The sequence below is a fragment of the Rhodococcus sp. 06-462-5 genome (assembly GCF_002258315.1).
GTDB lineage: Bacteria > Actinomycetota > Actinomycetes > Mycobacteriales > Mycobacteriaceae > Rhodococcoides.
This window is the reverse complement of sequence record NZ_NOYD01000013.1, coordinates 343,921-401,591: the sequence shown is the minus strand read 5'-3', so window position 1 is coordinate 401,591 and position 57,671 is coordinate 343,921. Positions and strand designations below refer to the sequence as shown.

At 65.6% G+C, this 57,671-nt stretch carries 49 protein-coding genes and 1 pseudogene (2 of these 50 only partly in view); 30 read left to right on the top strand and 20 right to left on the bottom strand.

The genetic code is table 11. The features are described 5' to 3' along the window. Positions 1-638, top strand: the end of a protein-coding gene (gene clpX, locus CH251_RS09210; protein ID WP_032394600.1) for an ATP-dependent Clp protease ATP-binding subunit ClpX. 643 nt of this gene lie to the left of the window's left edge; 638 of the gene's 1,281 nt are visible here — the last part of the coding sequence; its start codon lies beyond the left edge, outside the window; its stop codon occupies positions 636-638. A 79-nt stretch (positions 639-717) separates the two neighbouring features. Here clpX and CH251_RS09205 read toward each other — a convergent pair whose 3' ends face one another. From CH251_RS09205 to CH251_RS09195, 3 genes are all read right to left on the bottom strand, one after another. Further along, complete coding sequence (locus CH251_RS09205) at positions 718-1,530, bottom strand: N-acyl homoserine lactonase family protein (protein ID WP_256978920.1); 813 nt, start codon at positions 1,528-1,530, stop codon at positions 718-720. Positions 1,531-1,538: 8 nt separating this feature from the next. Then, entirely contained in the window at positions 1,539-2,897 is a 1,359-nt protein-coding gene (locus tag CH251_RS09200) for an MFS transporter (protein WP_094612834.1), read from the bottom strand. A 178-nt stretch (positions 2,898-3,075) separates the two neighbouring features. Beyond that, complete coding sequence (locus CH251_RS09195; protein WP_094612833.1) at positions 3,076-3,753, bottom strand: TetR/AcrR family transcriptional regulator; 678 nt, start codon at positions 3,751-3,753, stop codon at positions 3,076-3,078. A gap of 110 nt (positions 3,754-3,863) precedes the next feature. Here CH251_RS09195 and CH251_RS09190 point away from each other — a divergent pair, with 110 nt between their 5' ends. Continuing rightward, positions 3,864-4,751, top strand: a complete 888-nt coding sequence (locus tag CH251_RS09190; RefSeq protein WP_094612832.1) for a shikimate dehydrogenase — start codon at positions 3,864-3,866, stop codon at positions 4,749-4,751. Beyond that, positions 4,748-6,637, top strand: coding sequence for a sugar phosphate isomerase/epimerase and 4-hydroxyphenylpyruvate domain-containing protein (locus CH251_RS09185; protein WP_094612831.1), 1,890 nt, complete (start codon positions 4,748-4,750; stop codon positions 6,635-6,637). Before CH251_RS09190 ends, CH251_RS09185 begins: the two co-directional genes overlap by 4 nt. A gap of 7 nt (positions 6,638-6,644) precedes the next feature. On the opposite strand, the gene CH251_RS09180 is transcribed toward CH251_RS09185, so the two are convergent. The 6 genes from CH251_RS09180 to pcaH are packed head-to-tail and all read right to left on the bottom strand — an operon-like array spanning position 6,645 to position 12,565. Next, a complete protein-coding gene (locus tag CH251_RS09180) occupies positions 6,645-7,856 on the bottom strand; it encodes an acetyl-CoA C-acetyltransferase (RefSeq protein WP_094612830.1) in 1,212 nt (403 codons plus the stop codon). Then, positions 7,849-8,670, bottom strand: a complete 822-nt coding sequence (locus CH251_RS09175) for an IclR family transcriptional regulator (protein WP_094612829.1) — start codon at positions 8,668-8,670, stop codon at positions 7,849-7,851. The genes CH251_RS09180 and CH251_RS09175 overlap by 8 nt, the downstream gene beginning before the upstream one ends. After that, positions 8,667-9,848 carry a 3-oxoadipate enol-lactonase gene (gene pcaD / locus CH251_RS09170; RefSeq protein ID WP_094612828.1) on the bottom strand — a complete coding sequence of 394 codons (1,182 nt, stop codon included), beginning with the start codon at positions 9,846-9,848 and terminating at the stop codon, positions 8,667-8,669. Before pcaD ends, CH251_RS09175 begins: the two co-directional genes overlap by 4 nt. After that, the gene (pcaB, locus tag CH251_RS09165; RefSeq protein WP_094612962.1) at positions 9,845-11,194 is read right to left on the bottom strand and encodes a 3-carboxy-cis,cis-muconate cycloisomerase; all 1,350 of its coding nucleotides are present in this window, start codon (positions 11,192-11,194) and stop codon (positions 9,845-9,847) included. The genes pcaD and pcaB overlap by 4 nt, the downstream gene beginning before the upstream one ends. A gap of 23 nt (positions 11,195-11,217) precedes the next feature. Next, a complete protein-coding gene (gene pcaG, locus CH251_RS09160) occupies positions 11,218-11,856 on the bottom strand; it encodes a protocatechuate 3,4-dioxygenase subunit alpha (protein WP_094612827.1) in 639 nt (212 codons plus the stop codon). Continuing rightward, complete coding sequence (gene pcaH, locus CH251_RS09155) at positions 11,849-12,565, bottom strand: protocatechuate 3,4-dioxygenase subunit beta (RefSeq protein ID WP_094612826.1); 717 nt, start codon at positions 12,563-12,565, stop codon at positions 11,849-11,851. Before pcaH ends, pcaG begins: the two co-directional genes overlap by 8 nt. A 108-nt stretch (positions 12,566-12,673) precedes the next feature. Between pcaH and CH251_RS09150 the strand changes: the two genes are divergently transcribed. Next, positions 12,674-13,423, top strand: a complete 750-nt coding sequence (locus CH251_RS09150) for a CoA transferase subunit A (RefSeq protein WP_179273725.1) — start codon at positions 12,674-12,676, stop codon at positions 13,421-13,423. Continuing rightward, a complete protein-coding gene (locus CH251_RS09145) occupies positions 13,420-14,067 on the top strand; it encodes a CoA transferase subunit B (protein ID WP_094612825.1) in 648 nt (215 codons plus the stop codon). Before CH251_RS09150 ends, CH251_RS09145 begins: the two co-directional genes overlap by 4 nt. Here the strand turns inward: CH251_RS09145 and fdhD are convergent. Together fdhD and malQ are read right to left on the bottom strand one after the other, a co-directional pair. Further along, positions 14,044-14,889 carry a formate dehydrogenase accessory sulfurtransferase FdhD gene (fdhD, locus tag CH251_RS09140; protein ID WP_094612824.1) on the bottom strand — a complete coding sequence of 282 codons (846 nt, stop codon included), beginning with the start codon at positions 14,887-14,889 and terminating at the stop codon, positions 14,044-14,046. The genes CH251_RS09145 and fdhD overlap by 24 nt on opposite strands. Before the next feature lie 34 nt (positions 14,890-14,923). Beyond that, on the bottom strand, positions 14,924-17,095 hold the full coding sequence (gene malQ / locus CH251_RS09135) for a 4-alpha-glucanotransferase (protein ID WP_094612823.1): 2,172 nt from the start codon (positions 17,093-17,095) through the stop codon (positions 14,924-14,926). A gap of 84 nt (positions 17,096-17,179) precedes the next feature. Here malQ and CH251_RS09130 point away from each other — a divergent pair, with 84 nt between their 5' ends. The 13 genes from CH251_RS09130 (at position 17,180) to proB (ending at position 34,186) form a co-directional block, all read left to right on the top strand. After that, the gene (locus tag CH251_RS09130) at positions 17,180-18,259 is read left to right on the top strand and encodes an FUSC family protein (protein WP_094612822.1); all 1,080 of its coding nucleotides are present in this window, start codon (positions 17,180-17,182) and stop codon (positions 18,257-18,259) included. Between the two features lie 101 nt (positions 18,260-18,360). Next, complete coding sequence (locus CH251_RS09125) at positions 18,361-18,792, top strand: anti-sigma factor (protein WP_094612821.1); 432 nt, start codon at positions 18,361-18,363, stop codon at positions 18,790-18,792. Beyond that, positions 18,792-19,577, top strand: a complete 786-nt coding sequence (locus tag CH251_RS09120; protein WP_037193137.1) for a SigB/SigF/SigG family RNA polymerase sigma factor — start codon at positions 18,792-18,794, stop codon at positions 19,575-19,577. The genes CH251_RS09125 and CH251_RS09120 overlap by 1 nt, the downstream gene beginning before the upstream one ends. A 37-nt stretch (positions 19,578-19,614) precedes the next feature. Further along, entirely contained in the window at positions 19,615-21,606 is a 1,992-nt protein-coding gene (locus CH251_RS09115; RefSeq protein WP_094612820.1) for an alpha/beta fold hydrolase, read from the top strand. A 9-nt stretch (positions 21,607-21,615) separates the two neighbouring features. Then, positions 21,616-24,291 carry a valine--tRNA ligase gene (locus tag CH251_RS09110; protein WP_094612819.1) on the top strand — a complete coding sequence of 892 codons (2,676 nt, stop codon included), beginning with the start codon at positions 21,616-21,618 and terminating at the stop codon, positions 24,289-24,291. Continuing rightward, a complete protein-coding gene (locus tag CH251_RS09105; protein WP_094612818.1) occupies positions 24,292-25,722 on the top strand; it encodes a folylpolyglutamate synthase/dihydrofolate synthase family protein in 1,431 nt (476 codons plus the stop codon). After that, positions 25,719-26,108 carry a DUF4233 domain-containing protein gene (locus CH251_RS09100; protein ID WP_094612817.1) on the top strand — a complete coding sequence of 130 codons (390 nt, stop codon included), beginning with the start codon at positions 25,719-25,721 and terminating at the stop codon, positions 26,106-26,108. The genes CH251_RS09105 and CH251_RS09100 overlap by 4 nt, the downstream gene beginning before the upstream one ends. Positions 26,109-26,178: 70 nt before the next feature. Further along, the gene (ndk, locus tag CH251_RS09095) at positions 26,179-26,592 is read left to right on the top strand and encodes a nucleoside-diphosphate kinase (protein WP_032394582.1); all 414 of its coding nucleotides are present in this window, start codon (positions 26,179-26,181) and stop codon (positions 26,590-26,592) included. A 502-nt stretch (positions 26,593-27,094) separates the two neighbouring features. Continuing rightward, the gene (locus CH251_RS09090) at positions 27,095-30,547 is read left to right on the top strand and encodes a translation initiation factor IF-2 N-terminal domain-containing protein (RefSeq protein WP_094612960.1); all 3,453 of its coding nucleotides are present in this window, start codon (positions 27,095-27,097) and stop codon (positions 30,545-30,547) included. A 235-nt stretch (positions 30,548-30,782) separates the two neighbouring features. Continuing rightward, entirely contained in the window at positions 30,783-31,094 is a 312-nt protein-coding gene (gene rplU, locus CH251_RS09085) for a 50S ribosomal protein L21 (protein WP_032394581.1), read from the top strand. Between the two features lie 59 nt (positions 31,095-31,153). Next, positions 31,154-31,417 carry a 50S ribosomal protein L27 gene (gene rpmA, locus CH251_RS09080; RefSeq protein WP_032379202.1) on the top strand — a complete coding sequence of 88 codons (264 nt, stop codon included), beginning with the start codon at positions 31,154-31,156 and terminating at the stop codon, positions 31,415-31,417. A 175-nt stretch (positions 31,418-31,592) separates the two neighbouring features. Further along, positions 31,593-33,044, top strand: a complete 1,452-nt coding sequence (obgE, locus tag CH251_RS09075; RefSeq protein WP_037193128.1) for a GTPase ObgE — start codon at positions 31,593-31,595, stop codon at positions 33,042-33,044. 2 nt (positions 33,045-33,046) lie between these two features. After that, the gene (gene proB / locus CH251_RS09070; protein ID WP_179273724.1) at positions 33,047-34,186 is read left to right on the top strand and encodes a glutamate 5-kinase; all 1,140 of its coding nucleotides are present in this window, start codon (positions 33,047-33,049) and stop codon (positions 34,184-34,186) included. Here proB and CH251_RS09065 read toward each other — a convergent pair. The 5 genes and pseudogenes from CH251_RS09065 to CH251_RS09050 form a co-directional block, all read right to left on the bottom strand. Then, positions 34,159-35,025: a Sir2 family NAD-dependent protein deacetylase gene (locus CH251_RS09065; RefSeq protein ID WP_373454929.1), complete on the bottom strand. Its 867-nt coding sequence runs from the start codon at positions 35,023-35,025 to the stop codon at positions 34,159-34,161. The two genes, proB and CH251_RS09065, sit on opposite strands and share 28 nt — an antisense overlap. A 103-nt stretch (positions 35,026-35,128) precedes the next feature. After that, the gene (locus CH251_RS09060) at positions 35,129-35,527 is read right to left on the bottom strand and encodes an ectoine synthase (RefSeq protein ID WP_094612816.1); all 399 of its coding nucleotides are present in this window, start codon (positions 35,525-35,527) and stop codon (positions 35,129-35,131) included. Positions 35,528-35,568: 41 nt separating this feature from the next. Then, entirely contained in the window at positions 35,569-36,846 is a 1,278-nt protein-coding gene (gene ectB / locus CH251_RS09055; protein WP_256978936.1) for a diaminobutyrate--2-oxoglutarate transaminase, read from the bottom strand. Between the two features lie 48 nt (positions 36,847-36,894). After that, a pseudogene (gene ectA, locus CH251_RS27830) lies at positions 36,895-37,395 on the bottom strand (diaminobutyrate acetyltransferase); the annotation flags it as partial. A 176-nt stretch (positions 37,396-37,571) separates the two neighbouring features. Further along, positions 37,572-39,689 (bottom strand): ATP-dependent DNA helicase RecQ, encoded by a 2,118-nt coding sequence (locus CH251_RS09050; protein WP_094612815.1) that lies wholly within the window; start codon positions 39,687-39,689, stop codon positions 37,572-37,574. A gap of 107 nt (positions 39,690-39,796) precedes the next feature. On the opposite strand from CH251_RS09050, the gene crcB (CH251_RS09045) reads away from it, so the two are divergent. Then, positions 39,797-40,216: a fluoride efflux transporter CrcB gene (gene crcB / locus CH251_RS09045; RefSeq protein ID WP_094612956.1), complete on the top strand. Its 420-nt coding sequence runs from the start codon at positions 39,797-39,799 to the stop codon at positions 40,214-40,216. Continuing rightward, positions 40,213-40,584, top strand: a complete 372-nt coding sequence (gene crcB / locus CH251_RS09040; protein ID WP_094612814.1) for a fluoride efflux transporter CrcB — start codon at positions 40,213-40,215, stop codon at positions 40,582-40,584. Before crcB (CH251_RS09045) ends, crcB (CH251_RS09040) begins: the two co-directional genes overlap by 4 nt. A gap of 37 nt (positions 40,585-40,621) precedes the next feature. Here the strand turns inward: crcB (CH251_RS09040) and CH251_RS09035 are convergent, their stop codons facing one another. The 3 genes from CH251_RS09035 to CH251_RS09025 are packed head-to-tail and all read right to left on the bottom strand — an operon-like array spanning position 40,622 to position 42,363. Then, positions 40,622-41,026, bottom strand: coding sequence for a VOC family protein (locus CH251_RS09035; protein ID WP_094612813.1), 405 nt, complete (start codon positions 41,024-41,026; stop codon positions 40,622-40,624). A gap of 9 nt (positions 41,027-41,035) precedes the next feature. After that, positions 41,036-41,494 carry a helix-turn-helix transcriptional regulator gene (locus CH251_RS09030; protein WP_094612812.1) on the bottom strand — a complete coding sequence of 153 codons (459 nt, stop codon included), beginning with the start codon at positions 41,492-41,494 and terminating at the stop codon, positions 41,036-41,038. Beyond that, on the bottom strand, positions 41,491-42,363 hold the full coding sequence (locus CH251_RS09025) for a ribokinase (RefSeq protein WP_256978919.1): 873 nt from the start codon (positions 42,361-42,363) through the stop codon (positions 41,491-41,493). The genes CH251_RS09030 and CH251_RS09025 overlap by 4 nt, the downstream gene beginning before the upstream one ends. A 94-nt stretch (positions 42,364-42,457) precedes the next feature. Between CH251_RS09025 and CH251_RS09020 the strand changes: the two genes are divergently transcribed. From CH251_RS09020 to CH251_RS08980, 9 genes are all read left to right on the top strand, one after another. Next, the gene (locus CH251_RS09020; RefSeq protein WP_094612810.1) at positions 42,458-43,723 is read left to right on the top strand and encodes an aspartate aminotransferase family protein; all 1,266 of its coding nucleotides are present in this window, start codon (positions 42,458-42,460) and stop codon (positions 43,721-43,723) included. Next, entirely contained in the window at positions 43,720-46,632 is a 2,913-nt protein-coding gene (locus tag CH251_RS09015; protein WP_094612809.1) for an FAD-binding and (Fe-S)-binding domain-containing protein, read from the top strand. The genes CH251_RS09020 and CH251_RS09015 overlap by 4 nt, the downstream gene beginning before the upstream one ends. Then, positions 46,629-48,101 carry an NAD-dependent succinate-semialdehyde dehydrogenase gene (locus CH251_RS09010; RefSeq protein ID WP_094612808.1) on the top strand — a complete coding sequence of 491 codons (1,473 nt, stop codon included), beginning with the start codon at positions 46,629-46,631 and terminating at the stop codon, positions 48,099-48,101. Before CH251_RS09015 ends, CH251_RS09010 begins: the two co-directional genes overlap by 4 nt. A 15-nt stretch (positions 48,102-48,116) precedes the next feature. Next, positions 48,117-48,830, top strand: coding sequence for a GntR family transcriptional regulator (locus tag CH251_RS09005; protein WP_256978918.1), 714 nt, complete (start codon positions 48,117-48,119; stop codon positions 48,828-48,830). Between the two features lie 223 nt (positions 48,831-49,053). After that, a complete protein-coding gene (locus tag CH251_RS09000; RefSeq protein ID WP_179273740.1) occupies positions 49,054-50,232 on the top strand; it encodes a Xaa-Pro peptidase family protein in 1,179 nt (392 codons plus the stop codon). Positions 50,233-50,234: 2 nt separating this feature from the next. Then, positions 50,235-51,494, top strand: a complete 1,260-nt coding sequence (locus tag CH251_RS08995; RefSeq protein WP_094612807.1) for a PLP-dependent aminotransferase family protein — start codon at positions 50,235-50,237, stop codon at positions 51,492-51,494. Then, positions 51,491-52,687, top strand: coding sequence for a M20 family metallopeptidase (locus CH251_RS08990; RefSeq protein WP_094612806.1), 1,197 nt, complete (start codon positions 51,491-51,493; stop codon positions 52,685-52,687). Before CH251_RS08995 ends, CH251_RS08990 begins: the two co-directional genes overlap by 4 nt. 114 nt (positions 52,688-52,801) lie before the next feature. Then, positions 52,802-54,229 carry an MFS transporter gene (locus CH251_RS08985; RefSeq protein ID WP_256978917.1) on the top strand — a complete coding sequence of 476 codons (1,428 nt, stop codon included), beginning with the start codon at positions 52,802-52,804 and terminating at the stop codon, positions 54,227-54,229. A gap of 2 nt (positions 54,230-54,231) precedes the next feature. After that, positions 54,232-55,188, top strand: a complete 957-nt coding sequence (locus tag CH251_RS08980; RefSeq protein WP_094612805.1) for a D-2-hydroxyacid dehydrogenase — start codon at positions 54,232-54,234, stop codon at positions 55,186-55,188. A 4-nt stretch (positions 55,189-55,192) separates the two neighbouring features. Here the strand turns inward: CH251_RS08980 and CH251_RS08975 are convergent, their stop codons facing one another. Further along, positions 55,193-56,311, bottom strand: a complete 1,119-nt coding sequence (locus CH251_RS08975) for an NADH:flavin oxidoreductase/NADH oxidase (RefSeq protein ID WP_179273723.1) — start codon at positions 56,309-56,311, stop codon at positions 55,193-55,195. 113 nt (positions 56,312-56,424) lie between these two features. Here CH251_RS08975 and CH251_RS08970 point away from each other — a divergent pair, with 113 nt between their 5' ends. Next, a protein-coding gene (locus CH251_RS08970) for a glutamate-5-semialdehyde dehydrogenase (protein ID WP_094612804.1) crosses the window boundary here: on the top strand, positions 56,425-57,671 show its 5' portion. Its footprint extends 31 nt past the window's final position; the window shows 1,247 of its 1,278 coding nt (coding positions 1-1,247); its start codon is at positions 56,425-56,427; its stop codon lies beyond the right edge, outside the window.

Here is a 57,671-nt window from a genome sequence, read left to right as displayed (position 1 = left end):
AGATTCTGGAAGGAACTCAGGCCAGCGTGCCGCCGCAGGGTGGTCGCAAGCATCCGCATCAGGAGTTCATCCAGATCGACACCACGAACGTGCTCTTCATCGTTGCCGGTGCATTCGCCGGACTCGAGAAGATCGTCTCCGATCGGGTCGGCAAGCGCGGGCTCGGATTCGGGGCCGAGGTTCGCTCCAAGGCCGAGATCGACACGCAGGATCACTTCGCCGAGGTGATGCCGGAGGATCTGATCAAGTTCGGTCTGATTCCCGAGTTCATCGGTCGACTGCCGATGATCGCGTCGGTGACGAACCTGGACAAGGAATCGCTCGTGACGATTTTGTCCGAGCCGAAGAACGCGCTGGTCAAGCAGTACCGCCGGTTGTTCGACATGGACGGCGTCGAGCTCGAGTTCACCACCGAGGCCCTCGAAGCAATCGCCGACCAGGCCATTCTCCGTGGAACCGGTGCTCGTGGACTGCGCGCCATCATGGAGGAAGTTCTGCTTCCGGTGATGTACGACATCCCGAGCCGCGACGACGTGGAGAAGGTCGTCGTGACTGCCGAGACCGTCAACGACAACGTGCTGCCGACCATCGTGCCGCGCAAGCCCGAGCGTCCGGAGCGCCGCGACAAGTCCGCCTGACACGCGCCGGCCGAGCTGCTGAACAACGACGAATCCCCGACCTCATCGCGAGGTCGGGGATTCGTCGTTCGCGCTGTGTTCAGCCGATGATCACGGCGTGCGCGCCGGGGACGTCGGTCACGGCGGGGAATCGGAGCCGAACCAGGGGGTCGTGGCCGGGTACGACGGTGCCGGTGCCGGCGGCGAGCTCTCGGATGCGGTCGAAGGCCCCGTACATGTCCGGCAACGCGTGCAGGATCGCGAACGGGCTGTCGTCCTCGAAGTTCTCGTAGAAATGACTGGCGTCGGAGGCCAACACCACGGGGCCGCGTTCGGTGTTCGCTCTGACCACCTGCATGCCTGCGGTGTGTCCGCCGACGGCGTGCACGGACAGCCCCGGGAACAGCTCGTGATCGCCGTCGACGAGGTCGAGTCGATCCCCGCGATCGGCGGTTTCGATGTGTTCGGTGTCGGCTCGCGAGTGCAACCATTGTTCTCGGGTGATGCGGGCGGCCCACGGTCCGGTCCAGTACTCGAGTTCTGTGCGCTGCACCACGTATCGCGCGATCGGGAGCTCCGCGACGACCCCGGTGTGGTCGTAGTGCAGGTGGGTCAGGATGCAGGTGTCGATGTCGTCCGGTGTGAGGCCGAGTTCGCCGAGCAGGTCGATGGGTGACCCGTGATAGTCGAGCCCGTCGATAGATTCTGCTGTGGCAGCGGAAATTCCGGCGTCGATCAGCACCGTGCGGGTTTTCGAGAGGGCGAGCCACACGTAGTAGGCCACCGTCTGGCTTTCGGTACTGCGTTCGTCGCGCTGATGAAAGAGTTTGCTGCGCAATGCCGTTCGACTGGCATACTGCAGGGCGAGCACCGTCCAGGTGCCCGCCGCTGCAGGTCGAAGTGCGTCGATCACGATCTCGGTCAGACCGACGCGACGCGCGCGCTGTCGGTGGTTCGGGTCGGAACGCCGAGCTCGTCGGTGGGGGTACGGAAGGTCTCCTTCGAGGTCGCGACTATCACGACGTTGATGGTGCAGAAGACCGCGGTGACGATCGCGACGGGTAGCCATGCACCGATCTCGGCTCCGGCGATCGCGCCTGCGATGGTCGGCGCGAACCCTGCGATGGCGAAGCCGATCTGGGTTCCCAGTGCGGTTCCGGTCAGACGGACCCGGGCCGGGAACATCTCACCGTAGAACGAGGGCCAGACGCCGCCGGTGGCGCTGTGCACGAAACCGAACATCACGATGCCGAAGACGAAGATGAGAACGTAGTTGCCGCTCGAGATGGACCACAGGTAGCCGAACATCAGGATCGCGCAGCCGATGGAGCCGAAGAGGAACACCGGCTTGCGGCCGATGCGATCCGACAGTGCACCGAAGAAGGGCAGTGCGAACAGTGCGACGACGTTGGCGAGAACGCCGACCCACAGCATGGGGGTGCGTTCGAGGCCGACGGTGTTCACGGCGTAGGACAGCGCGTAGACGGTGAAGATGGTGCTGACGGAGGCGATGACTGCGGCCAACATGACGCGGACCACGGCCGACCGATGCTCGCTGAGCAGTTCTGCCACCGGCAGGCGCTGTGGCTCGGTCGAGGCCTTCTCTTCCTCGAAGACCGGGGTCTCGTCGAGCGAACGGCGGATGACGAAGGCGGCGACGACGACAAAAGCGCTGAGGAAGAACGGGATTCGCCAGCCCCAGCTGAGCAGTGCCTCCTCGGGGAGCATGGCGACGGGCAGGAACACGGCGGTGGCGAGAATCTGTCCGCCCTGAGTGCCGCTGAGGGTGAAGCTGGTGAAGAACGCGCGCCTGTTGTCCGGGGCGTGTTCGAGCGTCATCGAGTTCGCTCCGGCCTGCTCACCGCCGGCGGAGAATCCCTGGCACAGCCGAAGCAGCACCAGGATGATCGGAGCGGCGATGCCGATGGATTCGTACGACGGCAGGACGCCGACGCCCAGGGTGGCGATTCCCATCAGCAGGACGGTGGCGACCATGACCTTCTTGCGTCCGTACCGATCACCGATGTGGCCGAGGACCAGTGCGCCGAGCGGCCGTGCGAGGTAGCCGACGCCGAAGGTGGCCAGGGCCAGCAGGGTGCCGGTCGCCGGGTTGGAGCCCGGGAAGAACACGCGGCCGAAGACGAGCGCGGCGGCGGTGCCGTAGATGAAGAAGTCGTAGTACTCGAGGGCGCTTCCGACCCATGCGGCGGTCGCCGCTTTGCGCGGGTTCGCCCCGGGGCGAAGCGGCGTCGGGTGGGTGCCGGGGGTGTGCGAATCCATCGTTCTCGTGTCTCTCTTCGTGAGGCGGGGGAGCGTAGGCGCTGGTCGACGACGCGTTCTCGGCGATCGGACCGCTAATGTACTAAATGGTTAACACCGGGTGCCTCTGAATACTGAACGTGATCCATGCCACGTGTCAACCCCTGACGTGACGAGACCTACCGAGAAATCGCGAATTTCAGCGAGAAGGCGAGGTCAGGAACGCAATGATCATGTCGCCGAGCATCGAGCGCAGCCGGTCTCGATGCTGGGGATCGGTGAGGTCGCGGCCGAAGAGGGCCTCGAAGGTGTACCGATTCGACAGGCGGAACACGCAGAAGCTGCTGATCGTCATGTGCACGTCGAGGGCGTCGACGTCCGTGCGGAACACGCCGTCCGCCTGGCCTCGCGCCAGGATGCTCGACAGCAGTTCCGCGGCGGGATTGCCGAGGTTGCTCAATGCCTCGGACGTGGAGATGTGTTCGCCGCGAAGGATGTTCTCGGTGGAAACCAGGCGGATGAAGTCGGGATTCTCCTCGTGGTGGTCGAACGTCAGTGATGCGATGGCGCGAATGGCTTCGACCGGTCCGAGGCCCTCGACGTCCACGTCACGTTCACGCTCGCGAATGCGCAGGTACGACCGCTCGAGTACGGCCTTGTACAGGCCTTCCTTGTCGGTGAAGTAGTAGTACAACATCCGCTTGGTCGTGTGCGTGCGCTCGGCGATCTCGTCGATGCGCGCCCCTGCGAAGCCCTTGTCCGCGAACTCCTCGGTGGCCACCTCGAGGATGTTGTGCCGGGTCAGGTCGCTGTTGCGTCGACGCTTGACGGTGGGTCCGCTGCTGTCGTCGGACGTGTCGGTTGCGCGCGGAGCCATGGAACAACTCTATCGGCGCCGATTGTGGCGAAAGGGTTGGGCGCGAGGCGGACGCGTAGTACCGTCGAGCTAACTCACCAAATCGTACATTAAGGCTCGAGGAGATCGACATGCCGGAATCCCTGCTCTGCGGACTGATCGGGACGGGTATCGGCAAGTCGCTCACGCCCGCGATGCACGAACGAGAGGGCTCCGAGCACGGGCTGACCTACCAATACCGGATCATCGACCTGGACAGCCGTGGACTGACCGTAGAGGACCTTCCCCGTCTCGTTTGCACCGCAGCAGACCTCGGATTTCGGGGACTCAACATCACGCACCCGTGCAAACAACGCGTCATCTCCTGCCTCGATGCGCTCTCCGAGGACGCCGCCCGACTCGGAGCCGTCAACACCGTGGTGTTCGCCGACGGCCGAGCCGTCGGCCACAACACCGACTGGTCCGGATTCGATCGCAACTTCGGCCGCGGCCTACCCGGTGCCGACATCGGTGACGTGGTGCAACTCGGTGCCGGGGGAGCAGGGGCAGCGGTTGCTTACGCGATGGCCCGCCGCGGCGCAGTCAGGCTCACGCTCGTGGACGCCGATCCGGTTCGGGCACAACAACTCCGAGATTCCTTGTCGGTTATGTTTCCCGATGTCGAGATCCTTTCGGCAGGCCTCGACTCGCTCGCCACCGTTCTCGCGTCCGCAACCGGCCTGGTCCATGCCACCCCGATCGGAATGGTCGAACATCCCGGATCTGCTGTGCCCGAGTCACTCCTGCACCCGAAGATGTGGGTCGCCGAGGTCGTGTATCGACCGGCCGAGACCGAGTTGCTCGCTGCCGCATCCCGGGCTGGCTGCCGAACGCTCAGCGGAACCGGGATGGCGGTGTTCCAGGCCGCCGACGCCTTCGAGATATTCACCGGACGCACCGCCGACGCCGATCGAATGATCGCGCACATGAGCGCGCTGATCGCACTGGAGGATCGCGCGACCGCAGGTGCTCTCGCATGACGTACATTGCCACGTCGGTGGCCACCGTATCGCTCAGTGGTTCGCTGGACGAGAAGATGCGCGCCATCGCAGACGCCGGGTTCGACGGTTTCGAGGTGTTCGAGCCGGACTTGATCAGCTCACCGGACCTTCCCGAGGACATCGCGAAGAAAGCAGCAGACCTCGGCTTGACCCTCGATCTCTATCAGCCCTTTCGCGACGCAGACTCGGCCGACCCGGAACAGTTCGCCCGCAATCTCGTTCGCGCCGAACACAAATTCGACGTGATGGAACAGCTGGGGTGCGATCTGCTGTTGGTCTGCTCTTCGCCGCTGGCCGGTGCCGTGCGTGACGACGCCCTGCTGGTCGAACAGATGGCAACCCTCGCCGAACGTGCCCATCGGCGCGGAATGCGCCTGGCGTACGAAGCGTTGGCGTGGGGTGCCCACGTCAGCACCTACCGCCATGCCTGGGACATCGTCCGGCAGGTCGATCATCCCGCGCTGGGAACGTGCTTGGACAGCTTCCACATCCTTTCTCGCGGTGACGATTCCGCCGGCATTCGCGAGATCCCCGGCGAGAAGATCTTCTTCCTGCAGTTGGCCGACGCCCCGCACCTGGTGATGGACGTACTGCAGTGGAGCAGGCACCACCGGTGCTTCCCCGGGCAGGGCAGCTTCGATCTGGCGCGCTTCGGAGCCGATGTCGCTGCCTCCGGGTATTCCGGCCCGTGGTCGCTCGAAATCTTCAACGACGTCTTCCGGCACTCCGACACCGGCCGCACGGCATCCGACGCGCATCGGTCGCTTCTGTACCTCCAGGAGCAGGTGCGCGGTGTCGAAACACCGTCCGCCGGCAACGATCTGTTCGCGCCGCCACCGCCGGGTCCGATCGAGAACGTCGTCTCGCTGCGGATCGCGGCAGGGCCCGCGAAGGCTGCGCAGCTGGGCACGACACTGCGACACCTGGGCTTCGATCTGACCGCAGCACACAGCGAACACGGCCTCAGCCTGTTCACCCAGGGTCCGCTGGCCGTCGCCGTCGACACCACGGTGGACACGCTGTGGACCGCGCCGGGCGTCCCGGCTCACCTACCGGCACTGGCGCAGATCGGGATTCGCAGCGAGCGCCCGGATCTGTGGCTGACTCGGGCACGCGCACTGGGAGTCACCGCGTCCACCGTCTCCATGCCCGGTGTGGCAGACGCGACCGACGCAGTGGTGCGCCTGGCCGTGACCGGTGCGACGTCGCTGGACCTACGCACCCGCGACAGTGCGGGTGCCTGGCAATCGGCATTCGATCTGGTGCCGAGGGTGGTGGAAGAGAACCGGGCGTGCGTCTCGCACGTGGATCACATAGCACTCGCCGTGCCTGCCGAGAGCTGGGACGGCGTGATGCTGCTGCTGCGCTCGGTGTTCGGCATGGTGCCACACGAGGGCCAGGACGTCGTCGACGCGATCGGCCTGGTTCGGAGCCGAGCCCTCACCCTCGCCACCGCCAGCGGCACGATTCGACTCTCGCTCAACATGGTTCCCGGCCGCCCGTCCGACTCGGACCCGCTTCCCGCGGCCCGGCGCGGAGGCGTCGGACATGTGGCGTTCGGGTGCGAGGACATCTACGCCGCAGCGAGAGCAACGACCGAACGCGGGCTCACCCCGCTGCGGATCTCGCCCAACTACTACCGCGATCTCGACGCGCGATTCGGGCTCGGCTCCGAGACCCTGGACGCGATGCAGCGTCTGGGGATCCTGTACGACGCGGACGCGACCGGCGGTGAGTTCTTCCACTTCTTCACCGAAACCGTGGGCGACGACCTGTTCTTCGAGGTGGTCCAGCGCGTGGGTGGCTACGAGGGCTACGGGGAGACCAACTCGGCTGTGCGACTGGCGGCGCAACTGCAGTACTGACCGGTGATCAGCCGATTCGCTCGAACACCGCAGCGAGTCCCTGGCCGCCGCCGATGCACATCGTCTCCAGTCCGTAGCGGACCTCTCGGCGGTCCATTTCGCGCAACAGCGTTGCCAGAATGCGGGCTCCGGTGGCGCCGACGGGATGGCCGAGCGAGATGCCGGAACCGTGTGGGTTCAGCCGCGGATCGTCGGGGTCGATGCCCCAGGACCGCGTCACGGCGAGAGCCTGTGCGGCGAACGCTTCGTTGAGTTCGATGATGCCCATGTCGTCGAGACTCAGTCCCAGCCGTCCGAGCGCCTTCTCGCTCGCGGGAACCGGCCCGATCCCCATCGTGCGTGGGGCAACACCTGCCACGCCCCAGCCGGCCAACCGCGCCAGAGGCCGAAGGCCGAGCGCGGCAGCTTTTTCCGGGGTGGTGACGATCGCGATCGCGGCACCGTCGTTCTGTCCACTGGCGTTTCCTGCGGTGACGGTCGACTCGGGGTCGAGCGACGCACGGATCGCCTTCAGCTTCGCCAGTGATTCCACGGTGGTGTCGGCCCGCGGATGCTCGTCGGTGGTGACGAGCATCGGCTCCGATTTGCGTTGGGGGACCCAGACTCCCACGATCTCCTCGGCGAAGACACCGCTGTTCTGCGCGGCAACTGCACGTCGGTGGGACTGGACTGCGAGTGCGTCCTGATCGGCGCGGCTGATGGAAAATTCCGCGCGCAGGTTCTCTGCGGTTTCGATCATGCCGCCGGGCACCGGAAAGTTCATGCCGCCCGCGGTCACTCGCGCCCGGGCGAGGCGGTCGGACAGAGCCACGGCCTCGGCCTTGACGCCCCAGCGCATGCCGGTGGCGTAGAACTCGGTCTGACTCATGCTCTCCACGCCGCCGGCCAGCACCAGATCGTTGCCGCCGGACTGGACCTGCATGCACGCCTGCAGTACTGCCTGCAGACCGGAGCCGCAGCGCCGGTCGACCTGCATTCCGGGGACGTCGATACCCAGATCGGCATCGAGCGCGGCAATGCGTCCGATGGCCGGTGCATCGCCGTTGGGGGACGCCTGACCGAGGATCACATCGTCTATGTCGGCACCGGAAATGCCTGTGCGGGCTACGAGTTCGGCGATCACCGTGCCGGCAAGAGCCTGGGCGGAGATATCTCGGAACTGGCCGCCGAAGCGACCGACCGGGGTTCGAAGTGGTTCACAGATCACGGCGTCAGGCATGGGTGGTTCCTCGCTTGTCGTTGGGTCCGGTGCTCACCCGGAGCAGGTCGATCTCGATGGCGCGGGTGGCGTCGAGCAGAGCCGGGAGCAGTTCTGCGCGCACCGCATCGGCGGAATGCCGCGCGGCCTGGGTCGAGACGTTCGCCGCGGCGACAACTGCTCCGTGTCCGTCGTGGATGGGAGCTGCGATGGATCGCAACCCCTCTTCGAGTTCCTGGTCCACCAGGCAGAAGCCGTCGGATCGGACCCGGTCGAGTTCGCGTCCGAGCACGTCGGGGGTGGTGATCGTCTTACCGGTGAGAGGTGTCAAGCGCACCCGATCCAGGTAGGCCGCGAGTTCGTCGGCAGGCAGTCCGGCCAGCAGCACGCGACCCATCGATGTTGCGAACGCGGGAAACCGGGTGCCTATGTTGATGCCGACGGTCATGATGCGGCTGACCGGAACACGGGCGACGTACACCACGTCGTCACCGTCGAGAATCGAGACCGAGGACGACTCGCGCACCCGTTCGGCCAGCGCCTCGAGGTGCGGCCCCGAGACTTCCGGGAGCGACAGGCTCGACAGGTAGCTGTAGCCCAGCTCGAGCACTCGTGGGGTGAGCCAGAACATCGAGCCGTCGGTACGGACGTAGCCGAGTTCGACGAGGGTGAGCAGGAACCGCCGGGCCGTGGCTCGGGTGAGGTCGGTCGCTCGCGCGACATCGGAGAGTGTTCGACGCGGATGCTCGGCGTCGAAGGCCCGGATCACCGCAAGACCACGGCCCAGCGACTGGACGTAGTCCGAGGACGGCGGCGGTGATTCCGCGGAGTTCACGAAGTACCCGATTCGGTCTCGGCCGAGGTCTCGGCGATGGCTGCGTTCGCGAGACCGAATGCACTGTTGCTGTTCGGAACTCCCGCGTACACCGCGGTGTGCAGGAACACCTCCGCCAGGGTGTCCGGCGCAGTGCCTGCTCGAAGGGCGGCCCGGATGTGCATGTCGAGTTCGTGCTGATTGCCCACGGCCGTCAGGATCGCCAGCGTCAGCAACCGGCGGGTGTGGTGATCGAGTCCTGGGCGATTCCAGATGTCACCCCACGCGGTGCGGGTGATGAAATCCTGGAACGGTGCGGTGAAGTCGGTTCGTGCGGCGATGCTGCGGTCGACATGCGCATCGCCGAGGACGCTGCGCCGCACCTCCATTCCGGCATCGTGGGCCGCTGCGCGTCCGGCGGCATATGCATCCGATCCGAGGTGTGCGGCAATGGCCGCGGTGACTTGCCCGGCTTGCTCGACGTTGGCCAGATGTGCGGCCGGGTCGAGAACCCGGAACGTCGATCCGATGACGCCGTCCGCGATGATCTTCAGGTCGTCGGGGGTGGTCGAGGGATCCTGCCGGCCGGCGATCACCAGGGTCGGAGCGGTGATTCGGTTCAGATCCGCACGAGAATCCCAGTCCGAGAGCGCCTCACAGCATGCGGCGTAGCCCTCGTCCGAGGTGTCGGCGATCATCCGGCGATGCCGGTCGACGAGATCGGCGTCGCGAGCGGCCAGTTCGGGGGTGAACCAGCGCTCGAGTACGGCGTCGGCCAGCGACGCCGTTCCCGCCGCTCGGACCGCTGCGGCCCGGTCGAGCCATTGCGTCGGCTCACCGAACTTTGCCGAGGTGCACAGCAATGTCAGAGTCCGCACTCGCTCCGGGCGATGGATGGCGATCCACTGCGAGACCGCGCCGCCGAGAGACAGGCCGACGAGGTGCGCACGTCGAAGATCGAGGGAATCGAGCAGTGCAAGAACATCTTCGGCGAGTTCGGCCACCGAATATGGACCGGGTGGGACCGCAGACCCTCCGTGCCCGCGCAGGTCGACGGCGACAACGTGAACGGAGGCGGAGAGCGTTCCGATCTGCGGGTTCCACATCGATCGATCGGAGCCGAGCGAACCGATCAGCACGACGGTCTCCGCGTCGGAGCTCGGCCCGTCGGTGCGTTCGTGAGCAAGTGCGACGGTCATCGTGAATCCTTCGATTCTGTGGTGTGTTCGGTGTCGAGGGCGTGCTGGGCGAGGATCGCGTCGACCAGCTCGGGTGCGTGGCCGAGATATGCGGCCGGGTCGAGCAGCTCACGCACCGTCGACGGTGGCAGGAATGCCGTGATGGCAGGGTCGTTGTCGAGCGGCGCTCCCGCCGCGCATCGCGCAGTGACAATCTCGCGGGCCTGCTCGGTGTGCGCTGCCAAGGCCGCGGTGACTCGTTCGGCGAGCAGAGCTCCGCCCGTCGCGTCGAGGTTGCGGGCCATTTCTTCGGGATGAACGTGCAACCCGCTCAGGCTCTGCGAGAGTCGATGGGCGGCACCACCGGTGAGGCGCAACAGATCGGTGATCGTCTCCCATTCGGCATGCCACCCTCCCGCGGCTCGCTGATGTTCGTGGTCCATGTTCGACAGCACCGTGGACACGGCACCGGGGACCCGCCGGGCCGCAGCGCGAGCCGTGACGGCAGCAACGGGATTGCGCTTGTGCGGCATCGCCGATGATCCACCCGGTGCGTCCTCCGAGACCTCACCCAGCTCGGTGGCGGACATCGACACGATGTCCTGGGCGATCTTGCCGATCGTTCCTGCCGCGATGCCCAAGGAGCACGCGATGTCGGCTATCGCGGTCCGGTCGGTGTGCCAGGGCGCGTCCTGTCGAGCCAATCCCAGTTCGACGGCGAGCGCCGCGGCGATGGCCGGTCCGTGCGGATACACGGCGGCGAGAGTGCCTGCAGCCCCGCCGTACTGGACAGCGCATGCACCTCGAACGACCGCGACCCTGATCCGCGCGCGGCGCAGCCCCGAGAACCAGTTCGCAGCCACCAGGCCGAAGGTGGTGGGCAACGCCTGCTGGCCGAGAGTGCGGGCCGCCATCGGGGTGGTCCGGTGGGTCTGGGCGAGACCACGCACTGCCGCACTCGCAGCGTCGAGCGAGCCCTCGATCGCTCCGAGCGCATCGCGGCAGACAAGCATCAGCGCGGTGTCCATGATGTCCTGGCTGGTGGCCCCGGGATGCACTGCCGTGGCGGGAACGTCGGCCCCGGCCACCTCGCTGCGAAGGAGCTTCACCAACGGGATCACCGGATTGCCCCCGGCCGTCGCGTCCACTCCGAGCCTCGCGATATCCAGGTGCGCCCCGAGTTCGGTCGCAGCAGTGGTGACGACCTCGGCGTGACCGGCGTCCACGAGACCGACCGTGGCGGCGGCCCGGGAGAGCGCGGCCTCGACGGCGAACATCGCTGTCACCCAGGCTCGGTCGCCCACGAGCGGCGCAACGGCATCGCTACCGAACGTCGGATCGAACAGTGCCCCTCGCTCGGATTCCATCGTCCCCTTTCGCCGATCGTGTGTCACAGCGCGAAGAACGGAGTCTCGTCGCCGTCCGGATCGGTGTTCTGCAGCACGATGTCGAGGTGGTACCCACCGTGCACCGGTGCTGCGACGAGTCTGGCACGCTTGCGCTCCGGCATGGCGGACAACACCGGATCGACCGCGTTGGCGTCGGTTTCGTCGGGAAAGTAGACCCGCGTCACGGCTCGATCGAGCATTCCACGAGCAAAGATTCCGACGTCGATGTGCGGTGCCTCCACGGCACCGTTCTCGGCGGGAAGCGGCCCGGGCTTGATCGTCGTGATCGACATCGTTCCGGTCTCGTCGGCGAACGCTCGCCCGAAGCCGCGAAAGCCCTCGGTGCGTGCCGGGACAGCGCCGCGCGGATCGTCGGGGTGATCGAACCGGCCGTCGGCATCGGCCTGCCAGGTCTCGATCATGGCGTCGGACATGGGGTTTCGGGCTCCGTCGATCAGCGTGAACGACACGGTGATCTCGCCGTCGGTGCCCTGCGGAACCACGCTCTCACCGTCGGGCCACAGCAGTCCGATATGAACGTAGGGGCCCACCGTCTGGGACGGTGTCTGTCCGAACGGTGCAGTGGTGAAGTCGGCACCGGTGACCACCGGGTAGCGCGGAGCGAACTCTGATTCAGTCATCGTGATCGTCTTCCTCGAAGGGGGTGGCGTCCCGGCCGCGCAGCACGATGTCGAATCGAAATCCGAGGGCCCAGTTGTCCTGCGTCGCTTCGTAATCGAACCTGCTGATCATTCGGGCACGCGAGTCCTCGGGCGTGGCGTTGAAGATCGGATCCTGGAAGAACATGGGGTCGTCCGGGAAGTACATCTGGGTCACGAGTCGCTGAGTGAACGCCTGGCCGAACAACGAGAAGTGAATGTGCGCGGGTCGCCATGCGTTGTGGTGGTTGCCCCACGGATACGCGCCCGGCTTGATCGTGGTGAATCGATATCTGCCCTCGGCGTCGGTGAGTACGCGACCGGTGCCGTTGAAGTGCGGATCGAGCGGTGCAGGCCACCGATCGGCTGTGTGACGGTATCGACCGCCTGCATTGGCCTGCCACACCTCGACGAGGGTGTTCGGAATCGCCTTGCCGTCGCTGTCGAGCACGCGGCCGTGCACGATGATCCGCTGCCCCTGTGCCTCGCCGTCGTTCGCCAGGGTGAGGTCCGCGTCGGCGGCGGTGACGCGTCCTTCGCCCAGCACCGGTCCGGTGATCTCGGTGAGTCGCTGGGGGAGCAGGGTCAGCGGCTGCGCCGGATGCCGAAGGGTGGTGGTCCGGTACTCGGGGAAGTCGAGCGGGGCATGGACCCCCGATTGATCCCGATACTCGGGCGGGAGATGAAGCATCGAAGGTTCCTCACGATTGTGGTGATCTGCGCAACAGCCAGAATAGCGAGGTGTTCGCATTGTGGCAACCTGTTCATATTCCGCACAAGATGCGGTAGCGTGCGTCTCATGTTGGACAAAGTCGTGGCCAGCGCCACCGAAGCCGTAGCGGACATTCCCGACGGATCGTCGATCGCCGTCGGCGGATTCGGATTGGTCGGAGTGCCGGAGATCCTCATCGACGCCGTGCTCGCGCAGGGTGCGACCGATCTGGAAACCATCAGCAACAACTGCGGAACGGATGGCTTCGGCTTGGGCGTGCTACTGGCGCAGCACCGCATTCGCCGGACCATCAGCTCGTACGTCGGCTCGAACAAGGAGTTCGCGCGGCAGTATCTCTCCGGCGAACTCGAAGTCGAATTGACCCCGCAGGGCACCCTCGCCGAGCGGCTGCGTGCCGGCGGTGCCGGTATTCCGGCATTCTTCACCCCTGCAGGGGTCGGTACTCAGGTCGCAGACGGCGGATTGCCGCTGCGCTACGACGGCAGCGGCGGTATCGCACTGGCCAGTCCGCCCAAGGAGACCCGTGAATTCGACGGTGTCACCTACGTGATGGAACGCGGAATCGTCGCCGACTACGCGCTCGTGCACGCCTGGAAAGGCGACCGCCACGGCAACCTGGTGTTCCACGCCAGTGCGCGAAACTTCAACCCGCCTGCCGCCGCGTCGGGGCGCATCACCATCGCCCAGGTCGAGCACCTCGTCGAGCCGGGCGAGATCGGACCGGACGAGGTGCACACCCCGGGAATCCACGTGCAGCGAGTGGTCCACGTCGGACCGGTCGAGGTCGGCATCGAGCAGAGGACGGTACGAGCATGAGCGAGAAGATGACCCGCGAACAGATGGCGGCTCGGGTGGCGCAGGAACTCCTCGACGGTCAGTACGTCAATCTCGGCATCGGCATGCCGACTCTCGTGCCCAACTACATCCCCACCGACGTCTCGGTGATCCTGCATTCGGAGAACGGAGTCCTCGGCGTCGGACCGTACCCCACCGAGGACGAACTCGACGCCGAGATCATCAACGCCGGCAAGGAGACCATCACGGTCCTTCCCGGTGCGTCCTACTTCGATTCCGCGCAATCGTTCGGAATGATCCGCGGCGGCCAGGTCGACGTCGCCGTACTGGGGGCGATGCAGGTCAGCGCCACCGGTGATCTGGCGAACTGGATGATTCCCGGGCACATGGTCAAGGGGATGGGGGGCGCGATGGATCTTGTGCACGGAGCGCGACGCGTCATCGTGATGATGGAGCACGTCTCCCGCAAGGGTGAGCCGAAGATCCTCGAACGCTGCTCTCTGCCGCTCACCGGTAAGGGCTGCGTGCACCGAATCATCTCGGACATGGCCGTTCTCGATGTCACCGAGCATGGACTACGCCTCGTCGAGACCGCGCCCGGTGTGTCCGTCGACGAGGTCAGAAATGCGACCGCGGCCGAACTACTGGTCGACGCCGCCCTCTGAGACGAGAACGCGGTCGGCGTGGGAGTAGATGTTCATCGACCGACCGCGGAGGAAACCGACGACCGTCAAGCCGGATTCGGTCGCGAGGTCGACCGCCAGCGAGGACGGGGCGGACACCGCTGCGAGAATCGGTATTCCGGACATCACCGCCTTCTGGGCCAACTCGAACGAGGCGCGGCCGCTGACCATCAGCACCGTGCCCTGCAGGGGAATCCGATCGTTGGTCACCGCCCAGCCGATCACCTTGTCGACGGCGTTGTGGCGTCCGACATCCTCACGCAGGACGAGCATCTCGCCGTCTGCGGTGAAGAGGGCGGCGGCGTGCAGACCGCCGGTCGCATCGAAGACCTTCTGCGCTGCCCGCAACGTGTCGGGTAGCCCGGAGAGAGTATCGGACGTCACGACGACCGAATCGTCCATCGGGGAATGCTTGGTGCGCAATCGAATTGCGTCCAACGATCCCTTGCCGCACACCCCGCACGAGGACGTCGTGTAGAAGTTTCGTTCGACGCCGGTCTCCGGTGGAGCGACACCCTCGGCCAGGGTGACGTCGAGGACGTTGTAGGTGTTCGCGCCCTCGTCGTCGACCCCGTCGCAGTAACGAGCCGCTGCGATGTCGGCACCCGAGGCGATCACACCTTCGGTCAGTAGGAAGCCGTGAGCGAGCTCGACGTCGTGGCCGGGAGTTCGCATGGTGACGGCCAGCGCTGCGCCGTCGACTCGCAACTCCATCGGCTCCTCCACCACGAGGGTGTCCGGGCGTTCGACGCGGTGCCCACTTCTGAGTCGGACGACGGGCCTGCGGGTAGTGATGCGGCCCATCAGTATCGGTTGGATTCGCGGTGACTTCGGTGACTCATCCTTCGATTGTGGACCCCGGCGTACTCGCGCCGTCGACGCGGTCGGCCATTGCGCTCACCAACGAGACCATGCGCGGGTGATCGACGAGGTCGTCGACGAGCACTCGCTTGCCGTTCGCGTCTGCCAACGGAATCTTCCAGTTCTCGTACTGGGTTTCGTCGGTACCGGGTTGGTTCTGGATGCGATGTTCCCCGACGGCGTCGACGAGAGCGACACCGATCAGCAGGGACGGACTGCGCTGGACGAGGCGATGGAGCGCTTCCACCGTGTCGTGGTTGTCGGCGTCTGCGTCGAGCAACCCCCGTTCGCGCGCCATGTCGAGAACTGCCTCGCGTTTGCGCGCGTCGACCTCCTTCTCGGACTCGATATCGCGTTCGAGCAGGCCGAGACGTGATCTCAGGTCGATGTGTTCGCCGTCGAGGTATCCGGCCGTGGGCGGCAGATCGTGCGTGGTCACCGACGTCAGGCACAGGTTGCGGTAGTTCTCCGGCGGTATCGGCCCCGATTCGTCGGCCTCGAACCACAGGATCGAGGTGCCGAAGATGCCGCGCTCGGTGAGGTATTCCTGCACCATCGGCTCGAAGACGCCGAGATCCTCACCGACCACCACCGCGCCTGCGCGTTCGGCCTCGAGGGCCAGGATGCCGATCAGCGCCTCGTGGTCGTACTCGACATACGTTCCGCCGCCTGCGTTCTCGGCCTCCTGCGGAATCCACCACAGGCGGAACAGGCCGAGGATGTGGTCGACGCGGATGCCGCCGGCATGACGCAGGATCGTGCGCAGCATGTCGCGGTACGGGACGTATGCCATTTCGCGCAGTCGGTCGGGATCCCACGGGGGTTGATTCCAGTTCTGGCCCTGCTGGTTGAAGTTGTCCGGTGGTGCGCCCACCGTGACTCCCGACGCGAGCACGTCACCGAGCGCCCAGGCATCGGCTCCGCCGCGCGCCACGCCAACGGCGAGGTCGTGCATGATGCCGATGTCCATCCCTGCATCGAGCGCCGAGCGTTGCGCGGCGGCCAACTGCTCGTCGCAGATCCACTGCAGCCACATGTGGAAGTCGATGCGCTCGGCGAGCTTGGTGCGTTGCTCGAGCACGAAGTCGGTACGCGGGTGCGCTGCTCTGTCGGTCCACGCCGAATTCTCGGGTCCGAACTTCTCCGCCAATGCGCTCCACACCGCGAAATCGCGCAGTCCCGAACCCTCGCGTTCGACGAACGCACGGAATGCGGACTCGCGGGCCGGGCTCCGTTGCACCTTGTGAACACGTTCCAGGGCACGCAGTTTCGCCGTGAAGGTCGAGTCTCGATTCAGCTTTCCGGTTCGCTTGTTGGCCTTGTCGAATCGCTTCGCTGCTTTCTGGACCTTGCCGAACTGTTCCGGCGAGAGCAGCGCGGTCTCGCGAATGTTCTCCACTCGGATGTAGAGCGAGTTGAAGAACCGGCGAGTGGTCGGCAGATAGGGCGACGCCTCGACCGGTGTTGTGGGTCGGTCGGCGTGCAGCGGATTGACGAGGAGGTAGTCGAACCCGTGCTCGCGTCCGGCGATGTCGGCCATGTCCTCCAGATCGCCGAGATCACCGATTCCCCACGACCGCTTCGATCGCACCGAATACAACTGGGTGAGCAAACCGGTGCGCTGCCGGTCTGCCAGTTCTGCATTGGGTGACAACGACTTCGGAGTGACCACCACGACCGTGTCCGAGGTGCGGACCGTGTTGTCCTCGCTGATCGTCGTCGCGGTGAGGCTGTGCCAACCGAGCGGCGCACTACCGGGAACGACGAACGTGGCGCGACCGATGAGGCGGCCGTCGACCACACGGGGATCGACCCAGACGTCGGCCTGGACCACCTCGATGGTCTCGCCGTCCTCGGAGACCATCGAGACCTCGACCGGATTGCCGTGTGGCACATGCACCCAGACCACGGCATCGGTGCCCTGGGTGGCCACCACCACCGGCGGAAGCAGGCGTCGCCACGGTGCGTTCTCGATGTCGGCCAGAGCTCGGTCGACGTCCTCGGTCGATTCGGTTGCGTAACCGCGCGCGGCGAGCACCTGACGCAGGGTGTCGTCGCTCACTTCGCGAACGGTGTCGTCCCAGCCTCGATACGAGGTCGATGTGCCGAGACGTCGGGCGAGAGAGCGAAGTGCCTGCGAGTAGTCCACATCGATGATCGTGCCAGTTCGCCGCGCCCCCGTCACCCGGGCAGGGCGGTTTCGAGTCGACCGGGGTGGGGTAGGCGAGCCGGGATGAGGTGGACACGACGGTCGGTCTCGCGCGACCGGACGATCGAGGCCCTCGTGGTGTCCGCGAAGATGGCGGGTGCCGCAGCGGCGGCATGGATTCTGGCCACCGAACTGCTGTCGATGTCGCAGCCCTTCCTCGCTCCGTACGCAGCGGTGTTCCTGATCGACGTGACGATCAGCCGAAGCCTGCGATCGGCGGCCGAGCAGATCGCCACGGTGACCGCCGGGGTGCTCGTCGCGGCACTCGTGGTTCGCGTCGTCGGCGAGCCGAGTGTGGCTCTGGCCGTCAGCGTGTTCGTCGGGGCTCTCGTGGGCCGTTGGTCGAAATTCGGTACGAGCGGAATCTGGATACCGGTGACCGCACTGCTGATGGTCACCTACGGATCGGCATCCGATCCGGTCGCCCTGGTGGACAGGATCATCGAACTCGCGGTCGGTGCCGCAGTGGGTGTGGCGGTGAATGCACTCGCAGCACCGCCGCTGTACTGGCGGGAATCGCAACATGCGGTGGAATCGGTGTCGTCGGCTGCGGGGTCCCTGCTGCGCGACGTCGCCCGAGGTCTCGACCTCGAGCCGGACCGATCCGCCGTCGACGAACGGTATTCGCAGTGGCGTACGCGGAGCGACGCCGTTCGAGTCGAGGTGCGCCGTGCTCAGGCCGCGTTGATGTGGACCGAGGAGAGCACCCGCGGAAATCTTCGTCGGTCGGCGGCACCCACCCGAGTGAACCACCGGTGGTGGAAGGCCACGGTCGGCGCCATCGACGCCAGTTGGACCGAATGCGGCGAATTGGTCGACGCAGCCGCCGTCGGACTGGATCCCGTTCCGCCGTTCCACGCGCTCGAGGACGACGTCCGGGTCGCCGGTGCCGAGTTCGTCCGTGCCCTGGCGGATGTCGTCGAGTGCCGGTGCGATGCGCGCCGTACCCAAGCGGACGTGGTCGATCGTGTCGCCGCCGCGGAGGAGACGTTGGCCGTGCTCGTGCACACGGTGGTGGCGTCCGGGCAGGAATCGGCCGGAGCGACGATGAGCGCGGGCAGGCTCGTGGGACCGGCAACGGCAGCGCTGCGAGCGCTCGCCTGACGGCTGTGTTTCTCCCGACTGCCAGGATTGAAACGTCGGGCGCTGGGTAGTCTGGCTCGGCGAACGGTAAAACGACTGCTCGGCGACGATGGGAAGTGCGGATGGCTGGGGTCAGCAAGATCGAAGAACTGGAGCGAGGTTCCGGTGCACCGGTCGAGCTGAGGGTACGTGCAGAGGCCGACCAGCTTCCGGTGGTTCGTGCCGTCGCCGAAACCCTCGCAGTGCTCAGCGACTTCACGCTCGACGACATCGCCGATGTGAAGCTGGTCGTGGACGAAGTGTGTTCGCAGCTGATCAAGGGCTCGGTCACCGATGCAGAGCTCTCGTGCACGTTCGCAGTGAGCGACTCCGGAATCCGGATCGTCGTCACGTCCACGCTCGCACCCACTTCCGTGCCCAAGAAGGACAGCTTCGGCTGGCACGTGCTGCAGACGCTGACCGACGCCATCGAACTGCGCGCCGACGACGCGGTCGAGGGCGAAGCGGGTCGCGCGGTCGCGATCGACGTGGTCAAGCGGAGGAGCAAGGTCTAGTGCCTGTGCCGCACGAACGAAGCACACGGCGAGAGTCCGACGATTACAGCGACGTTGTCGCCCTGATCCAGCAGATGCAGGCGCTCGACGAGAATTCACCGCAGCGCCGAGTGCTGCGCGATCGCATCATCACCCGCTGCCTTCCTCTCGCAGAACACATCGCGCGCCGCTTCGGCGGTCGCGGCGAAGCACACGAAGATCTCCTCCAGGTCTCACGCCTCGGTTTGGTGAACGCAGTCGACAGATTCGACATCGAACGTGGATCGGATTTCGTGTCGTTCGCCGTGCCCACGATCATGGGCGAGGCTCGACGCTACTTCCGCGACGCCGGATGGTCGGTACGGGTGCCGCGGCGCATGAAGGAACTGAACTCGATGATCTCCCAGGCGGTGGGATCGTTGTCGCAGAAGCTCGGTCGAGCTCCGACTGCCAGCGAGATCGCCGCCGAACTCGGGATCGACGTCAAGGAAGCCTCGCAGGCATTGCTTGCGCGCAGCGCGTATCAGACCGTCTCGGTCGACTCGGTGGTCAGCGAGGATCGGTTGCCGCTGATGGACACTCTCGGTGCCGACGATCCCGAACTCGAGAAGATGGAGAGCTATCTCGCGGTGCGCCCCGCACTCGAGAAGTTGCCCGAGCGTGAGCGTCGCATCGTCGTGCTCAGATTTTTCGGGTCGATGACCCAGACACAGATCGCGGAGAAGGTGGGGATTTCGCAGATGCACGTCTCGCGAATCCTGGCTCGTACTCTCGCTCAACTGCGCGAGGACCTCGGCGAGGACTAGCGTGCCGCCCTGGGGCCGGTGCCGTTAGGCTCGCTGGATGAGCATGTACGACGACGTCGACGAGTACATCGGAGCCCGTCGGGTCACGGGCCTGGCGGCATCGCACGATTTCTCGCGGGCGGTGATCGTGATTGCCGCACTGGACGATTCGCGGACCGAGTATCGAACGTCGTTGTGGGAGATCGATGTCGACGGCGGTTCGCCGGCCCGACGCCTCACGCACGGCGAGTGGGGCGAGAGCGCTCCGGTGTTCACCCCGGCGGGCGATCTGTTGTTCTCTCGCCGATCGAGCAAGGACGATCCGGCGCGGCTGTGGATTCTTCCCGCCTCGGGCGGTGAGGCGCGAGTGCTCGAGACTCGGTCCGCCGGTCTGAGCGAAATCCGAAGCGCCCGTTCCGGACACGGGCTCGTGGGCTTGTCGCCGGTGTTCGGATCGTCGAGCACCGATGAGGACGACGATGCCCTGCGCACCGAGCGCAAGGCGAACAAGGTGGATGCAATTCTCCACACCGGAGTTCCGGTGCGTTTCTGGGATCACGATCTCGGTCCTGCCACCCCGCATCTGTTCGCCGGATCGACCGACGGCACGACGGGATTGCGTGATCTGACCTCGGATGCGGCCGGAGCTCTGCACGAGGCGGCGTTCGACATCAGTGCCGACGGTGCGTTCGTCGTGTCCACCTGGGCCGTTCCCGGCGCTCTGGCGACCGTGCGGACGGTGCTGGTGCGCATCGACACCGCGACGGGGGAGCGCACCACGATCGTCGACGACATCGATGCCGATCTGGGCGCGCCGGCGATCTCGCCCGACGGCGCATCCGTGGTGTTCGTGCGTGAATCGCTCTCCACTCCCGAGGATGCGCCCCGAATGACGCTGCAGCGCTATGACTTCGGGACTTCTTCCGTCGTCGATGTTGCGCCCGGCTGGGATAGATGGCCGATCGATCCGGTGTGGCTGCCGGACGGGTCGGGGGTGCTGGTGACCGGGGACGACGACGGCCGGTCTCCGATCTTCGTCGTCCGCGAGGGCGCGGAGCCGCGTCGGCTGACGAAAACGAACGACGCGTACACCCATGTTCACGTGTCCTCGGACGGAACCAGGGTGCTGGCGCTCGCCGCGTCCTATCTGGCCGCCCCGCATCCGGTGTCGATCGACCTGTCCGACGGCACCGTTGTGGACCTCGACACCTCCATCGACCGCAGTCCGTTGCCGGGAACTCTCACCGAGATCGACACCGTCGTCGACGACGGTGCCCGGGTGCGCGGCTGGCTGGCACTGCCCGAGGGTGCCTCGGACGCGGCACCCGCACCGCTGCTGCTGTGGGTGCACGGTGGTCCACTCGGCTCGTGGAACACCTGGTCGTGGCGGTGGAATCCATGGCTGATGGTCGCCCGTGGGTACGCGGTGCTGCTGCCCGATCCGGCTCTGTCCACCGGGTACGGCCAGGAGTTCGTGCAGCGCGGCTGGGGAGCGTGGGGCAAGGCCCCGTTCACCGACCTGATGGCGTTGACCGATGTCGCGGCCGCGCTACCCCACATCGACGACACCCGCACCGGGGCGATGGGCGGATCCTTCGGTGGCTACATGGCCAACTGGATCGCCGGGCACACCGACCGGTTCGACGCGATCGTCACCCATGCGAGCCTGTGGGCGCTCGATCAATTCGGGCCCACCACCGATGCCCCGTACTACTGGGCTCGTGAGATGTCTCCGGAGATGGCGGTGGAGAACTCCCCGCACCTGTTCGTCGCGGACATCGCCACGCCGATGCTGGTCGTCCACGGCGACAAGGACTATCGAGTGCCTATCGGCGAGGGCCTACGGCTGTGGTACGAACTGCTCAGTGAATCCGGCCTGCCCGCCGATGACGAGGGCAACACCGACCATCGTTTTCTCTACTTCCCGGCCGAGAACCACTGGATTCTCAGTCCCCAACACGCCAAGGTCTGGTACGAGGTGGTGCTGGCATTCCTGGCGCAGCACGTGCTGGGCGAGAGGGTGTCGATGCCTCGAATCCTCGGCCACTAGAATCGACCGGTGACCAGTTCAGCGCCAGAGCACTCAGAGAACCCCGCCGATTCGATCGACCTGCCCAAGAGCTGGGATCCCAGTGCGGTCGAGGCGGAGCTGTACCGGTCCTGGGTCGACGCCGGGTACTTCGAAGCCGACGCCACCAGCGGCAAGCCGCCCTACTCCATAGTGCTGCCCCCGCCCAACGTCACGGGCAGCCTGCACATGGGCCACGCTCTCGACCACACGTTGATGGACGCGCTGAGCCGTCGCAAGCGGATGCTCGGGTACGAGGTGCTGTGGTTGCCGGGCATGGACCACGCGGGTATCGCCACGCAGACCGTCGTGGAGAAGCAGCTCGCCGCCGACGGAAAGACCAAGGAAGAGTTCGGCCGCGAGCTGTTCATCGACAAGGTCTGGGACTGGAAGCGTGAATCGGGCGGAACCATCGGTGGGCAGATGCGACGCATCGGCGACGGTGTGGACTGGAGTCGAGAGCGATTCACCATGGACGACGGCCTGTCCGAGGCCGTGCAGACCATGTTCAAGCGGATGTTCGACGACGGTTTGATCTACCGCGCCGAGCGACTGGTCAACTGGTCTCCGGTGCTGCAGACCGCCATCTCCGACATCGAGGTCAAGTTCGAGGACGTCGAGGGCGAACTCGTCTCGCTGCGATACGGCTCGCTCGACGATTCCGAGCCACATGTCATCGTCGCGACCACCCGAGTCGAAACGATGCTCGGCGACACCGCAGTTGCGGTCCACCCCGACGACGAGCGATACAAGGCGCTGGTCGGCACCACCCTCGAGCACCCGTTCACCGGACGCCAGATCCCGATCATCGCCGACGACTACGTCGATCCCGAGTTCGGCACCGGTGCCGTGAAGATCACCCCGGCTCACGACCCCAACGACTTCGAGATGGGTGTGCGGCACTCGTTGCCGATGCCTTCGATCATGGACAAGGCAGGCCGGATCGCCGATACCGGAACGCAATTCGACGGCATGGACCGTTTCGAGGCGCGGGTGAAGGTTCGTGAAGCACTGGCCGAGCAGGGCCGCGTCGTCGCCGAGAAGCGCCCCTACCTGCACAGCGTCGGCCACTCCGAGCGCAGTGGTGAGCCGATCGAGCCGCGCCTGTCGCTGCAGTGGTGGGTCAAGGTCGACACCCTGGCGAAGGCGGCCGGTGACGCAGTGCGCAACGGCGACACCGTCATTCACCCCAAGAGCCAGGAACCGCGCTGGTTCGCCTGGGTCGACAACATGCACGACTGGTGCATCTCGCGTCAGCTGTGGTGGGGTCATCGGATTCCGATCTGGTACGGACCCGACGGCGAGACCGTCTGCCTCGGACCGGGGGAGACGCCGCCCGAGGGCTGGGAGCAGGATCCCGACGTTCTCGACACCTGGTTCTCGTCCGGGTTGTGGCCCTTCTCGACGATGGGGTGGCCCGACGCCACGGCCGATCTCGAGAAGTTCTATCCCACGGGTGTTCTCGTCACCGGATACGACATCCTGTTCTTCTGGGTCGCCCGCATGATGATGTTCGGCACCTACGTGGGAGCCGACGACGCGATCACCGCAGGCAAGCAAGGGCCGCAGGTTCCGTTCCGAGATGTGTTCCTGCACGGCCTGATTCGCGATCAGTACGGCAAGAAGATGTCCAAGTCGCGGGGCAACGGAATCGATCCGCTCGACTGGGTCGACCGGTTCGGTGCCGACGCGCTGCGCTTCACACTCGCTCGCGGCGCGAACCCCGGTGCCGACATGTCGGTCGGCGAGGACCACGCGCAGTCCTCGCGCAACTTCGCGAACAAGCTGTTCAACGCCACCAAGTTCGCTCTGATGAACGGCGCGGCACCGGCCGATCTACCCCAGCGTGCCGAGCTGACCGACGCCGACCGATGGATCCTCGACCGACTCGAACAGGTTCGGGCAGAGGTGGATTCGGCGTTCGATCGCTACGAGTTCAGCAAGGCCTGCGAGGCGCTCTATCACTTCGCCTGGGACGAGGTCTGCGACTGGTACCTCGAGATCGCCAAGGTGCAGTTCGCCGACGACGCCATTGCCGCCACCACGCGCGGGGTTCTCGGCAACGTTCTCGACGCTCTGCTTCGCCTGCTGCATCCGGTGATTCCGTTCGTCACCGAAACGCTGTGGAAGGTGCTCACCGGCGGCGAGTCGCTGGTGATCGCGGCGTGGCCCACTGCCGCCACCGAGTCGTTGGATTCTGTTGCGGCACAACGCATCGAGGACATGCAGCGGCTCATCACCGAAATTCGCCGGTTCCGCAGCGACCAGGGACTCAAGCCGTCCCAGAAGGTGGCGGCCCGCATCGTCGGAGTCTCCGAATCCGATCTGGACGGGCAGATTTCGGCGGTCACCGCGCTGGCTCGACTGACCGAGCCCGCCGAGGACTTCGCCGCCACGGCCTCGGTCGAGGTGCGCCTGAGCAAGGCAACCGTGGTCGTCGAACTCGACACCTCGGGCACCGTCGACCTCGTCGCCGAGCGAGCCCGACTGGTGAAGGATCTCGCCGCTGCGGAGAAGGAACTGGCGCAGACCACCGGCAAGCTCGGCAACGAAGCGTTTCTCGCGAAGGCACCGGATGCGGTGGTGGACAAGATCAGAACACGCCAGACGATCGCGGGCGAAGAGATCGCACGCATCTCGGCGCGGCTCGAATCGATGGGAACCTAAGTGACCGAACCCGACGGCGCCCTGCCGCTACCTCCGCCGAGCCCTGTCGATCTGGCCGAGCTCGCTCTCGTGGAGGCCGAGCTCGACAAGCGTTGGCCCGAAACGAAGATCGAGCCGTCGACGGCCCGGATCTCGGCGCTGATGGATCTGCTCGGGTCGCCGCAGAAGGCGTATCCGTCGATTCACGTCGCCGGTACCAACGGCAAGACCTCGGTGACTCGCATGATCGATGCGCTGCTCACCGCATTCCACCGGCGCACGGGCCGCACCACCAGCCCGCACCTGCAGATGGCCACCGAGCGGATCAGCATCGACGGGCGGCCCATCTCACCGCGGTTGTATGTCGACACCTACAACGAGATCGCTCCGTTCGTCGACATGATCGACGCACAGTCCGAGGCGGCGGGCGGACCCCGAATGAGCAAGTTCGAGGTGGTCACGGCCATGGCGTTCGCTGCGTTCGCCGAGGCCCCGGTCGAGGTCGCCGTCATCGAGGTCGGACTCGGTGGGCGTTGGGACGCCACCAACGTCGTCGACGGCGAGGTCGCCGTCATCACTCCGATCGGCCTCGATCACGTCGAGTTCCTCGGCGACGATCTCGCCGGGATCGCGGGAGAGAAGGCGGGAATCATCAAGAAGGCCCCGGAGTCCCTCGTGCCGCGCGATACCGTCGCGATTCTGGCGAAGCAGCAACCCGAGGTCTCCGAGGTCCTGCTGCGGGCGGCGGTGCAGGCGGACGCTGCGGTGGCGCGGGCCGGATCGGAATTCACCGTGCTCGGCAGGCAGATCGCCGTGGGCGGCCAGCAACTGGAACTGCAGGGGCTCGGCGGGGTGTACACCGACGTCTTCCTTCCACTGCACGGCGAGCATCAGGCGCACAACGCCTCCCTCGCACTCGCTGCGGTGGAGGCATTCTTCGGTGCCGGTCCGGATCGCCAACTCGATCAGGACACCGTGCGCGCTGCGTTCGCCACGATCGTCAATCCGGGTCGACTCGAGCGGGTACGCAACGCCCCGACCGTGTTCCTCGATGCCGCGCACAACCCGCACGGGGCAGCAGCGCTCGCCGCCGCCCTCACCGACGAATTCGACTTCCGCAAGCTCGTCGGCGTCGTCAGCGTCATGGCGGACAAGGATGTCGGAGCGATTCTCGAGGCATTGGAACCGGTGTTCGACGACATCGTCGTCACCCACAACGGGTCGGCGCGGGCGATGGACGTGGACGCGTTGGCCGACATCGCAGTGGCCAAGTTCGGCGACGAACGGGTCGTGGTTGCGTCGACACTGCCCGATGCCCTGGAAACGGCGATCGGCTTGGCCGAGGAAGTCGCCGAGCCGGGCGAGGCCGTGTCCGGTGCCGGAGTCGTGGTGACCGGATCCGTGGTGACCGTCGGTGCAGCTCGCACTCTGTTCGGAAAGGACCCCGCGTGAGCGAGACAGAGTTCAGACCACCCACGAACGATCCGTGGAAGGGCTTCCGCGGTGTCGCGGCCGGCACTCTTGTGCTCGAAGCCATCGTGACGCTGCTCGCGCTGCCGGTGGTGGCCACCCTCGGCGGTGGTGCGACCTGGTTCTCGACGACGTACATCGTGGCGTTGGCCGTCGTGATGATCCTGGCTGCAGGAAAGCAGGGGGAGCCATGGGCGATGAAGCTCAACCTCGTTCTCCAGGTGTTCGTTGTGGCCGGGGCCGTGTTCCATCTCTCCATCGGAGCCGTCGGCCTGATCTTCATCGCGGTCTGGCTGTATCTGCTGTATCTGCGCCGCGACATCACCGAGCGGATCCGACGAGGAATGCTGCCGGGGCAGCGTGACTGACAGGGCAAACCCGTCGGTTTCGGCGATGCGGCGCGCGCTGCATCGCCGTGTTCCATTACTGTCGTCTTTCGTGACCGACCGCACCCTTGTACTGATCAAGCCCGACGGAGTTGCCCGGCGTTACGTAGGAGAGATCCTCGGCCGCGTGGAGAAGAAGGGTCTGAGCATCGTCGCACTCGAGCTCAAGACCGTTTCCCGCGAATTGGCCTCGGCTCACTACGCGGAGCACGAGAGCAAGCCGTTCTTCCCCGAACTCCTCGAGTTCATCACGTCCGGACCGGTGGTGGCCGCAGTTCTCGAAGGCCCCCGCGCCATCGCTGCCTTCCGTCAGATCGCAGGCGGCACCGACCCCGTGGCCAAGGCGGTTCCCGGCACCATCCGCGGTGACCTCGCCCTCGACGGTCAGCAGAACCTGGTTCACGGATCGGATTCCGTGGAATCGGCCGAGCGCGAGATCGCACTCTGGTTCCCCGGCCTCGCCTGACCGTTCCGTCTTCGACAGAAAAGCAGCATTCGCGTAGCCACGTCGCAACCGCCGGGACCCGATCGGTGCGGCGTGGCGAGTACGCATCACAGCGTGTGGGATACTCGACAACAGATCGACTCCACTGCGCCAGTACGTACAGGTTTCACGCTCCACCCGAAGCCAAGGCTTCACGGAAGTTCGCTAGACCGGTGTGATGGATTCGATCGGATGACTTGTCGTCTATCCGCTGCCCGTCATCGCAGATGCTCGAACGAGAGACAGGCTCGTTCGCGTTCTTGCTTGATGATCAGGCGCTCGGATCGCCGGTACACCACCATCCAGCCAGGCACTGCACACGCTGTCGTCGACCACCGAGAACTACGAAGTGGTCATCGGCTCGGGTGCGGAGCGAGACCGAACAGCTGACGTCCAACCCGACGTGAGTACACAAGGATTGCCCTCGCGTGGCCGCGTCACACCCGAAGTCGGATGGACGCGCCCGGGGGCCCGAGGAGACTACGTGGCCGATCAAAGCCCGCCCGAAGATGTACAGAACGAAAACGCAGGACGTACGGAGGCCCCCGGCCCGGTGTCGCCTGTGGAAACCGACGCGGTGTCGTCGGCGCAACCCGACACCATCGAGCTGCCGACCAGGCTGCGCGTGCACGCACTGGCCAAGATCCTGGGCGTCACCAGCAAGCAGCTGCTCGTCACCCTCGGTGAGCTCGGCATCGAAGCACGCAGTGCTCAGTCGAGCCTGAGCCGTGACGTCGCCGAGTCCGTTCGCGATTCGGTCAACGCCCCCGCAGCGCCGACAACCGATTCCTCGACTGCCGAGCCGACTCCGGTGCCCGATGTCGATATGCCTGCCGCCGATGTGCCTGCCGCCGATGCGCCCACAGACGAGGTTCCGTGGTCCGAGCCGCAGCTGTTCACCAGTGCGCCGGCTCCTGAGTCGAAGGCCGCCGCGCCCGCGGCAACGACCGACCAGCCCACAGCGACGACGTTCGCCACCCCTCTGTTTCTGCAGCCCGCCGCCGTCGATGCCCCAGCGACGGAATCGACGGAGTCACCGGCCGAGCCCCCGGCTCGTCGTCGCCGCAGCCGCAAGGCCGCGCCCAAGGACGAGGCTCCGAACACCGACAGCACCGCTGACACCGACAGCACCGCTGACACCGACAGCAGCGAGTCCGCGGTGACGCCGGAGACCGGCACACCCGAGATCTCTGCCGTCTCGACCGAGGGGTCCTCGTCGTCCGAGGCCGACGAGTCGGCCGCCGCCGAGAGCTCGACCGACGGTGACGGCGACGACGATCAGTCTCAGCCTCGACGCCGTCGGCGCGGCCGTCGTGGTCGCGGACGTGGTCGCGGCGAGCAGTCCTCGGACGAGTCGACCGACGAGAACTCGGACGACGATTCCGACGGCGACACCGAGACCGCCGATTCGACCGACGCGGAGTCGACCGACGACGCCGACTCGGACGAGTCCTCGGCAAGTGACGGGCAGCAGTCGAACTCGGGACGGCGCTCACGTCGGTCACGTACTCGCAGCCGTTCCTCCGACCGACAGAACTCCGATTCGACCGACTCCTCCGACGACACGCGTACCGCGGACTCCTCGGCCGAGGACAGCGACGACGAGTCCGATTCGGGTGCCCAGGACAACTACGACGACTCCGACAACGGCGGTTCGGACGGAGACGGCTCCAGCCGTCGTCGCCGCCGCCGTCGCAGGCGCAAGACCGGAGCCGAGGCCGCTGCCGAAGGCGCGTCGTCCGAGGACGATCCGCCCAACACGGTCGTGCACGAGCGTGAGCCGCGCAACAAGAGTCGGGCACCCCGGGACGAGGTTCAGGGAATCACGGGTTCGACGCGGCTCGAGGCCAAGCGTCAGCGCCGCCGCGACGGGCGCGATGCCGGCCGTCGTCGTCCGCCGATCCTCACCGAGTCCGAGTTCCTGGCGCGCCGTGAATCCGTCGACCGCGTCATGGTCGTGCGGGAGAAGGCGACACCGGATCACCCGCTGACCACACAGGTTGCCGTGCTCGAAGACGGCGTGCTCGTCGAGCACTTCGTCACCAGCAGTGCCACCGCGTCGATGGTCGGCAACGTCTACCTGGGCCGCGTTCAGAACGTGCTGCCCAGCATGGAAGCAGCCTTCATCGACATCGGCCGTGGCCGCAACGGTGTGCTGTACGCAGGCGAGGTCAACTGGGACGCTGCCGGTCTCGGCGGAAGCGCGCGCAAGATCGAGCAGGCCCTCAAGCCGGGCGATCAGGTTCTCGTGCAGGTCAGCAAGGACCCGGTGGGACACAAGGGTGCTCGCCTGACGACACAGCTCTCGCTCGCCGGTCGCTTCCTCGTCTACGTGCCCGGTGGAAGCTCCACCGGCATCAGCCGCAAGCTGCCCGATACCGAGCGCAAGCGGCTCAAGGAGATCCTCCGCGACATCGTGCCTCCCGAGGCAGGCGTCATCATCCGCACCGCAGCGGAGGGCGTCAGCGAAGAAGAACTCGCACGGGACGTGACTCGCCTGCAGGCGCAGTGGGCCAGCATCGAAGAACGCTCGGCCAACGCCGAAACCGGCAAGGGCGTGCAACCGCAGACGCTGTACGAAGAGCCCGACATGCTGGTCAAGGTCATCCGAGACCTGTTCAACGAGGACTTCTCCAAGCTCGTCATCGAGGGCGACAAGGCATGGACGACGACGTCCAACTACGTCGAGACCGTGGCCCCGGACATGATGGAGCGGCTGCACCGATACGAGGCCGACGGCAGTTCGGTCGACGTCTTCGCCGCGCACCGCATCGACGAGCAGCTGGCCAAGGCCCTCGATCGCAAGGTCTGGCTGCCTTCCGGCGGCACCCTGGTGATCGATCGCACCGAGGCGATGACTGTCGTCGACGTCAACACCGGCAAGTTCACCGGCTCCGGCGGCAACCTCGAGGAGACGGTCACCCGCAACAACATCGAGGCCGCCGAGGAAGTCGTTCGCCAGATGCGTCTGCGCGACATCGGCGGCATGATCGTCGTCGACTTCATCGACATGGTGCTCGAGTCCAATCGCGATCTCGTGCTGCGGCGCCTGACCGAGTCCCTCGGACGCGACCGGACTCGCCATCAGGTCTCCGAGGTGACCTCGCTCGGACTGGTGCAGATGACCCGCAAGAAGCTCGGTACCGGGCTCGTCGAGGCGTTCTCCACCACGTGCGAGCACTGCCAGGGCCGCGGCATCGTCGTGCACCCGTTCCCCATCGACGCCAAGCCGGACAACGACGGCGGTCGGTCCAACTCGTCGCGGTCCGAAGCCGGCAACTCGGGAACGAGCAGCAGGCGTCGACGCGGCAAGGACAACAAGGCCGACGGCAACGATCGGTCGGACGGCAACGACCGGGCTTCCTCGAACGCGCAGGCAGACGGTCACGAGCACCCCGTGGTCGATCCGTCGATCAAGCGGGCGCATCCGGTGGCACTGGCCATGGCGGCGCATCACGACGACGTGGTGGCCGACGTCAGCCCCGCCGATGTCGAGACACCGGCACCGGCCGAAGCTCCCAGCGGCGACGCCGTGGTGACCGTGGTCTCCGCCGACGACGTGGACGCTGCGGCCGCTGCGGTCGCCGACGCGGAGACCGACGTCACGGCAGCGGACTCGCCCGCCGAGACTCCGGCCGACGAGCCGTCCGCTCCGGCGGCACCGAAGGCTCGACGCGGACGGCGGGTGGCCCGCAAGGCAGCAGCGCCGACCGGCACAGCGCCCGACGCGGGCATGGTCATCGTCGTACCCGCCACGGACGACGCGGAGGACGCCACGTCTTCCGACCAGGCCGGGACGACACCCGACGAGCCGTCGGCACCGCTCACAGCTGCGGCCGAACAGCCCGTGGAGCCGGTGGAGGTCCCTGCGGCACGTCCTCGCAGACGGCGCGCAGCAGCGCGGCCTGCAGGTCCTCCGGTGGACATCGATGCCTAGCAGAACAGGGCAGTTTGACCCTGGCCGTCTCCCTGCCGTAACCTTGATAAGTCGCTCCCGGTGACACCGTTCTGCTGTGCCGTTGTGGCCCTGTAGGAAACAACGGTTCTCGAGCGGGCCGAGATGATCATCATCCCGACCGGCCGATAGGGAGCAAGCAAACACGTTTTACCAGACCAGTCGTGTTGCCATGCGCAACGCGAGCAAGTTCGAAGAAGCAAGGGGTAGCCCTCCGATGGCAACGTACGCGATCGTCAAGACCGGCGGAAAGCAGTACAAGGTCGCTGTTGGTGACCTCGTCAAGGTCGAGAAGATCGAGGGAGCGCCCGGCACTGCTGTCTCGCTTGCTCCGGTCCTCGTCGTAGACGGATCCGACCTGACCACAGATGCAGACAAGCTGGCGAAGATCTCGGTCGCCGGTGAGATCGTCGAGCACACCAAGGGCCCGAAGATCCGCATCCACAAGTTCAAGAACAAGACCGGATACCACAAGCGTCAGGGACACAGGCAGAAGCTCACTGTCCTCAAGGTCACCGGCATCAAGTAACCAGGTCTCACCGGACCCGCGTTCTCCCAAGCTGATTCACCCCGAGGAGGGTATGCAACATGGCACATAAGAAGGGTGCATCAAGCTCCCGTAACGGTCGCGACTCGAACGCTCAGCGCCTCGGCGTCAAGCGTTTCGGCGGCCAGACCGTAGGCGCAGGCGAGATCCTGGTTCGTCAGCGCGGCACGCACTTCCACCCCGGCGTCAACGTCGGCCGTGGCGGCGACGACACCCTGTTCGCACTCGCCCCGGGCGCAGTCGAATTCGGTGCCAAGCGCGGTCGCAAGACCGTGAACATCGTTCCGGTCGCTGTAGAGGCCTAGTCCTTCTGCAGCGCTCGCGCCCACGATGGCCGACGCGACCGGGCAACTACCCGAGTCGACCATCCACGGCGTACGTTCACAGCTCCCGATAGGGGCGGACCAGGGTCATGAGACCGGTCCGCCCCTATCGCTTTTTTCTCCCGCTTTTTCTTTCACGAAAGGATCGAAGACAGCTATGTCACGATTCATCGACCGCGTGGTGCTGCACGTCAGCGCCGGCAAAGGTGGCAACGGCTGCTCTTCGGTTCACCGCGAGAAGTTCAAGCCCCTCGGTGGCCCCGACGGTGGTAACGGAGGACAGGGCGGCGGAGTCGTTTTCGTCGTCGACAGCAACGTCCACACTCTGCTCGACTTCCACTTCTCGAGCCATGCCAAGGCAGGCAACGGAACTCAGGGCATGGGTGGCAACCGCGAGGGTGCCAACGGCGAGGACTTGATTCTCAAGGTCCCCGACGGCACCGTCGTGCTCGACAAGAAGGGCAACGTGCTCGCCGACATGATCGGCGAGGGAACACGTTTCGACGCCGCTCCGGGCGGCCGCGGTGGTCTCGGCAACGCAGCTCTCGCTTCGAAGGCTCGTCGGGCACCCGGATTCGCACTGCTCGGCGAAGAGGGCATCGAACGCGAGCTCGTTCTCGAACTCAAGTCCGTCGCCGATGTGGGCCTCGTCGGTTTTCCGTCGGCCGGTAAGTCGTCGCTGGTCTCGGTGCTGTCCGCAGCGAAGCCGAAGATCGCCGATTACCCCTTCACCACACTGGTGCCCAACCTCGGTGTGGTCTCCAGCGGCGACACCACCTTCACCGTCGCCGACGTTCCCGGGTTGATCCCCGGAGCGAGTCAGGGCCGAGGTCTCGGTCTCGACTTCCTGCGTCACCTCGAACGCTGTGCCGTTCTCGCACACGTCGTCGACTGCGCCACACTGGATCCCGGCCGCGATCCGATCTCCGATGTCGACGCCCTCGAAGCCGAATTGGCCGCGTACAAGCCGGCTCTGTCCGGAGATGCCAGCCTCGGCGATCTGGCCGATCGGCCCCGCATCGTGGTGTTGAACAAGGCCGACATTCCGGAGGGTGCCGAGCTCGCCGAGATGGTCACTGCCGAGTTCGAGTCCCGTGGTTGGCCCGTGTACACCATCTCCGCGGTCACTCGTGCCGGTCTCAAGCCGCTGACGTTCGCGTTGGCGAAGCTCGTCGAGGAGTACCGCACCGCGCATCCGGCTCCCGAGCCGCGGCGTCAGGTGCTCCGCCCGGTCGCTCGCAACGACGACAGCTTCAAGGTCGTCAAGGATCCGGATATCCCGGACGGCTTCATCGTTCGCGGTACCCGACCGGAGCGGTGGGTGCGCCAGACGCAGTTCACCAACGACGAGGCCGTCGGCTACCTCGCCGACCGTCTCGCGCGGCTCGGCGTCGAGGACGCCCTCATCAAGGCCGGCGCTCAGCCCGGTGCTTCGGTGACCATCGGCGACGTGTCGTTCGACTGGGAGCCGCAGACCCCGGCCGGTGTCGAGATCACGATGACGGGCCGTGGCACCGATGCCCGTCTCGATCAGGTCGAGCGCATCGGCGCATCCGAACGCAAGCATGCCCGCCAGGTACGTCGCGGGCTCGATACCGAACAGGAGTAGCCGTGGTGGCGGTGCGTGAATCCGATTCGCTCGCAGAGGCTCTCACCGATACCCGTCGCACGATCGCCGATGCCAAGCGCATCGTGGTCAAGATCGGTTCCTCGGCTCTCACGAGCCTCGATACCGGTCTCGATCTGGGCCGACTCGATCTGCTCGCCGACGCCATCGAATCTCGGATGCGCAGCGGGACGGACGTGGTGGTCGTGTCCTCCGGCGCGATCGGCGCAGGGATGGCACCGCTGGGCCTGACCAAGCGTCCGCGAGATTTGGCGACCAAACAGGCTGCTGCGAGCGTCGGTCAGCTCGCTCTGGTCAATGCGTGGAGCTCGTCGTTCCACCGGTACGGGCGCACGGTGGGGCAGGTTCTGCTCACTGCCGAGGACATCGCGCGGCGAACCAACCATCGCAATGCTCAGCGCACCCTGGATCGACTGCGCTCACTCGGTGCTGTGGCCATCGTCAACGAGAACGACACGGTCGCCACCGCGGAGATCAGGTTCGGCGACAACGATCGCCTGGCTGCTCTGGTCGCCCACCTCGTCGGAGCGGACGCATTGTTCCTGCTCTCGGACGTGGACGGGTTGTACGACGGTGATCCCCGCAAGGGCAAGGCCACACTGATCCCGGAGGTGACCAGCCCCGAGGATCTCGACGGCGTCGTCGCCGGTTCGGGCGGAGCGCTGGGCACCGGCGGAATGGCGTCCAAGCTGTCCGCTGCGCGTCTCGCGGCCGATGCCGGTGTTCCGGTGCTGCTGGCTGCGGCATCCGATGCCGCACACGCACTGACGACGTCCGAGGTGGGCACCGCCTTCGCTGCTCGGCCGACGCGGCTGTCGGCTCGCAAGTTCTGGGTCCGTCACGCCGCCGATGCTGCAGGAGAATTGCACCTCGACGCGGGGGCCGTGCGTGCGGTGGTGGAGCGGCGACGGTCGTTGTTGTCCGCTGGTATCACGTCGGTGACGGGATCTTTCCACGGCGGCGACGTGGTCTCGTTGGTCGACCAGGGCGGCGTCCTGGTGGCACGCGGGGTCGTCGCGTACGACTCGGGGGAGCTGGTCGGGATGCTCGGGCGGTCGACAGGGGAGTTGGCTGCGGAGCTACAGCGCCCGGTGGTTCATGCCGACGATCTGGTTCCCGCCTGATCGACGTCGTCGGCCAGCGCGGTCGCTACCTCCGAGCAACCGGCATGCACTGTGAGAGAAGCGAATTCGTCGCCGCGGGTGGTACCGCGGTTGACGATGACGATGGGCTTGGAAGTCTTGGACGCGTGCCTGACGAACCGCAGGCCCGACATCACGGTCAGCGAGGATCCGAGCACCAACAGCGCGTCGCTTCGGTCGACCAGATCGTATGCCTCGGCGACGCGCGGTTTGGGGACGCTCTCACCGAAGTAGACGATGTCGGGTTTGAGTATGCCGGAACATGATTCGCAGTCGACCATTCTGAAGTGTGCGGTCGAGGAGATGATCGCATCGGCATCGGGGGCGATCTCGACTCCGTCCGCGGGTGCAACCGATTCGAGAAAGCCGGGATTGGCACGATCGAGTCGCCGGGCCAGCTCGAAACGCGAGATCAATCGCTCGCAGTTCAGGCAGCGAACTCGGGCATAGACGCCGTGCAGGTCGATGACGTTGCGGCTGCCAGCCTTGGTGTGCAGCATGTCGACGTTCTGGGTGATGATGCCGGTGACGACGCCTGCCCGTTCGAGTCGGGCGAGTGCTCGGTGGCCGTCGTTGGGCACCGCGGCGTCCATGTGTCGCCACCCGACGTGGTTGCGGGCCCAGTAGTGCCGACGAAATTCGGCGTCACCGATGAACTGTTGGAACGTCATCGGGTTGCGCGGCGGTGACTGAGGACCGCGGTAATCGGGAATACCGGAATCGGTGGACATGCCTGCGCCGCTGACGACGGTGACCGTCCTGCCGTCGAGCAGAGACGTCAGCTGCTCGTACAGTGCCGCGGACACAGGGGATGTCTTCACTTCGTCCAGGATAGCGATCCGTCGCCGGATGAGCACCGTACCGACGCCGACGGCCCGCACCGACGCGGAGGCATCGGTGCGGGCCGTGAGGAACGTGCGGGTGTTACGCGGGCACCTCGACGAGGGGGTACACGCCGTTCTCGTCGTGTGTCTCGTTGCCGACGACCGGGGGATTGAACACGCACAGCATGCGCATCTGGGTGCGCGGCTCGACGGTGTGGCGCTCGTGCCCGTTGAGCAGGTACATCGACCCCGCTGCGAGCTCGTAGGTTTCTCCGGTCTCGCGGTCGGTGAGCGTTCCCTCGCCCTCGATGAGCCAGACGGCCTCGACGTGGTTGGCGTAATGGAAGTTGTTCACCGTGCCGGCCTGAATCGTGGTCTCGTGGAACGAGAATCCGACCTTGTCGCCGCCGAGGATGATCCTCTTGCTGCGCCAGTTGCCGTCTTCGCTCTCGATGTCGCGATCGGTTCCGGTGATCTCCTGGGTGGTGCGAACGATCATGCGATGTCCTCCTTCGATGTCGGTTCTTGCGGGACTGACGGTCAGGAAAGCACCTTGGCGACGGCGCTCTCGATGACGTCCAGACCGCGGTCCAGCTCGTCCATCGTCGTGGTCAACGGTGGGAGCAGCTTGACGACCTCGTCCTTCGGTCCTGCCGTCTCGACGAGCAGATGCTCGTCGTAGCACAGCTGCGACACCTTGCCGGCCAACTCGGCGTCGTCGAACACCAGAGCCTGGACCATGCCGCGGCCGCGAGTGGAGATGCCGTCGAACTTTGCGCAGAGCTTGATGAAGCGATCCTGGATGTGCTCGCCCTTGGCGAGGATCTCCTTCTCGAAGGTGTCATCGGCCCAGTAGTGGTCGATGGCTGCCTTCGCCGTGACGAACGACGGATTGAAGCCGCGGAAAGTGCCGTTGTGCTCGCCCGGCGACCACACGTCCAGTTCGGGCTTGAACAGGGTCAGTGCCAACGGCATGCCGTAGCCGCCGATGGACTTGGACAGCGTGACGATGTCCGGGGTGATGCCGGCTTCCTCGAACGAGAAGAACTGACCGGTGCGACCGCAGCCCATCTGGACGTCGTCGACGATCAGCAGGATCTCGCGTCGCGAGCACAGTTCTGCCAACGCGCGCAGCCACTCGGGGCGCGCGACGTTGATGCCGCCCTCACCCTGGATGGTTTCCACGATCACTGCGGCCGGGCGGTTGAACCCGCTGCCCGAGTCGTCGAGCACGCGCTCGAACCACTGGAAGTCCTCGGTGACGCCGCCGAAGTAGTTGTCGTACGGCATCGGAGTGGTGTGCACCAACGGAATTCCGGCGCCAGCTCGCTTCATCGAGTTGCCGGTGACCGACAGCGCGCCGAGTGTCATGCCGTGGAATGCGTTGGTGAAGTTGATGATCGCCTCGCGGCCGGTGACCTTGCGGGCCAACTTCAGTGCCGCCTCGACGGTGTTGGTGCCCGTCGGTCCGGGGAACTGAACCTTGTAGTCCAGGCCGCGGGGATCGAGGATGTTCTTCTTGAACGACTCGAGGAACTCGCGCTTGGCAACGGTGGACATGTCGAGTCCGTGCGTGATGCCGTCGCTGGTGATGTAGTCCACCAACGCGCTCTTGATCATGTCGTTGTTGTGGCCGTAGTTGAGTGCGCCTGCGCCACCGAAGAAGTCGAGGTAGTCGTTGCCGTCCTCGTCGGTGATCACCGAGTTCTTCGCGGTGGAGAACACGGCGGGCCACTGGCGGCTGTAGCTCCGCACGCCGGACTCGACGGTCTCGAAAACATCGGGCTTCTCTGTTGTGACGGTGTTCTTTTCGGTCATGTTCTGCTTGTTCCTCTCGTAATTCCGCGATGCGTCGGGGCCTACGGTGTAGAGCTCCTCGGCTTCGTGGCTATCAGGGAAATCGTTGGGCGCGAACAAATCCGACCTGACGATGTCGGTGCCTCGCTTACGTGCGAGGCTCGTGAAGGTTGCGATGGACGCTTCGTTGTCCGGGCTGATCGTTGTTTCGAGATGCGTGATGCCCTGTGGCTCGAGGCGGTCGAGCAGCTCCATCAGCATGCGACCGGCAAGTCCCTTGCCACGCTGGTCCGCATCCACGGCGACCTGCCACACGAACAGTGTGCGGGGGGCGTCCTGGCGGATGTATCCGGTGACGAAACCGACTGCGCGGCCGTCGATGTCGGATACGACGGTGGTGGCCGCGAAATCACGGCACCACAACACGTACGAGTAGCTGGAATTGAGATCCAGAACTCGCGAATCTCTTGCGATCTCCCAGAGCCGGACTCCGTCGGAGATCTGTGGCTTACGAAACTTCACTGCGTCCGGCGCAGTGACTGGGGTACTTCTCAGCAATGCGGGCTTCATGGGAAATACAAACGTAACAAGGTCGCCGAGGCTTATCGAGTGAGTCCGCAGATCGACCCCCGAAACGGACATGCTTCCCCAGGTTAACCGCCGATTGTGATGGTGGTCACACATTCCTGACCCAGCTGGCTGTACCCAGCACCGCAGAATTCAAACCATGCAATTTCGATCGGTCGTTATTTCGGTGTCGCAAGGGCGAACGGCAACACCGCCGAAGCGCCCGCTGCCACCAAAGCCGACGCCGCACAGGTGAACGTCCACCCCGTGTCGGTGACGAGATCGATCAACAGAATCGGCCCTGTCACGGACGATACGTCCGGAACGTCCCACGAGTCCACCAGCCCGGCGACCCGAAACGCCGAATTGGCAGCCGACACGGGTGGATGACCGGCCCTGACCTGCATCACCCCGAGATCCTGCAATTTTCCGACCGATGCCAATCGCGCGGCGATCGACCGCACCAGGAGCGGGTGGGTAGGGGAGTCGAGAGCCAGAACGGCGGTGGGCCGCTGCTTCCAATCCCAGTTGGCGAGCACGGTGATGCACGCCTTCTCCAGTGCATCGGTGGCCGGAGCGTCTGGCGCATCGAGCAGGGCACGTAGTCGGCTGCCCCAGCCCAGATCGGTGAGCCGGCCCAGTACGCGCCCGGGTTCGTGTGGGTCGGCGATCTTGCCCGAGAGCGAGACACCGAGCTTCTTCATACCGCTTGGCCACTGCTTTCTCGGCTGCAGGTCGATGCCCGGCCGATCCAGACGTGCCCTCGCCGAGTCGACCGAGGCCGCATCCACCGATGCCGACAGGTGCTCACCCGTGCAGTTGTCGCACCGCCCGCATCGGTCGGACTCGCTACCGGGTGCGCCCAGGTCCGGGTCGTCGAGCTGTCTCCGCAGGAACTCCATCCGGCAGCCGTCGGTGTTCTGGTAGTCGATCATGGCTTGCTGTTCGCGGTCCCTGGCCTGTTCGAGACGCTCGTAGCGGGACGCGTCGTACGTCCATTGCTCCCCGGTCGCCATCCAGCCGCCACGAACGCGTCTGACCGCGCCGTCGACATCGAGGACCTTGAGGACCATCTCGAGCCTGCTGCGGTTCAGCTCGACCAACGGCTCCAGTGCCTGCGTCGACTGAGCCTTCTCGGTGTTCAAAGCCTCTATGACCTGCCGCACCAGATGTTCGCGGGGGAAGGCGACCGAGGCGAAGTAGCTCCAGATCTGCCGATCTTCGTGGCCGGGAAGCAGCACCACATCGGCTCGTTCCGTGGCGCGACCGGCACGCCCGACCTGCTGGTAGTACGAGATCGGAGACGACGGTGCCCCCATGTGCACGACGAAACCGAGGTCGGGCTTGTCGAAGCCCATACCGAGCGCGGACGTGGCGACCAGGGCCTTGACTCGGTTCGCCAGCAGGTCACCTTCGAGCGACTCGCGTTCGGTCGGGTCCGTCTGACCGGTGTACGACGCCACGACATGCCCCTGATCGGTCAGCAGCGCCGCCAGGTCCTTGGCCGCCGACACCGTCAGGGTGTAGATGATTCCCGAACCGGGCAGCGTCTTCAGGTGATCGCCGAGCCACGCCGCCCGTTCGGTCGCGTTGTCGATCTTCACCACGGCCATGCGCAGAGAGTCGCGCGCGAGCCCGCCGCGCAGGACGAGTGTGTCTCCGCCGCCTACACCCAACTGCGCCGCGACGTCGTCCACCACGCGGTCGTTCGCCGTGGCCGTGGTCGCGAGCACAGGGATACCGTCGCGCAACTCGGCGATCAGAGTTCTGATTCGTCGGTAGTCGGGTCGAAAATCGTGGCCCCAATCGGAGACGCAGTGAGCTTCGTCGACCACGACGAGGCCCGCGTCCCCGGCCAGGGACGGCAGTACCTGATCGCGGAAATCGGGATTGTTCAATCGCTCCGGACTGACCAGCAGCACGTCGAGTTCACCGGAGTTGACCTGCTGATGAATGTCGTCCCATTCGGTCATGTTGCCGGAGTTGATGGTGGCGGCGCGGACGCCCGCCCGCTCCGCGGAGGCAACCTGGTTGCGCATCAGCGCCAACAAAGGAGAGACGATGACCGTCGGACCCAGGCCCTGCGCGCGCAGCAGCTTCGCTGCGATGAAGTAGACCGCCGACTTGCCCCAACCGGTCCGTTGCACCACCAGCGCCCGCCGCCGATGTACGACGAGGGCCTCGATGGCCGTCCACTGGTCTTCGCGCAGCACCGCATCGGGGCCGGCGAGCTCGCGCAACAATTCCTCGGCGCTCTCGCGCAAGTTCCCGGTCGTGGGCTCCGTGGTCGTTGTCATAGGCTCCATCGTGCAGTAGGCATCCGACATCAAGCGCGGGCCGGTCGGAAACGGTCGGACCGTTCAGCCCGAAAGGATCAGCGGTGGTCGACCCCGATTCCGATTCGATGCCGGCCGACCAGGGACCCGTGCACCGTCACCTGTGGGCACTGGCAGTGGTGTTCGTCGGCGGAACGGCGGGCACAGCAGTGCGCTACGTGCTCGAGGAGCAGCTCCCGCATTCGGCATCGCAGTGGCCGACAGCAACCTTCGGGATCAACATCGCCGGTGCATTCGTGCTCGGCCTTCTGCTCGAGTCGCTGGTTCGCGGTGGACCCGATGCGGGAGTTCGACGCAGGCTGAGGTTGCTGGGAGGTACCGGGTTCTGCGGCGCGTTCACCACGTACAGCACCTTCGCCCTCGAGACGGTGGAAGGGTTCCGGAGTGGCTTCACCGGGCTGGCCGTCGCTTACGCAGTGGTCAGCGTGATTCTCGGCATACTTGCCGCCTGGGCCGGAATCGCACTGGCAGGCAGAGTGGTTCGATGATCGCGCTGTGGATTGCGGCGGCAGGCGGGCTGGGGGCAGTCGTTCGCTTCGTCGTCGATGCGGAAGTGAAGTCACGTCTCGCGGCGCGGACGAGCTTTCCCTGGGCGACAGTAGGCATCAATGTGTCCGGGTCGTTCCTGCTGGGGGTGCTGGCCGGATGGGTGATGTTCCGAGCCGGCTCGACCGACATCCAAGCCGTCATCGGCACCGGGTTCTGCGGCGGGTACACCACGTTCAGCACTGCGAGTGTCGAGACCGTGCGGTTGCTACAGCAAGGGCGTCGCCGGGATGCCGCCGTCAACGCGATCGTCTCGCTGCTGGCGTCCGTACTGGCATGCGGCGGTGGTCTGGCTCTCGCGTCGATGTGAGGTCGGAAACCATGATGGTTCGTTCCGCGGGCTCCACTCACGCCTGACTGACGCGCACCATGTTTCCGGCGGGATCACGGAATGCCGCGTCGCGCACACCCCACGGCTGACTTGTCGGTTCCTGCAGAATCTCGACGGTGCCTGCCGTGCGAATTCTCTCGAAGGCCGCGTCGAGGTCGGTGGCACGAAACAGCAGGCCCGGCAGCTCACCCTTGGCGAGCAGGCCCGCGATCTGATCGCCGAGTTCCTGCGAGCGGCCCGCGTGGGGCTGCGACAACACGATCTCGATCTCGGGTTGATCGTTGGGGGACAGCGTGATCCAGCGGTAGCCGTCGCCCTCGACTTCGCTCTTGACCTCGAGTCCCAGAGCGTCGCGGTAGAACGTCAGAGAGGCATCGGGGTCGTCGGTGTAGACGTGTACATGGCTCAGTGAAAGTGTCATGGGGAAAGGCTAGGACGCACCGGCCGTCGATGCTTCTTCGATTCTGCTCGGTTCGGTGACGGCAACGGCACCCCGCATCGGCCGACCCAGAATCATGGCCGTGCACGTGGGCACCGCCTGGCTGTCACGGTGGTCGCGGGCGCGGTACGCGCTCGGTGTCTCGCCGACGATCTCGGTGAACCGCGAACTGAACGATCCGAGACTGGTACAGCCCACTGCGAAGCATGCCTCGGTGACGGTCACATCGCCGCGCCGCAGCAGGGCCTTGGCGCGTTCGATCCGGCGAGTCATCAGATGTGCGTAGGGCGTCTCGCCGTAGGCCTCGCGGAAGCGGCGGCTGAAATGGGCGGTGGACATCAGTGCCGTGCGGGCCAGAGTGGGGACGTCGAGTGGCTCGGCGAATTCGCGATCCATTCGGTCGCGCGCGCGGCGCAGACGTCGGAGTTCGTCGAGGTCGGGGGTGTTCATCCAGTGGCCGCATCTCGCATTGCGTCGATGTCCTCGCGAGTACCCGAGGACGTGCTCGCACCCGGCCTCGTCGCGGCGAAAGATCCTGCAACGCAGGCCCATTCGACTGCCTTGCGCGGGCCGTCGAACCAGGACGCAGCCAGTGCTCCGGCGAATGCGTCGCCGGCCCCGGTGGTGTCGACGGCGTCGACGCGCGGAGCAGGGACCTCGAACGATTCCGAGCCGCGGTACCGAGCGCCTCGGGCACCGAGTGTGGTGATCACGTGCGTCACCTCGTTCAGCCGGTTTCCGAGTCGGCTTTCCTCGGCTTCGTTGACCACGAGCACGTCGGTGGCCGCCACCAGCGCGTCGGGCAGATCCTGAACCGGTGACGGGTTCAGCATCGTCACCACACCGCGAGAGCGTGCGTACTCGAATGCGGTCACCACGGTGGCGAGGGGAATCTCCAACTGACACAGGAGAATGTCGGCGTCGGAGATGACGGTCAGGTCGTCGTCGGTGAGGTCGCGAACGCGTTCGTTGGCCCCGGGAACCACGACGATGTTGTTCTCGGCGTGATCGTCGACGGTGATGGCGGCGATGCCGCTCGAACCTGCTGTGGTGCGCAGCGCGCGGTCGTCGACTCCCGCGCTCGACAGGGTCCGGCGCAGTGTCTCCCCGAACTCGTCGTCTCCGACCGCTCCGATGAACGACACAGGAACGCCGGCTTTGGCGGCGGCGATGGCCTGATTGGAGCCCTTGCCGCCCGGCGAGGTGGTGAACGATGTGCCCAGCACGGTTTCGCCGGGTTCGGGCAGGGACGGTGCCCGGGTGATCAGATCCATGTTGATGCTGCCGAGCACGGCGATGCGAGGGTTCGAAGCGGGCACCGACGAACTGTATCGCTCGGGCGGATGCACCCGTCCCTGAACTGCCAATTGCAGATTGTTGACAATCCTAATTCGGTGGGTGACGATGGCAGCCATGACAGCGTCGATTCGCACCCACCTCAGCCCGGCACTCAAGCAGGCGACCCCGATCGTCGTCGATCACGGAAAGGGCAGCTGGATCATCGGCACGGACGGGCGCAAGTACCTCGACTTCACCACCGGTATCGGCGTCACCAGCACCGGGCACTGCCATCCCCGCGTGGTCGAGGCCGCCCGCGAGCAGGTGGGCAAGATCATCCACGCTCAGTACACGACAGTCATGCATCAGCCGCTGCTGGCGCTGACCGACAAGCTCGGCGAGGTGCTACCGCCCGGTCTCGACAGCGTCTTCTACGCCAACTCCGGCTCCGAGGCCGTCGAGGCATCGATTCGGTTGGCGCGCATGGCGACCGGACGGCCCAACATCATCGCGTTCCACGGAGGGTTCCACGGACGCACGGTGGCGGCCGCGTCGTTGACCACCGCGGGCACCAAGTTTCGGTCCGGATTCTCACCGATCATGGGCGGTGTGCACATCGCGCCGTTCCCGTACGCGTTCCGATACGGCTGGGACATGGACACCGCCGTCGCCTTCGCGTTGAAGGAACTCGACTACCTGCTGATGACGATGTCGAGCCCCGCCGACACCGCTGCGTTCATCATCGAGCCGGTACTCGGTGACGGTGGTTATCTGCCCACGCCTCCGGAGTTCCTCGAGGGACTCCGCGAACGCGCGGACACCCACGGGATCGTCCTCATCGTCGACGAGGTGCAAGCGGGCGTGGGACGCACCGGAAAGTTCTGGGGCCACCAGCATTCGACGATCACGCCCGACATCGTCATCACCGCAAAAGGTCTGGCCAGTGGATTTCCCATCTCGGCGATCGCGGCATCGACCGAGTTGATGGGCAAGGCATGGCCCGGTTCGCAGGGCGGCACGTACGGCGGCAATGCCGTCGCCGCTGCGGCGGGTGTTGCGACGCTCGACGTCGTGCGTGAGGAAGGTCTGGTCGCCAACGCTGCCGCGCAGGGCCGAGTTCTGCTCGACGGCCTGCTCGCACTGAAGTCCGAGCACTCTGCCATCGGTGATGCACGTGGACTCGGCTTGATGCAGGCACTCGAATTCGTCGACAGTGCAGGCAATCCCGATGCTGGGGCCGCCCTGCGCGTGCAACAGGGTGCGATCGACGAGGGGTTGTTGCTGCTCACCTGTGGCGCGCTCGGCAACGTGGTTCGGATCATCCCGGCGCTGATCGTGAGCGACGACGAGATGCGGCAGGGCCTCGACGCGTTGTCGCGCACGCTGAAGAACGTGCTGTGACGGCTGCTTCCGTTCGATCCCCGGTTTCCGCACTCGTGCAGGAAGTGCGCGAACTGGGTATTGAGATCGACGACTCGGATCGGCGGCTCGCCGAGTATTCCTACGACGCCTCGAACTACCGAATTCCGCCTGCCGCTGTGGTCTTTCCGCGCAGCGCCGACGACGTGTCCACCGTGGTGTCGCTGTGCGCCGCTGCCGGAATCGCAGTCATCGGCCGCGGCGGCGGAACGTCCATGGCGGGCAACGCGATCGGCCGCGGAATCGTGCTCGATTTCTCTCGCCACATGAATCGCGTGATCTCGGTGGACACCGACTCGCGAACGGCGGTGGTGGAACCGGGAATCGTGATCTCGGAGTTGCAGCGAGAGCTGGTGGCACGCACTGCTGGAGCATTCACGTTCGCACCCGACCCGTCCAGCAAGACACGCGCGACGGTCGGCGGGGCGGTCGGCAACGACGCGTGCGGTAACCACTCGGTTCGCTACGGTCGAACAGCGGACCACACGGTGGCCATGGACGTGGTGACTGCCGGCGGGCACCTACTCCGGGTGACCCGTAGCGGTGTGGCGGCAGTGCATTCGGAGGATGCGGCGGCAACCGATGAGGCCCAACGTATCTCGCGCGAGCTGCAGTCGCTGGCGGCCGACAACCTCGCGCTCTTCAGAGTCGAGCTGGGTCGCATACCGAGACAGGTTTCCGGATTTCACCTGTCGCATCTGCTGCCCGAGAACGGATTCGACGTCGCTCGTGCACTCGTCGGAAGCGAGGGCACGTGCGCGGTGATCGTCTCGGTCACCGTCGCCGTCGTGCCCGTACCGCAGGCCGCACTGTTGCTCTGCCTCGGCTACGACGACGTGGTGGCTGCTGCAGCGGACGTGATGGCCATTCTCGAGTTCTCGCCTGCCGCGGTGGAGGGTATCGACGACAACATCGCCCAGACCATGGAGTACCGGCGCGGACCGGACTCCGTCCGCGGTCTGCCTGCGGGAAACGCCTGGCTCTACGTCGACCTCGACGGAGCCGATACCGCCGAGGTGGAGAACAAGGCCGCCCGTCTGGTCGAGGCTCTCGGTCTACTCGGCCGCGTCAAGGAGGGCCGCATCGTCACCGACCCGGCCGATCGAACAGCGCTGTGGCGAGTACGTGAGGACGGCGCCGGTCTGGCGACCCGCCTGGCCAGCGGAGCCGAGTCCTGGGGTGGCTGGGAGGACGCCGCCGTCGCACCCGAGAACCTGTCCGCCTATCTCGCCGACCTCAACGTGCTTCTGGCCGAACACGATCTGACCGGCGTGATGTACGGACACTTCGGTGCCGGCTGCATGCACGTGCGCATCACATTCGATCAGCGCACCGACGCCGGACGACGGGTGATGTACGACTTCCTGCGCGCTGCTGCTCGGGTGGTCGTCAAGCACGGCGGCAGCCTGTCCGGCGAGCACGGCGACGGCAGGGCTCGGTCGGAACTGCTGCCGGTGATGTACTCGCCCCGCATGCTCGACGCGTTCGCGCGATTCAAGCGCATCTGGGACCCCAGCGGCATTCTCAACCCGGGATCGATAACCGATCCGGAGCCGATGATGGACAACCTGATGCTGCAGGGCATCCCGCAGCGAGAGTGGAAGACGACGTTCGATCTGCACCAGATCGGGACGCGGGCAGATCTGGATCCGTTCGTGCACGCAACCCAGTCGTGTGTCGGCGTCGGTAAGTGTCGCACCGCGTCGGGAGGCGTCATGTGCCCCAGTTTCCGCGCCACGGGCGACGAGAAGGATTCGACGCGGGGTCGGGCACGAGTGCTGCAGGAGATGGTGCGCAGTTCGCCGACCGTTGCCGACGGGTGGGCCTCGAAGGACGTGGCCGAATCGCTCGATCTGTGTCTGTCCTGCAAGGCCTGTTCGTCGGATTGTCCGGTCGGAGTGGACATGGCGACGTACAAGTCCGAGTTTCTCGATCATCACTACGCGGGGCGACTGCGGCCGCTCTCGCACTATTCGTTGGGTTGGTTGCCCCGCTGGCTGAAGGTGACGCAGCGAACGGCACCGCTGCTCAACCGTCTGCTCACCCCGCGCATCGCGGCACTGGCGGCTCGGCTCGGTGGGCTGACCACCGAGCGGCCGTTGCCTCGCTTCGCATCGGCGAAAGAACTGGCGCGAGAGGTCCGTATCGGCGGCGGCCGCGACGCGGACGTCGTGTTGGTCGTCGACACGTTCACCCAGGGCTTTCGCCCCGAGGTCGCGGGTGCGGCGCAGCGCGTGCTCGAGGACTCGGGTCGCAGCACCGAATGCCGGACCGACGTGTGCTGTGGTCTGACCTGGATTTCGACGGGTCAGCTGAAGGCCGCCCGCACGCACCTCACGAAAGCCGTTGCAGCACTGGACGACGGCACCGACCGACCCATCGTCGTCACCGAACCGAGCTGCGCGGCGGCATTCCGCAAGGACATGCCGGAGCTGGTTCCCACCGCGGCCGCGAGACGGGTCGCGGCGCGAGTGCAGAGTTTCGCGGGAGCGGTGATCGATCAGGCCGCCGCCGGGTGGGTGCCTGCGGCCGAGGTTCCCGCTTCGGTGACCGTACAGACCCATTGCCACGAATACGCGGTGTTCGGCAACGCCACCCAGCGCACGGCGTTGGCCGCCATCGGTATCGACGCAGTACGGGAGGCCACCGGATGTTGCGGTGTGGCAGGCAATTTCGGCTTCGAGTCTCGGCACTACGAGCTGAGCATGGCGGTGGCCGAGCAGGCCCTCGCGCCGGCACTGCGTGACGCCGAGCCGGACACCCCGATTCTGACCGACGGATTCTCCTGCCACATGCAGGTGCGTCAACTCACCGGTGATCTGACGAGTGACGCGTCCGTACACCTGGCGCAGATACTCGATCCACGTTCTACGAAAGGACCGCGGCCATGACCGCCAGTTCGACCAGCCTCACTCGGCCCACCATCACGGCTCCGACCGAACTGTTCATCGCAGGCGCGTGGACGGCCGCAGCGTCCGATGCTCGGTTCGATGTCGTCGATCCCGCGAGCGGCGAGGTCATCGCCAAAGTCGCCGACGGCAGCATCGACGATGCCGAGAACGCCATGGCCGCAGCGGTCGACGCCGCCGCCGACTGGGCCGCGACGCCGCCGCGCGCACGCAGCGAAATCCTCCGCAGAGCGTACGAATTGATCATGGCGCGCTCGGAGGAGCTCGCTGCGATCATCACCGCGGAAATGGGAAAACCACTGGCCGATGCGCGGGGTGAGGTGGCGTACGGAGCCGAGTTCTTTCGCTGGTTCTCCGAGGAGGCGGTGCGCATCTCGGGCGATCACACCCTCACCGGAGACGGTAAGAACCGCATCGTGGTCACCCGCGCACCGGTGGGACCGTGCATTCTCGTCACTCCGTGGAACTTCCCGTTGGCCATGGGAACTCGCAAGATCGGCCCGGCGCTGGCGGCAGGATGCACCGTGGTGTTCAAGCCGGCGGAGCAAACTCCGCTGACAGCGCTGGCTCTGGCCGGAATCCTGCACGACGCGGGCGTTCCGGCGGGAGTGGTCAACGTCGTGACCACCACCGACGCGTCGGGAGTCGTGGGCTCGTGGATGAGCAGCGGTGCGGCCCGCAAGATCAGCTTCACCGGATCGACTGCGGTGGGCAAGATTCTGCTCGAACAAGCTGCGTCGACGGTGATGCGTACCTCGATGGAGCTCGGCGGCAACGCACCCTTCATCGTCATGGACGACGCAGATCTCGCACGTGCCGTGGACGGTGCCATGGTCGCCAAGATGCGCAACATGGGTGAGGCATGCACCGCCGCCAACCGATTCTTCGTACATCGCAGTGTCACAGCGCAGTTCGCGGACAAGCTCGCCGAGCGCATGGGTGCATTGTCGGTGGGGGCCGGTAGTGCGCCCGGAACCGAGGTGGGTCCGCTGATCGACGGCGCGGGCCGCACCAAGGTGCAGACACTCGTCGACGACGCCCTCGGGCGCGGCGCACGTGCGATCGTCGGGGGAGCGGCTCCGGACGGACCCGGCTACTTCTACCCACCGACCGTTCTCACGGACGTCGATGCGGCGTCGGATCTGATGTCACAGGAAATCTTCGGACCGGTGGCAGCAATCGTCCCGTTCGACACCGAGGACGAGGTGATCGCACTCGCGAACGACACCGAGTGGGGACTCGTCGGATACGTCTTCACCCAGGACATCGACCGGGCTCTGCGGATGGGGGAACGCCTCGAGGTGGGCATGGTCGGCCTCAACACGGGTCTGGTGTCCAATCCGGCTGCGCCGTTCGGTGGCGTCAAACAGTCCGGACTCGGCCGCGAGGGCGGAAAGGTCGGCATAGACGAGTTTCTGGAGTACAAATACTTCGCCATTCCCCGAGGCTGAGAGAGGTTTTCGATCATGCCCAGTTCGAGACGACTGACGCCCATCGACGCACGCAACACGTCGATGGTCATTGCCGACCAGATTCGCGACCGCATCATCGACGGGTCGTACGCCCCCGGGGAACAGATCAACGAGGCCAACGTCGCCGCAGAACTGGAGATCTCGCGGGGACCGGTGCGAGAGGCGCTGCAGCGCCTCAATCAGGAGGGGCTGCTCGTCAGCTACCGGAATCGAGGCGTGTTCGTCGTCGAACTGAGCAGTGAGGATGTCACCGAGATCTACGAATCCCGCGCGGCGATCGAGGTCGGTGCCGCGTGGACCCTGGTGCACGGGGATCGCGCACGATTGGTCACTGCTGCCGACGAGCTCTCGGCCATCGTGATGCAGATGCAGCCGTTCATCGATCGGGCGGACTGGCGAGGTCTCGCCGAACGAGATCTGGCGTTTCACACCGCCCTGGTCGCGGCGACGCGTAACAGCCGGATGTCGCGGATGTACGCCACGCTCGCCGCGGAGGCGCGAATCTGCATGGCCAACCTCGAAACTGCGTACTACCGACCCGAGGCGTTGGTGGAGGAACACCAGCTGATCGTCGACTTGTTGCTCGGTTCGGACTGGGACGCACTGGAAAAGGGCGTACACGAGCACATGGACACGGCTATCCACGACCTGACCCGCGCCATGGTCGAGGAGCAGGCCGAACACTCGGCGCTGGCCACTCCCGGATAGTCGCCGGACGCGCAACACAGCATTTACATCCGAAGTCTTGCGAACCTCTCACACCAGCGCTTAGCCTGATTGTCAACAATCTACTAAATCGACTTCTTTGAAGGGGGTGCCCGTGAACGACTCACCCGACGCCGCCTACGTCACCGCACTCGGACCCAACGAAACCGCAGGACGGGCCGCTCCCGGCCTGGCTCGGTACCCCGATGTTCCGAACAGCACGCCGATCACCTTCACGGACGAGGAATACGCCGCCCGGCTCGCTGCCGTCCGAGAGCGGATGGCAGCGCAGAACCTCACGGCGCTCATCGTCACCGATCCCGCGAACCTCTACTACCTGCTCGGCTACAACGCGCTCTCGTTCTACACTCCGCAGATGCTGTACGTCCCGCTCGAGGGCGACATGTATTTCTTCGCCCGCGAAATGGACGCCAACGGCGCGTTTCGCACGTCGTGGCTGCCGCAGGATCGGACGTTCGGCTACCCGGAAACGTTCGTGCAGCGCAAGGACACTCACCCATTCGTCTGGGTCGCCGCGAAACTGCGCGAACTGGGGCTGGTGAACAACTTCGAGCACGGCCAGGTGGGTCTGGAGATGGACTCGTACTACTTCAGTCCCAAGGCATTCGAGGCACTGGTGAAGTCGCTGCCCGAATACCGATTCACCGACTCCTACGAGCTCATCAACTGGGTGCGAGTGGTCAAGTCGCCCGCGGAGATTGCCCTGATGCGCGGTGCTGCACAGGTGTGTGAATCGGCGATGTCGGCTGCCTACCAGGCAATCTCGGTGGGTGAGCGGCAATGCGACGCGGCCGCGGCCATCATGAACGCACAGGTGCGGGGCACTGCGGACTTCGGCGGCGATCATCCAGCCATCGTGCCGATGCTGCCCACCGGGGCCGGAGCCGACACCCCTCATCTGACCTGGTCGCATCAACCCTTCGTCCGCGGCGAGACCACCGTCGTCGAACTGGCCGGAGTGTTTCGGCGCTACCACATCCCGATGGCTCGGACGATCGTGCTCGGAAAACCAAGCAAGCGTATGGATTACCTCGCCAAGTCCACCGGAGAAGCACTGAACGACGTGCTCGCGACCGTGCGGGCAGGCGTCACCGCCACCGACCTCGCACAGGTATGGAACGCGAGCCTGGCCAAGCACGGACTGCACAAGCCGTCGCGCATCGGCTACTCGATCGGCATCGCCTACGCACCCGACTGGGGGGAGCGCACCGTGAGTCTGCGGACCGACGACGACACGGTACTCGCCGAGAACATGACGTTCCACATCATCGGCGGAATGTGGATGGACGACTACGGATACGAGGTATCCGAGGCCGTTCGGGTCACCGAGAACGGACTCGAAACCTTCACCGCATACCCCCGAGAACTACTGACGAAGGAGTGAGCATGACCGCATCTACTCGAGGTCGTTCCGCAGGCTTCACTCCCGCCATTCCCTGGGCGCTACGGACCGACAAGCTGGTGGGATCGGTGATCGACTCGTCGACATCACTTCTCGCTGCACAGAAGCACGACATCGTTCGATTCGCCATGGGATCGCCTGCAGCCGAGACGGTTCCGGCCGCTGCGTTCACCGAGATCGCCGGCAGCGTCCTCACCGCGGACGCGTTCGATTACGGTGCCACCGAGGGTGATCCGGGCCTGCTCGACGCGTTGCTCTCCTACCTCGACTCGGTGGGCGAACCCACGTCCGAGGACCGGGTGGTGATCACCTCAGGCGGAATGCAGGGTCTCGACATCGCCTGCAAGTTGTTCGTCGATCCGGGCGACCTGGTGATCGTCGAAAGTCCCACGTACACCAACGGAACCGCCACCGTGCTCAGCTACGGGGGGGACATCCTCGAGGCCCCGATGGACAGTGACGGTCTCATCGTCGAGGCCTTGCCCGAGCTCGTCGAGCGCGCGGGTCGCCTGCCCAAGATGATCTACGTGATCCCCAACTTCCAGAACCCGTCCGGCGTGACCATGTCGCTCGAACGCCGAAAGCTGTTGATCGAACTGGCACATCGCTGGGGTTCGGTGATTCTCGACGACGATCCCTATGGCCTGCTCCGCTTCTCGGGTGATCCGATTCCCAGTTTCGGCACGCTCAGTCCGAACGACCCGTTGATCTTCTCGGTACGGACCTTCTCCAAGATGATCGCTCCCGGCCTGCGAGTGGGGTGGGTGGACGCCGCCCCCGAGGCTCGGCAGCTGATCGTCAACGCCAAACAGGCCATGGACACGTGCACCAACCTGCCCGGCCAGCGGATGGTGGCCGAGTACATCCGGCGCGGCCTGCTCGACGAGCATCTCCGATCGTTGGCCTCGGTGTACCTCCCCCGCAAGATTGCGATGCAGAACAGTATCGCCCAGCACTTCGGCGACTCGATGTCGACCACGGATCCCGAGGGGGGTTTCTTTCTCTGGGCGACGTTGCGCGGCAACGATGTCGACTTCTCTACGCAGGACCTGTTCGAGACGGCACTGGCCGAGGGCGTGGCCTACATACCGGGGCCGGCGTTGTCGGTGGGCGGAAAGTTCCACGATTCGTTGCGGTTGTGCTTCGCCTCGTCGACACCCGAACGCATCGAGGAGGGAATCAGAAGGCTTGCCGTCGCAGTGGAGAAGTCCAAGCACCTGCTCGCCTCCGACCCCACCCGATGACCGTCTCGAATACCGAACGCGCTCTGCTCGATTCGATCGACGAGCACGAGATCGTCTCGCTGACGGCAGCATTGATCGACGCCGGCGGCGAGAACCCCGGCGACACGGAGGAGAAGACTGCGAAAGTGCTCGCCGAGCACTGTCGCGCAGTGGGATTCGACGTTCGTACCGTCGAGGTGGCTCCGGGTCGGCCCAACGTCATCGTGTCCATCGGATCCGACGAGCGGCCAGGGGTGTTGTTCGTGGGCCACTCCGATGTGGTCCCCGCTGGTACGGGCTGGACCACCGATCCCTTTTCCGCCGTGGTTCAGGACGGTCGCATCGTCGGCCGCGGGTCCTGCGACATGAAAGGCGGCCTGGCCGCGGTGGTGGCGGCCATGGCCGCTGTCCTGCGTTCCGGTCTCGCGGACGAGCACCCCATGACGTTGGCGTGCCTGGTCGACGAGGAGGACACCGGACTCGGTATCCGAGCTTTCGTCGCCGAACCGCAGCACCGCACGTACAGCTGTTGCGTGGTGGCGGAGCCTACGGATCTGGTCACCATCTACGGCTGCAGAGGAGCGGCGAACCTGGAGATCGAGGTTCGGGGCCGTTCCGCGCATGCGGGGCAGCCGCGCAACGGAGCCAACGCCATCTCTGCTGCAGCACGCATCATCGGGATCATCGAGGGCTCCCAGGCCGAACTGGACGCGAACCCCGACCCCGAACTGGGGCCGGCCACCTGGAATGTGGGGACGATAGCGGGAGGTACGGGCACCTCGATGGTCGCCGACCGGTGTGTCGTCACCGTCGACCGCCGTCTGTTACCGGGCGAGAGCGCCGCCGGAGTCGTAGGAGATCTGCGATCCCGCATCGAATCTGCGGAACTCACCGGGTCCGGTATCGATGTCGAGATCGGTATCGCAATGGAGATGCCGGGCTTTCTGACCAGCGTGAACAACGGATTGGTCACTACCGCAGTGCAATCGGTTATCGACAACGGATTTGGCCGTTCCACTGACATCTGGACCGCATCGTGCGATGGTGGTTTTGTGGCACAGCAGATGGGAATACCCACCGTCGTGCTCGGTCCGGGGGAGATCGAAAAGCAAGCACATCGGCCGGACGAGTCCGTTGCCGTGCGGCAATTGACCGACAGCGCAAGGGCGTACGCGTTGATCGCCACCAGAATTGCTGCACTACCAGGACTTTAGCGCTGCACGAGGGGGTTGGCCGAAACGTTTGTTCGGCATCGCCGTAATGTCGAACGCTGCGAAGTACCACACCGACGCTCCACTTTGTCCACAAAAGCGAGAGGTATTTCGACCGTGACCGAAAAATCAGGGTCGGCAGCATCGCCGACCGGATATCCCCCCAGTACCGATATCCTGAGCCCGGACGAGACCAAGATTCTCCACCGCGCCATCGGTGGATCGGCACTCGGCAACGCAGTCGAGTGGTTCGACTACGCGGTGTACGGCTATCTCGCCGTCTACATCGCCGCCAATTTCTTCCCGTCCGAGGACGGGGGAGCGAGCCTGCTCTCCACCTTCGCCGTGCTGGCCGCGTCGTTCATCATTCGTCCCATCGGTGGCATCGTGCTCGGCCCACTCGGCGATCGCATCGGTCGTCAGAAGGTCCTCGTACTGACCGTCTCGATGATGACGTTGGCCACGGCGGCGATCGGTGTGCTGCCGACATTCGACACCATCGGCATCGCCGCACCGTTGCTGCTGCTCGTCTGCCGTTTGGTGCAGGGCTTCTCCACCGGTGGTGAGTACGGTGGTGCAGCTGTGTTCATGGCCGAGTACGCGCCCGACAAGCGGCGCGGATTCTTCGGATCGTTCCTCGAATTCGGCACCCTCGCAGGCACGGTGGGCGGTGCCACCCTGTGCACCCTGCTCAACGTCGGGCTCGGCGACGAGACCATGGAGGCCTGGGGCTGGAGAATCCCGTTCCTGGTGACGCTCCCGTTGGGCATCGTTGCGCTGTGGTTGCGGACCCGGCTCGAGGATTCACCGGTGTTCGCCGAAGCGAAAGAAGACGGCGGCACGGTCGAAGAGGGTGCAGGCGGTGCCGTCACCTCGCTCAAGGCCACCATGACGTACTGGCAGCGGATTCTGATTCTGATGGGGTTCGTGCTGCTACTCAATATCGCGTACTACACGGTGCTGACGTTCTTGCCCTCGTACCTGAGCGACACGTTGGGGCACAGCACGACTCAGTCCAACTTCACCCTCGTGGCGATCATGATCATCATGATGTTGATCATCAACCCGATCGGCGCTCTGTCCGACCGGGTGGGCCGAAAGCCGTTGCTGCTGGCCGCCTGCGTCGGGTACTTCGTGCTCAGCGTTCCGCTGTTCCTGCTGATCATCAACACCGGACTGATCGGCCAGAGCATTGGCCTCCTCGGCCTCGGAGTATTGCTGGTCATCATGTGCTCCTGCGTGTCGTCGACACTGCCCGCACTGTTCCCCACCCAGGTGCGCTACGGAGCGTTCGCCATCGGATACAACGTCTCGACGGCGCTCTTCGGTGGTACAGCACCGCTGATTCTGACGTTCCTGATCGACCGAACGGGTTCCAACCTGATTCCGGGTTGGTACATGATGATCGCTGCTGCGATCGCGTTCGTGCCGATCCTGTTGATGCCCGAGACGGCAGGGCGATCACTGCGCGGAACCCAGTGCCCCGGTGACAACGACGACGAGGTCGCTGCGTCCGGCGTCGAGCTCGTCGGCTACAAGAAGTAGAAGTGGCACCGGTTCTCGTCGTTCTGCACGCCGGCGATCTTCCCGACGGACTCGAGTCCGTCGCGGAGGCCGCCGACGTCAGATACGCCACGGCCGACACCCTGGCGGATGCGGTCGACGGTGCCGACGCGTTGCTGCTGTGGGATTTCTTCTCGCCTGCAGTCGAATCCGCGTGGCCGCGCTGCGGTTCGCTGAAGTGGATCCATATCGCCGCTGCCGGCGTGGACTCGTTGATGTTCGACGAGTTGGTGGAATCCGATGTGGTCGTGACCAATTCGCGTGGCGTCTTCGATCGACCGATCGCGGAGTTCGTGCTGGCTCAGATCCTCGCGTTCGCCAAGGACTCCGAACGTTCACGTGCATTGCAGCATTCGAAGATCTGGCAACACCGTGAGACCGAACGTATCGACGGTGCCCACGCGATGATCGTGGGCACCGGAGCGATCGGTCGTGCCATCGCGACTCTGCTGAGTGCTGTGGGAATGTCGGTCTCCGGCGTGGGTCGAACAGCGCGAGACGGCGACGGAGACTTCGGCACCGTGTACGCCAGTGATGATCTGGTGGACGAAGTAGGGCGGGCCGACTACCTGGTTCTGGTTGCCCCGCTGACCGAACAGACGAGGGGTCTGGTCGACGATTCCGTGTTGGCCGCGATGAAGTCCGGCGCGCGGGTGATCAACGTGGGCCGCGGTGAGTTGCTCGATACCGAGGCACTGCTGATGCATCTCGGCAGCGGACACATCACGGGTGCCGCGCTGGACGTGTTCGAGACCGAGCCGCTCTCGGCCGACCATCCGTTGTGGACGGCCGAGAACGTGATTCTCACTCCGCACATGAGCGGCGACGCATCGGGGTGGAAGCAGCGACTCGCAGAGGTGTTCGCCGACAACGCAGGTCGATACTTCCGGGCCGAACCCCTGCTCAATGTCGTGGACAAGAAGCTCGGCTTTGTGGTGTGAGACCTCAGTAGGCCCGCTCGTACTGCGGTGCCACGGCCGGAGTCATCTCCACACCGAGTTCGCGGGCAGCGCGCCGTGGCCAGTACGGATCACGCAGTAGCTCGCGCGCCAGCAGCACTGCCGTCGCCTCGCCCAGCGAGACGATGTCCTCCGCCTGCTTGGGTTCGGTGATCATGCCGACCGCGGCAGCGGGCATCGTGGTCTCGTTCTGAATTCGCCGTGCGAACGGAACCTGGTAGCCGGGACCGACCGGAATCTTGGCGTGCACGTTTCCTCCGGTGGAGGTATCGACCAGATCCACCCCGTGTTCGGTGAGGATCTGCGACAACGCGACAGTCTGATCAGAGGTCCAGCTCGGGGCCTCCACGTCGGCCGCACCCTCGTTGTTCTCGGGCTCGTCGAGCCAGTCCGTCGCCGACAGACGGACGAACACAGGAAGCTCGGCGGGCCACACCTCACGGACCGCGTCGACCACCTCGAGCAGTAGCCGGATACGGCCCGCGAAGTCTCCGCCGTAGGCGTCGGTGCGGGTGTTGCTCGCAGGCGACAGGAACTGGTGCAACAGGTATCCGTGCGCACCGTGGATTTCGGCTACCTGGAATCCGGCCTTCAGTGCGCGCTGTGCCGCAGAGCGAAAGTCGTCGACGATTTTCGCGATGTCGGCAGCTGTTGCCTCGCGGGGCGTCGCGTAGTCACCGAAGGCGAGCGCGCTCGGACCGACGGTCTCCCAGCTACGGGGATCGTTGGCGGGCAGCGACTTGCCGCCGAGCCAGGGAGCAGCTGTGGAACCCTTGCGGCCCGCGTGTGCCAGCTGGATGCCAGGAACGCTTCCGAAGGACGAGATCTCGGCGACGATCTTCGCCAATGCATCTGCCTGGGTGTCGTTCCAGATCCCCAGGTCCGACGGGCTGATGCGACCCTCCGGGCTGACTGCGGTGGCCTCGGTGATGATCAGGCCTGCCCCGCCGACCGCGCGGCTCACCAGGTGGGTGCGATGCCAGTCGCCCGCGACGCCGACGTCGTCGCCCACCTCGTCGGCCGAGTACTGGCACATCGGTGCCATCCATACCCGGTTGGGAAAGGTGACGTCACGCAGGGTCAGTGGCTCGAACAAGGCACTCACAGGTGGTTCCTCCGGTCTTCGGGCAGCGCCGACGGTGAGTCGACGATCTTCACGCTGTGCTGCAACGACGCGGCGATGCAGCTTCATTCCCGGCCCCTATTAGTGTGTAGTTCATGACAGCTTCCGTCTCGGCCGAACCGGTGACCACGACTGCCGACGAGCGAGAGAACGTGCACGCCGCAGCGCGCCGGGCGCGCGGCGCATCACGCGCGCTCGCACTGCTGACGACTGCGGAGAAGGATGCGGTGCTGCATGCCGCGGCCGACGCGGTCGTTGCTGCGGCAAACTCGGTACTCGCCGCGAATGCAGTGGACATCGAGAACGCGCGAGCGGCCGGTACCGACGACGGGCTGCTGGACCGTCTGCGACTGACGGCGTCGCGCATCGACGGCATCGCGGCAGGGCTGCGGCAGGTGGCCGGGTTGCCCGATCCGATCGGTGAGGTGATCCGCGGTTCGACGCTGCCCAACGGGCTCGAGATTCGGCAACTGCGAGTTCCGCTCGGCGTGGTGGGCATGGTCTACGAGGCTCGGCCCAACGTCACCGTCGACGCGTTCGGTCTCGCGTTCAAGTCCGGCAACGCGGTGCTGCTCCGCGGTTCGTCGTCGGCGGCACAGTCCAACGCGGCATTGGTGGAGGCACTGCAGGGAGCGTTGCGCGGCCACGGTCTGCCCGAGGCTGCGGTGCAACTTCTGGGAAGTGCCGACCGTGCCACGGTCACCCACCTCATTCAGGCGCGTGGTCTGGTGGACGTGGTGATTCCGCGCGGTGGAGCCGGGCTGATCGCTGCGGTCGTGCGCGACGCCACGGTTCCGACCATCGAGACCGGCGTCGGAAACTGCCACGTGTACATCCACGCCTCTGCCGATCCGGACACGGCCGAGAAGATCGTGCTCAACGCCAAGACCCGTCGAGTCAGCGTCTGCAACGCCGCCGAGACCGTGTTGGTGGACGCTGCGATCGCCGAGACCATGGTGCCGCGGTTGCTGCAGGCGTTTCAGATGCACAGCGTCACGGTGCACGGGGACCTGCCCGGGCTCGTGCCTGCGCACGACGAGGACTGGTCGCAGGAGTACCTCTCCCTCGACATCGCGCTGAAGGTCGTCGGCGGTATCGACGAGGCGATCGAACACATCGACCGATACGGCACCGGCCACACCGAGGCTATCGTCGCCGCCGACATCGGTGCCGCGCGCGAGTTCACCCAGCGGGTCGACGCGTCCGCGGTGATGGTGAACGCGTCCACGGCGTTCACCGATGGCGAGCAGTTCGGCTTCGGAGCCGAGATCGGCATCTCGACGCAGAAGCTGCACGCACGTGGACCCATGGGATTGCCCGAATTGACCTCGACCAAGTGGAC

Coding starts and splice junctions, on each gene's coding strand:
- pcaB (WP_094612962.1), bottom strand. CDS start 11,194: ATGGAATCCGAGCGAGGGGCACTGTTCGATCCGACGTTCGGTAGCGAT.
- CH251_RS09050 (WP_094612815.1), bottom strand. CDS start 39,689: ATGACAACGACCACGGAGCCCACGACCGGGAACTTGCGCGAGAGCGCC.
- pcaD (WP_094612828.1), bottom strand. CDS start 9,848: ATGACCGTCGCACTTGCTCACGAACGCACCGACGGGCCGAGCTCCGAC.
- CH251_RS09125 (WP_094612821.1), top strand. CDS start 18,361: ATGGCTGGGGTCAGCAAGATCGAAGAACTGGAGCGAGGTTCCGGTGCA.
- pcaH (WP_094612826.1), bottom strand. CDS start 12,565: ATGCTTCATCTCCCGCCCGAGTATCGGGATCAATCGGGGGTCCATGCC.
- CH251_RS09005 (WP_256978918.1), top strand. CDS start 48,117: ATGCCCAGTTCGAGACGACTGACGCCCATCGACGCACGCAACACGTCG.
- ectB (WP_256978936.1), bottom strand. CDS start 36,846: ATGACCGAAAAGAACACCGTCACAACAGAGAAGCCCGATGTTTTCGAG.
- CH251_RS09145 (WP_094612825.1), top strand. CDS start 13,420: ATGAGCGAGAAGATGACCCGCGAACAGATGGCGGCTCGGGTGGCGCAG.
- obgE (WP_037193128.1), top strand. CDS start 31,593: ATGTCACGATTCATCGACCGCGTGGTGCTGCACGTCAGCGCCGGCAAA.
- CH251_RS09150 (WP_179273725.1), top strand. CDS start 12,674: ATGTTGGACAAAGTCGTGGCCAGCGCCACCGAAGCCGTAGCGGACATT.
- CH251_RS09060 (WP_094612816.1), bottom strand. CDS start 35,527: ATGATCGTTCGCACCACCCAGGAGATCACCGGAACCGATCGCGACATC.
- rplU (WP_032394581.1), top strand. CDS start 30,783: ATGGCAACGTACGCGATCGTCAAGACCGGCGGAAAGCAGTACAAGGTC.
- pcaG (WP_094612827.1), bottom strand. CDS start 11,856: ATGACTGAATCAGAGTTCGCTCCGCGCTACCCGGTGGTCACCGGTGCC.
- crcB (WP_094612956.1), top strand. CDS start 39,797: ATGCCGGCCGACCAGGGACCCGTGCACCGTCACCTGTGGGCACTGGCA.
- CH251_RS09190 (WP_094612832.1), top strand. CDS start 3,864: ATGCCGGAATCCCTGCTCTGCGGACTGATCGGGACGGGTATCGGCAAG.
- CH251_RS09035 (WP_094612813.1), bottom strand. CDS start 41,026: ATGACACTTTCACTGAGCCATGTACACGTCTACACCGACGACCCCGAT.
- CH251_RS09020 (WP_094612810.1), top strand. CDS start 42,458: ATGACAGCGTCGATTCGCACCCACCTCAGCCCGGCACTCAAGCAGGCG.
- CH251_RS09130 (WP_094612822.1), top strand. CDS start 17,180: ATGAGGTGGACACGACGGTCGGTCTCGCGCGACCGGACGATCGAGGCC.
- CH251_RS09195 (WP_094612833.1), bottom strand. CDS start 3,753: ATGGCTCCGCGCGCAACCGACACGTCCGACGACAGCAGCGGACCCACC.
- CH251_RS09115 (WP_094612820.1), top strand. CDS start 19,615: ATGAGCATGTACGACGACGTCGACGAGTACATCGGAGCCCGTCGGGTC.
- rpmA (WP_032379202.1), top strand. CDS start 31,154: ATGGCACATAAGAAGGGTGCATCAAGCTCCCGTAACGGTCGCGACTCG.
- CH251_RS09185 (WP_094612831.1), top strand. CDS start 4,748: ATGACGTACATTGCCACGTCGGTGGCCACCGTATCGCTCAGTGGTTCG.
- crcB (WP_094612814.1), top strand. CDS start 40,213: ATGATCGCGCTGTGGATTGCGGCGGCAGGCGGGCTGGGGGCAGTCGTT.
- fdhD (WP_094612824.1), bottom strand. CDS start 14,889: ATGGGCCGCATCACTACCCGCAGGCCCGTCGTCCGACTCAGAAGTGGG.
- CH251_RS09180 (WP_094612830.1), bottom strand. CDS start 7,856: ATGCCTGACGCCGTGATCTGTGAACCACTTCGAACCCCGGTCGGTCGC.
- CH251_RS09200 (WP_094612834.1), bottom strand. CDS start 2,897: ATGGATTCGCACACCCCCGGCACCCACCCGACGCCGCTTCGCCCCGGG.
- CH251_RS09030 (WP_094612812.1), bottom strand. CDS start 41,494: ATGAACACCCCCGACCTCGACGAACTCCGACGTCTGCGCCGCGCGCGC.
- CH251_RS09010 (WP_094612808.1), top strand. CDS start 46,629: ATGACCGCCAGTTCGACCAGCCTCACTCGGCCCACCATCACGGCTCCG.
- CH251_RS08990 (WP_094612806.1), top strand. CDS start 51,491: ATGACCGTCTCGAATACCGAACGCGCTCTGCTCGATTCGATCGACGAG.
- CH251_RS08995 (WP_094612807.1), top strand. CDS start 50,235: ATGACCGCATCTACTCGAGGTCGTTCCGCAGGCTTCACTCCCGCCATT.